Source organism: Caballeronia sp. INML2, from assembly GCF_023631365.1.
GTDB lineage: Bacteria > Pseudomonadota > Gammaproteobacteria > Burkholderiales > Burkholderiaceae > Caballeronia > Caballeronia turbans.
Genome location: NZ_JALQDH010000023.1, coordinates 171,081 through 228,281, shown reverse-complemented (window position 1 = coordinate 228,281; position 57,201 = coordinate 171,081). Strand labels below are relative to the sequence as shown.

Below are 57,201 nucleotides of genomic sequence, written 5' to 3'. Positions count from 1 at the left end.
GCGTAGACGCAAAAAAGCCGCGTTTTCTTTTCGAAAACGCGGCTTTTTCGACTGGCGGAGCGATCAGGCCGGCTGCTTGTGCGGCGTTGCCACGATCGACGGCACCTTGCCGTGCTGCTTCGCGAGCAACTCGCGATAAAGCCCCGGACGATCGCGCAATTCCTGGGGCGAACCGTCGTCGATGACCTTGCCCGCGCTCATCACGATGATGCGATCGAAGTTCTGCAGCGTCGACAGGCGGTGCGCAATCGCAATCACCGTGCGGCCGACCATCAGACGGTCGAGTGCCTGCTGAATCGCTTCCTCCGATGCGCTGTCGAGCGCGGAGGTCGCTTCGTCGAGCAGGAGAATGGGCGCGTTTTTCAGGATCGCGCGTGCGATCGCGATGCGCTGGCGCTGGCCGCCCGATAATTTCACGCCGCGGTCGCCGACGATCGTGTCGAAACCTTCCGGCATCGCTTCGATGAAGTCCGTGCAGCGCGCCTCGCGCGCGGCGGCGAGCACTTCCTCGCGGCTCGCATCCGGACGGCCGTAAGCGATGTTTTCGAACACGGTGCGGTGAAACAGCGAAATATCCTGCGGCACGAGCGCGATCGCGTGGCGCAGGCTGTCCTGCGTGATCGCGCCGATATCCTGGCCGTCGATCTTGATGCTGCCTTTCTGCGGCTCGTAGAAGCGCTGCAGCAGCGCGAGCACGGTCGACTTGCCCGCGCCCGACTTGCCGATCAGCCCCACGCGCTGGCCCGGCTCGATATGCAGATGGAAGTTGTCGAGAATCGGGCGGCGGCGCGGATACGCGAACGTGACGCTGTCGAAATCGACGCGCCCCCCTTGCGGCACGAGTTCGGTTGCATCCGAGCGATCCGGCATGCCGTGCGGCTCGAGCAGCGTCTGGACGGCTTCGGCAAGACGTGCGACGTGCTGTGTGACATCGACGAGCGCCACGGCGAGATCGCGCGTGCCATGCAGAATCGTGAAGCCGAGCGAGCTGACGAGCACGATATCGCCCGAAGTCGCGCGGCCCTGCGACCACAGCCAAAGCGCCCAGCCGAGCAGGCCGGCGGAGAGAATCGCCGTCACGACCGCGTGGAAGAGGCGCAGTTTTTCGAGGTACAGCAGGCTCTGCTGGCGCGCGACCATTTCGGCCTTCACCGTTGAGCCGAAGCGCTTCTGCTCGCGAAAGGTCATGCCGAACGCGCGCACGAGCGCCATGTTGCCGATCACGTCGACGAGCTCGCCATCGACCGACGCCGCCTTCGACGCGAAACTGTGATGCCTTGCCGAGCCGCGCTTCGCAAGCCGGTAGAGGATCAGCGCGAGGACCAGCGATGCGGTCATCAGGCCGGCGGCCATCAGCGGATTGACCGAGACGATCATTACGATCGCGCCGAGCACCGCGATACACGGCGGCAGGACGTTCCACGCCATCACGTTCTCGGAGGTGTAGATCGCGTTCGACGTGGCGGTGATCCGGCTCGCGAGCATGCCCGGCTGCTTTTCGGAAAAATACGTTGGCGAGTGGCCGGACAGATACGAGAAGAGATCCTTGCGCAAGTCGCCGGTGACGATCACGAACACGTGCGCGCCGACCCAGCCGCCGACCCGCCACAGCAGGTTGTCGGCGGCGATCAGCCCGACGAGGATCATGAACGCGCCCCACAGCGGCCCGGGGTGCCCGCGGCCTTGTCCGAGGACATCGATCAGATGCTTGATCGCGTACTGCGAGGCGAGGGCGCAGCCCACCGCGGCGAAGACGCTGAAAAGCACGATGGAATGCGCGACGGGATGCCGGCGGATGTAGCGCAACAGGAACGCGAGCGGCCGATGCGCGTAGCTCGCGAGCTTCGCGTTGTGCGCGTTACGCTGGGAGACGGTGAGTTGGTCCAATGGTCTTTTTTGGTCGTAGAGCGGTTGAGCGTATGTTGCGCCTTCGGGCAGGTCCATGCGGGGTGTCGTCTGCGGCAACCGGCATGCAATTCGTCGCCCGATCCGGCGCGACTGACGTCAAGCGAGGCGACGCTGCGCCGTCTCCATCACGAATTGTATCCAGTATCGCGGAGGGCAACGCGTCTTCGGGCACATGACGTCCGGCCTATGTGGCCATCCGAACATCGCCCGCGGCGAAAAATGGTCCTGCGCCGCGTCGTGATGGCCGGCGGGCGCGCGGCTGGCGCATGGGCGCGCATTGTAAGCACATTGCGCAGGTTTTTGCGATGAAACGCTCGCCGGGCGGGGCGGGCAGTCACGGGTTACGTTCGGCAGCGGTGGAAAAGCACGTGTCGCGCCAGACATCGAGTCGCTGATGCAAGCCCGCGCCGGGTGACCAGCCGCTGTTACGCGCGCACGCCGCCGGGCTTCGTTCAACCCGTGCTCCAATGTAGAACAACCTTAATAAACAGGGGTTTGCAAAGTGTATCCCTCGTGTAACAAGGTAAATAAGTTGAAATGACTGCCGGCGCACGCTGTAAAAGGCTCCATAATCCGGTTCGGGTTTGCCCTTAGGTCTTCGACAGGTTTTGCAAGTTCCCGTCAACCGCCGGAGCAGACGTGCGTTATTTGCTGGCGCGCGGCGATTTTCGAGATATGGAACCCCAATTGCTTGGACCGAACGCCTGCGCGCCAAACCGGTGACCAGCGACCCCGCTTTTTCACTCGAGCACCAGCCATAGCGCCGCGGCCCCGCGCCGCGGAGAGCTTCGCCCGAGCCGAGCGATTCGCTCTCCAACGTCAACATGACAGCAGTACTTGCCTGATCTTTCATTAGGAGTTTCACGACATGCGAATCGCTCAAATCGCGCCCCTCCACGAGGCTGTTCCGCCGAAGCTGTACGGCGGCACGGAACGCGTGGTGTCTTATCTGACCGAGGCACTCGTGGATGCCGGACACGATGTGACGCTCTTCGCGAGCGGCGATTCGCAGACCTCCGCGAAACTCGAAGCGTTCTGGCCGCAGGCGCTGCGCCTCGATCCGACCATCCGCGACACGATGGCGCCGCACATGCTTTTGCTCGAAGAAGTCCGCCGCCGCGCCGACGAGTTCGACGTGCTGCACTTCCACATCGACTACTACCCGTTCTCGCTGTTCGCGCGCCAGCCGGTGCCGTTCCTGACGACGATGCACGGCCGTCTCGACCTGCCCGAACTGCAGCCGATTTTCGACACGTTCAATGACGTGCCGGTTATCTCGATCTCGGACAACCAGCGTCAGCCGCTGCCGCAGGCGCACTGGCTCTCCACGGTGTATCACGGTCTGCCGGAAAACCTGCTGAAGCCGATTCCGAACGTGAAGCCCGGCTACCTCGCGTTCCTCGGCCGCATCTCGCCGGAGAAGCGGGTCGACCGCGCGATCCGCATCGCGCAAGCTGCGGGCATGAAGATCAAGATCGCCGCGAAGCTCGACAAGGCCGACCGCGCGTACTACGAAGAAGAGATCAAGCCGCTCTTCGCGCTGCCGCACGTCGAGTACATCGGTGAAATCAGCGAAGCCGAGAAGACGGAGTTCCTCGGCAATGCGCACGCGCTGCTGTTCCCGATCGACTGGCCGGAGCCCTTCGGCCTCGTGATGATCGAAGCGATGGCCTGCGGCACGCCGGTAATTGCGTTCAACCGCGGCTCGGTGCCGGAAGTGATCGAAAACGGTGTGTCGGGCTTCGTCGTTGAAGACGAACTCTCGGCGATCGCCGCCGTGAAGCGGCTCGACACGCTGTCGCGCGAGAAGGTTCGTGGCGCATTCGAAGCGCGTTTCTCGTCGAAGGTGATGGCGCAGAACTACGTCAACGTTTATGAAGAATTGCTGCGCCAGAAGCGCCGCACCGTTCTGCGCGAAGTCAACGCGAGCTGAGCAAGTCTTGCCGCTTCGCGCGGCATCGGCAACAAAACAACGCCCCGCGTGCCTCAAGGCACGCGGGGCGTTGTCGTAATAGCACACTTAGGTCCGCCTTTCGGGCGCTACGCCGCGCAAGGGCTGTCAAACCTCTGACGACATCCGTAATCTCCCTATAATGACCGGGCTTCGCGATGCGCGGAGCAGTATGCATCGATCGTGGACAGGAGTGTTCTTTTGGCGAGACCCAAGCAAATCAGCGCGAGCCCGGCACCGGGCGCCGGCACCGTGTTCGCATTGCGTGCGATCGGACTGGTGCTCGCGGCGCGTTGGGCGTTCTCGATGTCGCAGATGGGCTACCTGTCCTCGCTGCGCGCGATGACGTCCTCGCCGTGGGCATGCGTGAACCTCGTCCTGATCTTTCTCCTGATCGTGCTGCCGGGCGCGAAGGCGCGCACGGAACGTCCGCTGCATCCGCTGCCGCAGTGGCTGCGGCAGGCGTTGCGCTTCATCGCGCTGCTGGCTTTCGGCTTTGCGATGTTTTCCGTCGGCGCGTTCGTCTGGAGTTCAGGATGGCGGCGCTTCACACAAGCGCTCGCCGAGACCAACGGCTGGCTCGTCGTCGGCCCGGCGCTTTATGCGGTCATCATGTGGATCTGCCGGCCGCGCGCGCTCTGGCGCACGAACATTGCGGCGCGGCGTTTCGCGATCGGCCGCTATGCGATCTCGCTCGATCCGGTCACGCGGACCGCTGTCGTCTGGGCGGAAAGCCGAAAGCTCGGCCAATACGATGCGCGCGAACTGTCGGTGAAATGGCCGGCGCCGTCGTCGGACGCATCGCCATCCACGACGATGCTCACACCGGCCACCGAGCCCGCCGGCCCCGCGATTCGCGCAAGCGGCGAAGTGCGGCGCGGCGTGTTCGCGCGTCGGCCGAAAATCGAACTATTGTGGGACTCGCCCGCCGCAGCCGGGCACAATCGCACCACCGTGTTCCGCGCGCCGCTCGCCAGCGAAAGCGATCGCAGCGCGGCGCGGGCGCTCGATGCGACCCTGCGTCAGGGCTGAGTCGGTTCGACTTCGCAAGCCGAAAATGCCGTACACGTCGTTCCTGTCTCGTCAGGGAGGAAAGGATGCTGATACGTTGGTTGCTGGCCGCAATTCATCTTCTTGCTTTCGGGTTCGCGCTCGGCTCGGTGCTCGCGCGGGCCCGCGCGCTGCGGCGTCTCGACGCCACGCAGTCCATTCAGGCGAACGAGTTGCGCCTGCGTGACGTGTTCCGCTCGGACTCGGTGTGGGGCGTCACCGCGATCGTGCTGATCGTGACGGGCGTGACGCGCGCGTTCGGCGGATTCGAAAAAGGGGGCGCCTACTATCTGCACGAACCGCTTTTTCATTTGAAGATGACGGCGCTCGTCGTGATTCTGTTGATCGAAGTCTCGCCGATGCTTGCGCTGATTCGCTGGCGCATCGCGCTCGCGCAGGGCGGGACGATCGACCTGACGCGCGCGCGGCGTTTTGCGTGGATGAGCGATCTTGAAGCGGGACTCGTGATGGTCATGGTGATCGCCGCAAGCGGGATGGCGCGTGGCGTGTGGGCGTCGTAACGTCTTAGCAACCGCCTTCGGGTGACGGAAATGAAAAAGGCCCAAGTCGGGAGACTTGGGCCTTTTGTTCTTCGGTGCTTGTCTTTACCAACACCAGAATCCTGGTGGGTAGTACTGGGATCGAACCAGTGACCCCTGCCGTGTGAAGGCAGTGCTCTACCGCTGAGCTAACCACCCGAAGAGAGACGAGATTATGTCAGGCGTTTCTTGTTTCGTAAAGAGGCTCTTAAGCTAAATTCGAAAAAATTTATGCAGGAACGACATCGCTTTCAGCCGGTGCCGGTTCCGTGCGCCATACGCTCGCGCCTTTGATCGCTTTGTCGAGATCGGTCAGCACGGCTTCGTGCGCGGCGAGCTCGGCCTCGCTCGCAATGATGACCGGCAAGTCGAGATCGTCGAGCGCGATGCGCGATGTGGAAACCGAGCCCGACGCGGGCTGATCGCCGAGCATGTCGATGACGAGGCTTTCCTGGCCACGCGTCATCGCAAGATAGACTTCTGCGAGCAATTCCGAGTCGAGGAGCGCGCCGTGCAGCGTGCGATGCGCGTTGCTGATGCCGAAGCGGTCGCACAGCGCATCGAGCGAATTGCGCTTGCCGGGGAACATCTGCTTGGCCTGCGCGAGCGAGTCGATCACACCGGCACATGTCTCTGACACCTTCGGCAATCCGAGCAGCGAGAACTCCATGTCGAGAAAGCCGACGTCGAAGGGCGCGTTATGGATGATCAGCTCCGCGTCCGCGATGAAGTCGCGCAGCTGAGCGGCGATCTCGGCGAACTTCGGCTTGTCGCTCAGGAACTCGGTGGTGAGGCCATGGACCGCGAGCGCGCCGGGATCGCTGTCGCGCTCGGGGTTCACGTAGAGGTGCAGGTTGTTGCCGGTGAGCCGGCGGTTGATCAGTTCCACGCAGCCGATTTCGATGATTCGGTCGCCGGTCCTCGCGTTCAGGCCGGTGGTTTCGGTATCCAGTATTAATTGGCGCATAGATGACGTGTAATTTGATTAGCTGTCCGCGAGCGAGGTCACGCCGCGATTGGCGAGCGCATCGGCGCGTTCGTTCTCGGGATGACCGGCGTGGCCCTTGACCCAGCGCCATTCGATTTCATGCTGTGCGACGAGGTCGTCGAGCCGCTTCCAGAGATCGGCGTTCTTGACGGGCGTCTTCGCGGCGGTCATCCAGTTCTTTTTCTTCCAGCCGTGGATCCATTCGCTGATGCCTTTTTGCACATATTGCGAATCGGTATGGATGATCGCGTGACACGGGCGCTTCAGCGCCTCGAGTGCGGAGATCACGGCCATCAGTTCCATGCGGTTGTTCGTGGTCGCGGCCTCTCCGCCGAACAGTTCCTTTTCCAGCGAGCCGAAGCGGAGGAGGGCGCCCCAGCCGCCGGGCCCGGGATTGCCCTTGCAGGCGCCGTCCGTGTAGATGTCGATTACCTTGTTCGATGCGGATTCTTGAGTCATCAATGCTCGTTGCGGGTCTCGTTGCGCGTATGCGGAGCCGCGACCGGCGCGAGGCCGGACGCGAGCGCGGTCTTTTTCAGCTTGCGCGGACCGATGACACGCATGCCGCGCACGCGTTTCACCGCCGTGATCATGTACGCCGCGCCGAAAATGGGCCACCAGCGGTCGCCGGCAGCTTCCATGAATTGATAGCGTTGCAGCCACTTGTCCGTGACGAGCGGCGGACGATAGCAGCCGAAGCGCCCGCGTTCAAGGTCGAACCCGAGTAGTTTGATCCAGTCCTTGATGCGCGTGAACGCGATCATCTCGTGTGCCGCCGGCACGAACGGCCGTCCCGCCACCTTGCCGAGCGATTGCCGCGCGCCCCAAAGGCTCAGCGAATTGAAGCCGAGGATGATCAACTGCCCTTCGGGCACGAGCACACGTTCGGCTTCGCGCAACAGCCGGTGCGGGTCCGGCGAGAACTCGAGCGTGTGGGGCAGTACGAGCAGATCGACGCTTTGTGCTTCGAAGGGCAGGTCGAGCAGATCGCACCACACAGTGCTGCGGCCATCTGGCGCGCTCGCGGCCGGTAGCGCGCTCACACCGGGCGTCGTGGCGCGCGGCGGCGTGTAGGGCGCGCTCGATGCGCTTTCGGCGTCGAGTACGAGCGCACGGCCGGTCATGCGATTCTCGCGTAGTGCGTCGAGATGCGGCATGCCGAGCTGCAGCGCGTGATAGCCGAAAATGTCGGACACCACGTGATCGAGCTGCGCCTGCTCCCATTCGAGCACGTAGCGTCCGGGCGCCGAGCTCGTCCAGGTGGGCCAGTCTATAATCGGTCGGTCAGACATGTTCGAATTGCCGCATAAAAGATCGCCATGAATTCGCTTGCCAAGAATCTACCTGTACAGGATGCACTCGAATACGTGCCGGTTCCGGCGTTCGAGGACAACTACCTCTGGCTCGTGTCGGACTCGCGCGATGCGGTCGTGGTCGACCCCGGTGACGCTGCGCCCGTCGAGGCGTATCTCGCCAGGCGCGGTTGGCGACTGACCGCTATTTTACTCACGCACCATCATCAGGACCACGTCGGCGGCGTGAAAGCGCTCCTCGATAGCCGATCGGCAGAGGGTGGCATCCCTGTCTACGGCCCGGCCGGCGAGCGTATCGAGCATCTGACCCAGCGCGTCACGGGCGGCGATACGGTGCGCATCGCGCATCCGGCGCTCGAACTCGCAGTCATCGACGTGCCGGGCCATACGGCCGGTCACATCGCTTACTTCCAGCCCGGCGACCAGAGCGGCACGCCGCACCTCTTTTGCGGCGACACCCTGTTCGCAAGCGGCTGTGGCCGTCTTTTCGAAGGCACGCCGCAACAGATGCTGAGCTCGCTCGACGCGCTCGCAGCGTTGCCGGAGCACACTCAGGTTCACTGTGCACATGAATACACGCTCTCGAACATCAGATTCGCGCGCGCATGCGAGCCGGACAACGCCGCGCTGCTGCGCTGGAGCGACGACGCACAGGCGCTGCGCGCCGCCGGCAAACCGACACTACCGACCACCATCGGCCACGAAAAAGCGGTGAATCCGTTCCTGCGCGCTGACGTTCCGGCGATCCGCGCGACACTTACTTTACAGTTCGGCACACCAGTTTCGGACCGGCTCGAAGCGTTCCGAATGATGCGCGGCTGGAAAGATAAGTTCCGCTAACCCGAAGCTTTTGGGGCTAACTTCAACCGAAACGTTGGAATCGCCGTTAGATGCAGGATTTTGCAGGGGTTTTGCGCGCATTCTTATTGACGTCTTAAGTGCTGTTCCGTACTATCGGCTCCAAATTTCCAAGCATCATTTTGTGGAAGCAGAGACGTTCCATGCGACTAACCCTTAGCGCGCTGTCCGTCCTGATGCTCGCCGCGTGCGCGAGCCAGGGACCTACAGCGTCAGATCCTTTATCACTTCCAGTCAACTCCACCGCTTCGCAGCAACAGCAGCAACAAGTCGCCGACGCCATTCGCCGCACTGCAGCAGCCAAAGAGACCATCAACGTCGACAAGACGCCCGTGACTTCGCTCGCGGGATCGTCCGATCTGTGGAACCGCATTCGCGGCGGCTTCCAGATTCCCGATCTGCAAAGCGATCTCGTCGACATGCAGGTCAACTGGTACGCGCAGCGCCCGGATTACGTCGAGCGCATGACGACGCGCTCGCAGAAGTACCTGTATCACATCGTCGAGGAACTGGAGCAGCGCCACATGCCGACGGAACTGGCGCTCCTGCCGTTCATCGAGTCGGCTTACAGCCCGCAGGCGCTGTCGGTGGCGAAGGCCGCGGGCATGTGGCAGTTCATGCCGGGCACCGGCCGCGACTACAACCTCAAGCAGAACATGTGGCAGGACGAGCGCCGCGACGTGCTCGCCTCGACGAGCGCCGCGCTCGACTATCTCTCGCGTCTGCATGACATGTTCGGCGACTGGCATCTTGCCCTCGCCGCGTACAACTGGGGTGAGGGCAACGTGCAGCGCGCGATCGCGCGCAACGAGGCGGCGGGCTTGCCGACCGACTACGAAAGCCTGCGCATGCCCAACGAGACGCGTAACTACGTGCCCAAGCTGCAGGCCGTGAAGAACATCGTGAGCAATCCGCAGACGTACGGTCTCACGCTGCCGGACATCCCGAATCACCCGTATTTCGTGACGGTCACGACCGCGCGCGACATCGACGTGACGATGGCCGCGAAGCTCGCCGGCATGAGCGTGGAAGAATTCCGTTCGCTGAATCCGTCGTTCTCGAAACCGGTGATACTTGGCGCGACCAATCCGCAGATTCTGCTGCCATTCGACAACGCGGCTTCGTTCCAGCGCAATCTGTCGTCGTATTCGGGCGCGCTGTCGTCATGGACCACCTATACGGTGACCGAGCGGTCGCGCCCGGCGGCGATCGCCGAGAAGATCGGTGTGGACGCGGACACGCTGATGTCCGTCAACCGCATTCCGGCGGGCATGCGTCTGAAGCCCGGCTCGACGATCGTCGTGCCACGCACGGACGACGACGACGAAGACATCAGCGCCGACGTCGCCGCGAACGCGATGCTCGCGATCGAGCGCGACGTCCCCGACACGCGCAGACTCGTGATCCGTGTGCGCCGCAAGCAGGCCGTCAACACGCTGGCGGACCGCTATGACGTGTCGCCGGCGCAGGTGCGCGCATGGAACCGCACGCACGGTGATGTGTTCATGCCGGGCCAGGTCGTCGTCCTGCACGTGCCGTACGGCCGTGCGGTGCCGGCCGAGCCGGGTCCGGCGCGCGTGGAGACGGTGGCGGCGTCTAGCCGTTCGTCGGGCGGCGTGTCGAAGATCGGCACGCGCGTGCCGGAAACGAAGTCTTCGCGCGGCGGGAAGTCAGCCGCGCATTCGGCGGGGAAGGTGACGAAAGTGTCGGCTTCGACGACATCGCACGCAGCAAAGCATGCCGCCACGGCCAAGGCCGTGAAGCCGGCCGCGCCGGCGAAGACCAGCAAAAAGAAATAAAGCCGGCGTTTCTACGAAGCGCTATCCCACGCCGTCACCAAGGTGACGGCGTTTTCGTTTGACGACCCCGTTAAACTGGCGATCCAAAAAGAATCAATGAAGCGCCCGTTTCACATGTCGCCCACCGCTCACCTTCGTGTTTTCTTCCTGTTCGCCGCCGGTTACTTCGTCTCGTACGTGTTCCGCGGCGTCAATCTCGGCTTCGCGCCGCTGATCACGCACGACCTCGGCCTGTCCGCGGCCGATCTGGGTCTGCTGACTTCGCTGTATTTCATCGGCTTCGCGCTGGCGCAGATTCCCGTCGGCGTGCTGCTCGATCATTTCGGACCGCGTCGCGTGACGGCCAGCATGCTGGTCTTCGCGGCGGCCGGCATCTGGGTGTTCGGCGCATCCCGGGGGCTTGCGGGGCTGATGATCGGCCGATTGCTGATCGGCATTGGCGTGTCGGTGTGCCTGAGCGCGGCCTTCAAGGCGTCGGCGCAGCATTTCGCGCTTGCGCGCCTGCCGCTCATCAACGGATTCACGATGGCCGTCGGCGGGCTGGGCGGTGTCGTCGTGGGCTCGCCGCTCGCCGCGCTCTTGCAGGTCGCGAGTTGGCGGCAGGTGTGCGTGGGACTGGGCATGTTCACGCTCGTCGTCGCTGCCGCGATCGTCCTTTTCGCGCCACGCAAGGCGGAGGCCGATCCGCATCACCGGGCGGACGTCGTCACCCAGTTCAAGGGCACGTGGCTCATCCTGAAAAGCGGCGTGTTCTGGAAGATCGCGTCGTTTTCCGTTGTCACGCAGGGCGTTTTTTATGCGATGCAATCGCTATGGATTCGCCCCTATTTGCTCGATGTAATGGGCCTCGCCCCGGCACACGCGGCAGCGCTCGTTTCGATACTCGGCTTTGCGATGATGTTCGGCTGCGTCGGCTTCGGCGCGGCGGCGCGCGGGATGGAACGGCGCGGCGTGTCGGTGTATGCGTTCTGCGGCGCCGGCATGATGCTGTTCGTCGCCACGCAACTGCTGATGGTGCTGCGCGTGCCGGTACCGCCGTCCATGCTGATTGCCGCATACGGGATTTTCGGCGGCACGGGCATTCTGAGCTACGCGGTCGCCGCGGAGTATTTCCCGTCGCACATGATCGGACGCGCGCACACGACGCTGACGCTCGTGATTTTTCTGTTGATCTTCGGTTTTCAGGTGGGCGTCGGCGCGATGCTTTCGTTCTGGCCCTCCGATGGAGGGCGCTATCCCGCGTCGGCGCACTTGACGGTCTGGATCGTGCTGATCGTGCTGCAGGTCGCGAGCGCGGTCTGGTACGTTTTCCCAAGCCGCACGGTGCAGAAGGCCGAACGCGCGGCGCGCTGATCGGCGCGCGAAGTAAGTAGCCGGCAAGCGGACATTTCTCAAATCTGGCGAATGTGACCTTTTCGCGCTATAATTCGAAGGTTTGAGCATATCAACCCGCACCCTAGCGCCTACCTCCCATTCACCGTCGTTCGCTGCGCACGAACTGCGCGCCGCACGCCGCCGATCGCCTGCTTGAATCCTTCGTTGCCACGCGCAAGCGTGCCGGTTCGAGTCACGATGCGCGCCCCGCGAGCCGCCGCTTTCACTGCGAAGGAAACCCCTCGTTCTTCGAGCGACGGGAGGCCAAGCCTGAATTTCGGACAGACAGGTCGGTAACAGGGTGTTCCCCAAGGAGCTTCCCGTGTTGCCGTCATTTTCCCCCGCACTCCTCGCACTTGCCGACGGCACGGTCTTTCGTGGTCAATCGATCGGCGCGCCCGGTTCGACGATCGGCGAAGTGGTGTTCAACACCGCCATCACCGGTTATCAGGAAATCCTGACCGATCCGAGCTATGCCCGCCAGATCGTCACGCTGACCTATCCGCACATCGGCAACTACGGCGTGAACGCCGAAGATGTCGAAGCCACCAAAGTCCATGCCGCCGGCCTCATCATTCGTGATCTGCCGGTGCTCGCATCGAACTTCCGTTCCGAGCAAAGTCTCTCCGACTATCTGAAGGCCCAGGGCGTCGTCGCGATCGCGGGCATCGACACGCGCAAGCTCACGCGCATCTTGCGCGAGAAGGGCGCGCAAAACGGCTGCATTCTCGCCGGCACCGATGACGAAGCGAAGGCGCTCGGCCTCGCGCGCTCGTTCCCGGGTCTTGCGGGCATGGACCTCGCGAAGGTCGTGTCGACGGAAAAGAACTACGAGTGGACGCAGACCGAATGGCGGCTCGGCAGCGGCTACGGCAAGCAGGAAGCGCCTAAATTCCGCGTTGTCGCATTCGACTACGGCGTGAAGTTCAATATCCTGCGCATGCTTGCCGAGCGCGGTTGCCACGTGACCGTGCTGCCGGCGCAATCGAGCGCCGCCGACGCGCTCGCGCTCAATCCGGACGGCATCTTCCTGTCGAACGGCCCGGGCGACCCGGAACCGTGCGACTACGCGATCCGCGCCACGCGCGAGTTCATCGAGCGCGGCATTCCGACCTTCGGCATCTGCCTCGGCCATCAGATCATGGGCCTCGCCGTCGGCGCGAAGACCATGAAGATGAAGACGGGCCATCACGGCGCGAACCATCCGGTGAAGGACATGGAAGACGGCCGCGTCGTCATCACGTCGCAGAACCACGGCTTCGCAGTCGATGCCTCGACGTTGCCCGCCAACGCGAAGGTCACGCACGTCTCGCTCTTCGACGGCACGCTGCAAGGTTTCGCGCTCACGGATAAGCCCGCGTTCTGTTTCCAGGGCCACCCGGAAGCGTCGCCCGGCCCGCACGACATCGCGTATCTGTTCGACCGCTTCATCAAGCTGATGGAGTCGGCGAAGGTCGCCGCTTAAAAGTACCGAACATATATATTCGAGAGCAGTTATGCCGAAGCGCACAGACATCAAGAGCATCCTCATCATCGGCGCGGGCCCGATCATCATCGGCCAGGCGTGCGAGTTCGATTATTCGGGCGCACAAGCCTGTAAAGCGCTGCGAGAAGAAGGCTATAAGGTCATCCTCGTCAACAGCAATCCGGCGACGATCATGACCGATCCGAACACGGCCGACGTGACCTACATCGAGCCGATTTCGTGGGAAGTGGTCGAGCGCATCATCGCGAAGGAGCGCCCGGACGCGATCCTGCCGACCATGGGTGGGCAAACCGCGCTCAATTGCGCGCTGGACCTGTTCCACCACGGTGTGCTGGAGAAGTACAACGTCGAACTGATCGGCGCATCGCCCGAAGCGATCGACAAGGCGGAAGACCGTCAGAAGTTCAAGGACGCGATGACGAAGATCGGCCTCGGTTCGGCCAAGTCGGGCATCGCGCATTCGATGGAAGAAGCGCTCGCGGTTCAGGCCCAGATCGCCGAGGCGACGGGCAGCGGCGGTTATCCGACCGTCATTCGTCCTTCGTTCACGCTGGGCGGCTCGGGCGGCGGCATCGCGTACAACAAGGAAGAGTTCGAGGAGATCTGCCGCCGCGGTCTCGATCTTTCGCCGACGCGCGAACTGCTGATCGAAGAATCGCTGCTTGGCTGGAAAGAGTACGAGATGGAAGTCGTCCGCGATAAAAAGGACAACTGCATCATCGTGTGCTCGATCGAAAACCTCGACCCGATGGGCGTGCACACGGGCGACTCGATCACCGTCGCGCCCGCGCAGACGCTGACCGACAAGGAATATCAGGTGCTGCGTAACGCGTCGCTCGCGGTGCTGCGCGAGATCGGCGTCGATACGGGCGGCTCGAACGTGCAGTTCGCGATCAATCCGAAGGACGGCCGCATGGTCGTCATCGAGATGAACCCGCGCGTGTCGCGCTCGTCGGCGCTGGCATCGAAGGCGACGGGCTTCCCGATCGCGAAGGTCGCCGCGAAGCTCGCGTGCGGCTACACGCTCGACGAACTCAAGAACGAAATCACGGGCGGCCAGACGCCGGCATCGTTCGAACCGACGATCGACTATGTCGTGACGAAGGTGCCGCGCTTCGCGTTCGAGAAATTCCGCGAGGCCGATTCGCGCCTGACGACGCAGATGAAGTCCGTGGGCGAAGTGATGGCAATGGGCCGCACGTTCCAGGAGTCGTTCCAGAAGGCGCTGCGCGGTCTGGAAGTGGGCGTCGACGGTCTCGATGAAAAGACCACGAGCCGCGACGAAGCGATCCGCGAAATCGGCGAGCCGGGCCCGGACCGCATCTGGTATCTCGGCGATGCATTCCGTCTCGGCCTCACGATGGACGAGATCTTCGAAGAGACGTCGATCGATCCGTGGTTCCTCGCGCAAATCGAACAGATCATCCTGAAGGAAAAGGCGCTCGAAGGCCGCACGCTCGCGAGCCTCACGAAGGACGAGCTGCTGTATCTGAAGAAGAGCGGCTTCTCGGACCGCCGTCTGGCGAAGCTGACTGGCTCGACGCAGGACGACGTGCGCAAGAAGCGCCATGAACTGAAAGTGCGCCCGGTCTACAAGCGCGTGGACACGTGCGCGGCCGAATTCGCGACGAAGACCGCCTACATGTACTCGACCTACGAGGACGAGTGCGAAGCGAATCCGACCGACAAGAAGAAGATCATGGTGCTGGGCGGCGGCCCGAACCGGATCGGGCAGGGCATCGAGTTCGACTATTGCTGCGTGCATGCCGCGCTCGCGATGCGCGAGGACGGCTATGAAACCATCATGGTCAACTGCAATCCGGAAACCGTGTCTACCGACTACGACACGTCCGATCGTCTGTACTTCGAATCGCTGACGCTCGAAGACGTACTCGAAATCGTCGATCTCGAAAAGCCGGTCGGCGTGATCGTGCAGTACGGCGGACAGACGCCGCTCAAGCTCGCGCTCGATCTCGAAGCGAATGGCGTACCGATCATCGGCACGTCGCCGGACATGATCGATGCCGCCGAAGACCGCGAACGCTTCCAGCAGCTTCTGAAGGATCTCGATCTGCGCCAGCCGCCGAACCGCACGGCGCGTGCGGAAGACGAAGCGTTGAAGCTCGCGGAAGAAATCGGCTATCCGCTCGTCGTGCGCCCGTCGTACGTGCTGGGCGGCCGCGCGATGGAAATCGTCCACGAGCCGCGCGACCTCGAACGCTATATGCGCGAGGCCGTGAAGGTATCGAACGACTCGCCGGTGCTGCTCGACCGCTTCCTCAACGACGCGATCGAATGCGACGTCGACTGCATCTCCGATGGCGACGACGTGTTCATCGGCGGCGTGATGGAGCACATCGAACAGGCGGGCGTGCACTCGGGCGACTCGGCTTGCTCGCTGCCGCCGTACTCGCTGTCGAAGGAAACCGTCGACGAACTGAAGCGGCAAACCGCCGCAATGGCGAAGGCGCTGAACGTCGTCGGCCTGATGAACGTGCAGTTTGCGATCCAGCAAGTGCCGCAGGACGATGGCTCGAAAAAGGACATCATCTACGTGCTGGAAGTGAATCCGCGCGCATCGCGCACGGTGCCGTACGTGTCGAAGGCAACGGGCCTGCCGCTCGCGAAGATCGCCGCGCGCGCGATGGTCGGTCAGAAGCTCAAGGCGCAAGGCGTCACGAAGGAAGTGATTCCGCCGTACTTCAGTGTGAAGGAAGCCGTGTTCCCGTTCGTCAAGTTCCCGGCGGTCGATCCGGTGCTCGGGCCGGAAATGCGTTCGACCGGCGAAGTGATGGGCGTGGGCCGCACCTTCGGCGAAGCGCTCTTCAAGTCGCAGCTTGCGGCCGGCTCGCGTCTGCCGGAATCGGGCACGGTGCTGCTTACGGTGATGGACGCAGACAAGCCGAAGGCCGTCGAAGTCGCGCAGATGCTGCATGAGCTCGGCTATCCGATCGTCGCGACCAAGGGCACCGCGGCTGCGATCGCGGCGGCGGGCGTGCCGGTGAAGGTCGTGAACAAGGTGAAGGACGGCCGTCCGCACATCGTCGACATGATCAAGAACGGCGAGATCGCGCTCGTGTTCACGACCGTCGACGAAACGCGCGCCGCAATCGCCGATTCGCGCTCGATTCGCATGAGCGCGCAGGCCAACAAGGTCACCTACTACACGACCATGTCGGGCGCGCGCGCGGCGGTCGAGGGCCTGCGTTATCTCCGCGATCTGGAAGTCTATGATTTACAAGGGCTGCATGCTCGCCTAAACTAAGGCTTCGATTACCAGTCTAAGCATCACGAGCCGCGGTTAAGCGGCGTCTCCTTTTATAGGGAGATGCGCTTAACCGCGGTAATTTTTTTGACGAAATTGTTTGTGAGTGGTCTATGAGCACGATTCCTTTGACGAAGCGCGGCGCGGAGTTGCTGCGCGACGAATTGCAGCGCCTGAAGGCCGTGGAGCGTCCGGCGGTCATCAACGCGATCGCGGAGGCCCGCGCGCAAGGCGACTTGTCGGAAAACGCGGAATACGATGCCGCGAAGGAAAAGCAGGGTTTCATCGAGGGCCGCATCGCTGAGATCGAGTCGAAGCTCGCTGCCGCGCAAGTGATCGACCCGACGCAGGTCGAGGCCGAAGGTCGCGTGGTGTTCGGCGCGACGGTCGAGCTGGAGGACCTGGAGTCGGGCGACATGGTGACGTATCAGATCGTCGGCGATGACGAAGCGAATATCGATCACGGTCTCATTTCGGTGAGCTCGCCGATCGCGCGCGCGCTCATCGCGAAATCGGAAGGCGACGTGGCGTCGGTGCAGGCTCCGAGCGGCGCGCGCGAGTATGAAATCATTGCAGTGCGTTACGTCTGATGGAGCACCGGCTCTTTCGCACCATCAGCATGGTCTGGGTCGGCAGCTTGCTGACCCTGGGCTTCGTCGCCGCGCCCGTCCTCTTTTCGATGCTCGACCGCACGTCGGCGGGCTCGGTAGCGGCGCAACTCTTCCGGATCGAGGCGATCATCGGCGTGGTCAGTGCGCTCGTGCTCATTCTGATCGGCAATCGCTTTGTGAAAAGCGGCATCGTCGACTACAAGCGCGTTCGGTGGATCGTCGCGGTGATGCTTCTCTGCGTGCTGGTCGGCTACTTCGCGCTGCAGCCGTTCATGAACTCGCTACGCATGGCAGCGCAGGAAGCGGGCACCGATCTCGCGAGTTCGCCGTATGCGAAGGAGTTCGGGATACTGCACGGCATATCGAGCGCGATCTATGTGATCGAATGCCTCTTCGGCATTGCGCTGGTGTGGCGCCTGCCGGATGCGGCGCCGGCCAAGATCGTGCCGAAGAAAAATTCGGCCAAGGTGGCGGCGAAGCGGGCGCGAAGCTGAATCGCATTCGTTACAGGGCGGCGCGTGCGTTGAAGTGGAATCGCACGCGCCGTTCGATCACTTCACGTCCTGATGCTGGCGTTTCGAGCTGGTCTGACGCTTTTTCGCGCGCTTCACGTTGCCACCAGCGGTGACGCGTTCATTACCCAGCACCTTCAGCGTCTGCTTTTTCGGCTTCTTGAAGGCAGGCGCGTCACGCGTGATTTTCACTGCCTTGACGACGCGCGGCGCACGGCCCCTGGTCGGGCGGTCGGCGGCTTCGCCTGCGCTCGGCGGCATCGTGCTGCGCGTGCGGGTGGCGCGACTTTTCGGCGCGGCGCCTTCAGGTCTCCAGATCACGAGCAGCTTGCCGATATGCTGGATGGGCGCGGCGTTCAGGCGATCGCAGATTTCGTCGTAGATCCCGACACGCGTTTCGCGTTCGTCGCCGAACACGCGGACTTTGATGAGCTGGTGCGCTTCGAGGTGCACGTTGATCTCTTTCAGCACGGCATCGGTCAGACCCTCCGCGCCGACGAGCACGACGGGCTTGAGCGCATGGGCCTGGGAACGCAGATCGGCGCGCTCGGCGGGGGAGAGTTTAAGAGCTGGCATGTGAAATTTGGGACTCGACTAAAATGTGGGCGGCGTGAGGTACGCTCGCGAGGCGGTTTGAACACGCTGAAGCGAAAGCGCATGGCTTCGCGCCGGATCTGCGGCGCATCGATCGCGCCATCGCCCACCAGAAACAGAACAGGCCGGATGCCGGGTACGGCGCACGTAAGCGTCCGAGGGCCGGTCCGGCCGACAAGACGCGTATTATCCGCTAAAAGCATCGCGCGATGCAGCAAAATACGCACCGGGCGCGCTGTCAGCGCGCCACATGAGCTCAGTTTGAATGGCAAAGAACCGTTTTAATCAATCGTGGTTGCATGACCACATCAACGATCCCTACGTGAAGATGGCGCAGCGCGAAGGCTATCGCGCGCGCGCCGCGTACAAGCTTAAGGAGATCGACGAGCAGGACAAGCTCATCAAGCCGGGGCAGGTGATCGTCGATCTCGGCTCGACGCCCGGAAGCTGGAGCCAGTACGCGCGCAACAAGCTCGCGCAGGGCGCGAAGCGGGACGTCGAGCGCGAGGGCGGTATCGACGGGACGATCATCGCGCTCGATATCCTTCCGATGGAGCCGATTGCGGACGTCACGTTCATTCAGGGCGACTTCCGCGAGGACGAAGTGCTCGCCCAACTCGATGAAATCGTGGGGGAGCGGCAAGTGGACCTTGTAATCTCGGACATGGCCCCCAACCTCTCTGGCGTAGCGAGTGCGGATGCCGCGCGCATCGAGCATCTCTGCGATCTGGCGCTGGAGTTCGCGCAGAACCATCTGAAACCGGAAGGTGCGCTGCTGGTCAAATGTTTTCATGGCAGCGGTTACAGTCAGATCGTCGAAAAGTTCAAGCACCAGTTCAAAGTGGTGGCGCCGCGCAAGCCCAAGGCCTCCCGTGACAAATCGTCGGAGACTTTTATTCTCGGGCGGCGGCTCAAGCACCCGAACTGAAAGGCCCGCTCCGCTAATTTGGCGAATTTCTGCGATATTTGCGCGGATTATGCCGAAAATTACGGGTCAGCCGCTATTTGTGCGGTAGATAAACCTTATGGCAGGGGTTAGCGGTCTGGATTAGAATGCTTTGGTGGCGTCGCAAGGTTTATGTAGGCGCCCGTCTATGAGTGAGGAGTGGTGCTTTGAACAACAATATGTTCTCTAAAGCGGCAGTGTGGCTCGTGATCGCACTGGTGCTGTTTACGGTGTTCAAGCAGTTCGATAAGCCCCGCGTCCAGGAAGGTGTGTCTTATTCGCAGTTCATGGACGACGCGAAGAACGGCAAAGTGAAGAACGTTACCGTTCAGGGCCGCAATCTCACGGTCACTCCGGCGGACGGCCAGAAATACCAGATCGTGTCGCCCGGCGACATCTGGATGGTCGGCGATTTGATGAAATATGGCGTTCAGGTCAGCGGCAAGGCTGACGATGAACCGAATGCGCTCGTCTCCGCGCTGTACTACCTCGGGCCCACGATCCTGATCATCGGATTCTGGTTCTACATGATGAGGCAGATGCAGGGGGGCGGCAAAGGCGGGGCGTTTTCATTCGGGAAGTCGCGAGCGCGACTGATCGACGAGAACAACAACGCAATCAATTTTACCGACGTCGCGGGCTGCGACGAAGCCAAGGAAGAAGTGTCGGAACTGGTGGACTTCCTGCGCGATCCGCAGAAATTCCAGAAGCTGGGCGGGCGCATACCACGCGGCGTGCTGTTGGTCGGCCCTCCGGGTACCGGCAAGACGCTGCTCGCACGCGCCATCGCGGGCGAAGCGAAGGTTCCGTTCTTCAGCATCTCGGGCTCTGATTTTGTCGAAATGTTCGTCGGTGTCGGTGCGGCCCGTGTGCGCGACATGTTCGAGCAGGCGAAGAAGCACGCGCCGTGTATCGTGTTCATCGACGAAATCGACGCGGTCGGTCGCCATCGCGGCGCCGGTATGGGTGGCGGCAACGACGAGCGCGAGCAGACACTGAATCAGATGCTCGTCGAAATGGATGGCTTTGAGGCGAACTCGGGCGTCATCGTAATCGCGGCAACGAACCGTTCGGACGTGCTCGACAAAGCGCTGCTCCGCCCGGGCCGCTTCGACCGTCAGGTGTATGTCGGTCTGCCGGATATCCGCGGTCGCGAGCACATCATGAAGGTGCATCTGCGCAAGGTGCCGATCGCGAACGACGTGGACGCATCGGTCATCGCACGCGGCACGCCGGGTTTCTCGGGCGCTGACCTGGCGAATCTCGTGAACGAAGCTGCGCTGTTCGCGGCGCGCCGCGGCAAGCGCATCGTCGAAATGCAGGACTTCGAGGATGCGAAGGACAAGATCTTCATGGGTCCGGAGCGCAAGTCGGCGGTCATGCGTGAGGAAGAGCGTCGCAATACGGCCTATCACGAGTCCGGTCACGCGGTGGTGGCGAAGTTGCTTCCGCATGCCGATCCGGTTCACAAGGTCACGATCATGCCGCGTGGCTGGGCGCTTGGTGTCACCTGGCAGTTGCCGGAGCATGACCGTGTGAACCTGTATCGCGACAAGATGCTCGAGGAAATCGCAATCCTGTTCGGCGGTCGCGCAGCAGAAGAAGTTTTCCTGAACTCGATGTCGACCGGCGCTTCGAACGACTTCGAACGCGCAACCAAGATGGCACGCGACATGGTCACGCGTTACGGGATGTCGGATGTGCTCGGCACGATGGTCTACGTCGACACCGAACCGGACGGCATGTTCGGCAAGCTCGGCTCGAAGACGGTGTCCGAAGCCACGCAGCAGAAGGTCGATGCGGAAATCCGCCGCATCCTGGACGAACAATACGCGCTCGCCCGTAAGCTGCTGGAAGACAACCGCGACAGGGTTGAAGCGATGACCAAGGCGCTCCTCGAGTGGGAAACCATCGACGCGGAGCAGATCAGCGACATCATGTCGGATCGTCCGCCGCGTCCGCCGAAGAATCTGCCGCCTCCGTCGGGCGATACGCCGCCGGGTGGCAGCAGCGGCACCGAGGTCAAACCGGGCAACGCGCCGGCAACGGCCTAAGTTCCCTGCGTCCGTTCATGGGCCGGTGTGCTTTGCACGCCGGCCCATTTTCACTTCTCGGCACAGTTTTAATGAGATGCTGAACGTAGCGCCGCGCGACGCCGATTCGCCTCGAACTGAATTCAGGCCAGACGCCTTGCGACAGCCCGTCCGCCAATCCTGATCTCTGCTTCGCTCCCACTCGCTTCGACCACACCAATGTCTTCCCCGCTTCCAGCAGCGCCGCTCCAGTGCGGCCGCTTCATGTTGACCTTCGAGCGCCCGCTCGTCATGGGCATTCTCAACGTTACGCCGGATTCGTTCTCCGACGGCGGCCGCTTCGTGTCGCGCGATGCCGCGCTCGCACGCGCCGAGCAGATGCTTGCCGATGGCGCCGACATGATCGACATCGGCGGCGAATCCACGCGTCCGGGCGCGCCGCCCGTGCCGCTCGAGGAGGAACTGCAGCGCGTCGTGCCGATCGTCGAGGCGCTGCGCGCCATGCAGGTGCCGCTCTCCGTCGATACCTATAAGCCTGCCGTAATGCGTGCCGCGCTCGAGGCCGGCGCGGACATGATCAACGATATCTGGGGCTTGCGTCGGGAAGGCGCGCTGGATGCCGTCAAAGACAGTAACTGCGGACTGTGCGTGATGCATATGCTCGGCGAGCCGCGCACGATGCAGCTTCACGATCCCGTGTACGACGACGTCGTCGCCGACGTGCGCGCGTTCTTCGCGGAGCGCGTCGCTGCGCTCGCGCACGCGGCCATCGCTGCATCGCGCGTCAGTTTCGATCCGGGCTTCGGGTTCGGAAAGACGGTCGAGCATAATTACGCGTTGCTCGCGCACATCACGGCCACGTTGCCAGCAGGGACGGACTTCCCGTTGCTCGCAGGCATGTCCCGGAAATCGATGCTCGGCGCGGTCACCGGACGCGGCGCCGGCGAGCGGCTCGCGGCAAGCGTCGCGGGCGCAGTCTGCGCGGCCGAACGGGGTGCGGCGATTATCCGCGTGCACGATGTCGCGGAGACCGTCGATGCGCTGAAAGTCTGGCAGGCCACAAAGAATGCCGCCAGGAATGGGCATCATTGACACCTGGCCTCATTCATCAGGAAGTTAGGCGCAGGCGCGCGTCTATAGAATTCATCAACTAGAAATCGCGGTCCGATGACAAGCGCCATACGGCCGCGAGGAGGGTCAAGCAACAATGACACGTCAATACTTTGGAACGGACGGCATCCGCGGACGCGTAGGCGTCGCGCCGATCACGCCGGACTTCGTACTCAAGCTCGGCTACGCGGCCGGCAAGGTGCTGGCGGGCGCGGACCGCGCCCAGCAAAAAAAAGGCAATCGTCCGACGGTGCTGATCGGCAAGGACACGCGCGTGTCGGGCTACATGCTCGAAGCCGCGCTGGAGTCGGGTTTTTCGGCGGCGGGCGTCGATGTCATGCTGGCCGGCCCGATGCCCACGCCCGGCGTCGCATACCTGACGCGGGCGCTGCGCTTGTCAGCGGGCGTCGTGATCAGCGCGTCGCACAATCCGTATGACGACAACGGCATCAAGTTCTTCTCCGCGGACGGCAACAAGCTGCCCGACGAAGTCGAGCTCGACATCGAGCGCCAACTCGAGCAACCGATGGAATGCGCGCCGTCCGAACGTCTGGGCAAGGCGCGGCGTCTTGACGACGCCGGCGGGCGTTACATCGAGTTCTGCAAGAGCACCTTCCCCGCGAGCTTCGACCTGCGCGGGCTGAAGCTCGTCGTCGATTGCGCGCACGGCGCCGCGTACGACGTCGCACCGCACGTGTTCCACGAACTCGGCGCGGAAGTCGTGTCGATCGGGGTGTCGCCCAACGGCTTCAACATCAACGATGGCTGCGGTGCGACCGCGCCCGACGCGCTCGTGCGCGCCGTGCTGGAGCACAAGGCCGACCTCGGCATCGCACTCGATGGCGACGCGGACCGCTTGCAGATCGTCGATTCGACCGGCCGTCTCTTCAACGGCGATGAATTGCTCTACGTGCTGGTCAAGGACCGCATCGCGACCGACGGAAAAGTGGAGGGCGCCGTCGGCACGCTGATGACCAACATGGCCGTCGAAGTGGCGCTGAAGGAAGCCGGCGTGCAGTTCGTGCGGGCCGCGGTCGGCGACCGTTACGTGCTCGAGAAGCTCCGCGAAAACGGCTGGCTGCTGGGCGCAGAAGGTTCGGGTCACATCCTGTCGCTCGACCGTCACTCGACCGGCGACGGCATCGTCTCGGCGCTTCTCGTTCTGGCGGCGATCCAGCGCAGCGGCAAGTCGCTTGCCGAATTGCTGCACGGCGTGAGCCTGTTCCCGCAGAAGCTCATCAACGTGCGCATGAAGGCGGGCGCGGACTGGAAAGGCAGCGACGCGATCCGCCGCGCGGTCGAGCAAGCCGAGCGTTCCCTCGAATCGCACGGCCGGGTCTTGATTCGCGCATCGGGAACCGAACCGGTCTTGCGCGTGATGGTTGAAGCGTCGGCGCAGAAGGATGCGGTTCGCTATGCGGAAACGATTGCGCAAGTCGTGAAAGAGGCGACTTCGTAGGCGTTTACTGAAGTTCGTCATCATCGCTGAAAGCGGGCCGCGGCCCGCTTTTTTATTTGCGCCGGCACCTTGACAAGTCGAGCGTGATCTAACTTTCAAGGCGTAAGGCGAATGACACGGTGGCTTCACGAAAAGTCATATTACTGTCACAGACTCCTCCTATATTTCGCGTTGTCGTCTCACACGCATACACGACACACGCTCATAACCCTGGAGGTTTCAATGAAATTGATGCAAACCGCGCTGGCCGGCGTAATTGGCGCCCTGTTCGCCATCTCCGCGCAAGCCGCCGACATCACCGGCGCGGGTTCTACCTTCGCAGCTCCGATCTACACCAAGTGGGCGGACGCCTACCAGAAAACCGGCGGCGGCAAGGTGAACTACCAAGGCATCGGCTCGTCGGGCGGTATCAAGCAAATCATCGCGAAGACGGTGGATTTCGCGGGCTCTGACGCTCCGCTGAAAGATGAAGAACTCGCGAAGGACGGCCTGTTCCAGTTCCCGACGGTGGTTGGCGGCGTCGTGCCGGTGATCAACGTGCCGGGCGTGAAGGCCGGTGAAGTGACGCTGTCGGGTCAGGTGCTCGGCGACATCTACCTCGGCAAGATCAAGAAGTGGAACGACCCGGCGATCGCCGCGCTGAATCCCAAGGTCAAGCTGCCGGATACGGACATCGCCGTGGTCCGTCGTGCCGACGGCTCGGGCACCAGCTTCATCTGGACGAACTACCTGTCGAAGGTCAACACCGAGTGGAAGTCGAAGGTCGGCGAAGGCTCGACGGTGAACTGGCCGACGGGCACGGGCGGCAAGGGCAACGACGGCGTCGCGGCCTTCGTGCAGCGTCTGCCGGGTGCGATCGGCTACGTCGAGTGGGCGTACGCGAAGCAGAACAAGATGACCTACGTCGGCATGAAGAATTCGGCCGGCACGGTCGTCGAGCCGAAGACGGACACGTTCAAGGCGGCGGCCGCCGGTGCGGACTGGTCGAAGTCGTTTTACCAGATCCTGACGAACGAGCCGGGCCAGAACGCATGGCCGATCGTCGGCGCAACCTTCGTGCTGCTGCACGCGACGCAGGAGAAGCCGCAACAAGGCACGGAAACGCTGAAGTTCTTCGACTGGGCGTTCAAGAACGGCGGCCAGGCTGCGAGCGATCTCGATTACATCTCGCTGCCGGATTCGGTCGTCGCCGAAATCAAGACGCAATGGAAGGCGAAGGTCAAGGATGCGTCGGGCAAGTCCGTTGCTGAGTAAGCGCAGTACTCATAGCTGGAAACTGTCCTAAGCTTCTCAAGCTTGGACGGTCAGTAACAAGGAAAGCCGCGCGGCTGGCCGTAACGCCGCCGCGCGGTCTGACACGTAGCGAAACCAAGGTTGCCATGTCGGACACCAACTTAGCGTCGGCAGTGCCGGCGGCGCAGACACAGCGCGCGCCGAGCCGTATCGGTGACATCATTTTCGGCGGCGTGACACGGCTCGCGGCCGTCATCACGCTGCTTCTGCTTGGCGGCATCATCGTTTCGCTGATCGTCGCGTCGATGCCGACCATCCAGAAATTCGGCTTCTCGTTCCTCTGGCGCTCGGAGTGGGATCCGCCCAGCGAATTGTTCGGCGCGCTCGTGCCGATCTACGGCACCGTTGCGACCTCGATCATTGCGCTCATCATCGCCGTGCCGGTGAGCTTCGGCATCGCGCTTTTCCTGACGGAGCTGTCGCCCGCATGGCTGCGCCGGCCGCTGGGCGTCGCGATCGAGCTGCTCGCGGCGATTCCGTCGATCGTCTACGGCATGTGGGGCTTGCTCGTGTTCGCGCCGATCTTCGCGCAATACTTCGAGAAGCCGCTCGGCCATCTGCTCGGTGATGTGCCCGTCATTGGCATGTTCTTCCAGGGCGCGCCGATCGGCATCGGCATCCTGTGCGCGGGCGTGATTCTCGCGATCATGATCATCCCGTACATCGCCTCCGTGATGCGCGACGTATTCGAAGTCACGCCTGTCCTGCTGAAGGAATCGGCGTACGGCATCGGCTGCACGACCTGGGAAGTGATGTGGAAGATCGTGCTGCCCTACACGCGCGCCGGTGTGATCGGCGGCGTCATGCTCGGCCTCGGCCGCGCACTCGGGGAGACGATGGCCGTCACGTTCGTCATCGGCAATACGAACCTGCTCGACAACGTATCGCTCTTTTCGCCCGGTAACAGCATCACTTCCGCGCTCGCCAACGAGTTCGCGGAAGCGAGCCCGGGCCTGCATACCTCGGCGCTGATGGAACTCGGTTTGATCCTTTTCGTGATCACGTTCTTCGTGCTCGCGCTCTCGAAGCTGATGCTGCTTCGCATGGAACGCGGGGAGGGTCGTAAATAATGAGCCGTCCCGCTACCTTCAGTCACGACCCGGACCGCGTGCAGGCCACGCGCAAGAAGCTGCAAAGGCGTCGCCGCGCCACCAACGCAGTCGCGCTGACGCTTTCCCTCGCCGCGATGGCCTTCGGCCTCGTCTGGCTCATCTGGATTCTCTATACGACGCTCAGGCTCGGCATCGGCGGTTTGTCGATCGATCTCTTCACGCAATCGACGCCGCCGCCGAACACCGATGGCGGCGGTCTCGCCAATGCGATCGTCGGCTCGCTGATGCTCGTCCTCCTCGCGACGTGCGTCGGCACGCCGCTCGGCATCCTTGCGGGCGTGTATCTCGCGGAATACGGCCAGAAGCGCTGGCTCGCGAGCGTGACGCGCTTCATCAACGACATTCTGCTGTCGGCGCCCTCGATCGTCGTCGGTCTGTTCGTGTATGCGCTCGTGGTGGCCAAGGCGGGCCGCTTCTCGGGCTGGGCCGGGGTGATCGCGCTGGCTCTGCTGCAGATTCCGATCGTCATCCGCACGACCGAGAACATGCTGAAGCTCGTGCCTAACGCACTGCGCGAAGCCGCGTTCGCACTCGGCACGCCGAAGTGGAAGATGGTGATGTCGATCACGCTGAAGGCGTCGGTCGGCGGCATCGTGACAGGCGTGCTGCTGGCGATCGCGCGTATCGCCGGCGAAACCGCGCCGCTGCTCTTCACGGCGCTGTCGAATCAATTTTTCTCGTGGGACATGAATCAGCCGGTGGCAAACCTGCCGGTGACGATCTACAAGTTCGCGATGAGTCCGTTCCCGCAGTGGCAATCGCTCGCGTGGGCCGGTGTGTTCCTGATTACGCTCGGCGTGCTGGGTCTGAATATCCTGGCGCGTGCGATCTTCTCGAAGAAATAAGGGCGGAGTGATTCCATGAATATGGTCGAAAGTGGTGTCAACCACCTGAATTCGAAGGTTGAAGCAGCGCCGGTCGAGCGCGGCCCGGTGCCGGGCAGCGTGCGTCCGACGCATGCTTCGCAGCCTGCCGATTCCATCAAGCCGAAGATCGAGGTGAAGAACCTCAACTTCTTCTACAACAAGTATCACGCGCTTAAGAACATCAACCTGCGTATTCCGGAGAAGAAGGTGACGGCCTTCATCGGTCCTTCGGGTTGCGGCAAGTCCACGCTGCTGCGCACGTTCAACAAGATGTACGCGCTCTATCCGGAGCAGCGCGCCGAAGGCGAAATCCTGATGGACGGCGCGAACCTGCTCGACACCACGCGTGACATTTCGCTGTTGCGCGCGCGCGTGGGCATGGTGTTCCAGAAGCCCACGCCGTTCCCGATGTCGATCTACGACAACATCGCGTTCGGCGTGAAGATGTTCGAGCAGCTTTCGCGCTCGGAGATGGACGATCGCGTGGAATGGGCGCTCACCAAGGCCGCGCTCTGGACCGAAGTGAAGGACAAGCTGCAACAGAGCGGCTACGGTCTGTCGGGCGGCCAGCAGCAGCGTCTTTGCATCGCGCGCGGCATCGCGATCCGCCCGGAAGTGCTGCTGCTCGACGAGCCTTGCTCCGCGCTCGACCCGATTTCGACGGGGCGCATAGAAGAGCTGATCGCCGAACTGAAAAGCGATTACACGGTTGTCATCGTCACGCACAACATGCAGCAGGCGGCGCGTTGTTCGGACTACACTGCCTATATGTACCTCGGTGAATTGATCGAGTTCGGCGATACCGAAAAAATCTTCATCAAGCCGGCCCGCAAGGAAACGGAAGACTACATCACGGGCCGCTTCGGCTGAACGTCAGCCAGGTCAACAGAAAGGCATAAGGAGCATACATGTCCGATAAACATCTCTCGAGCCAGTTCGACGCCGACCTCAACGCGGTGTCGTCGAAAGTGCTGGAAATGGGCGGTCTGGTCGAGTCGCAGATTATCAACGCGATGCAGGCGCTGAACGAATTCGATATCGGCATCGCGGATCAGGTGATCGCGGCCGAAGCGCGCCTGAACACGATGGAAGTCGAGATCGACGAGGAGTGCAGCAACATCATCGCGCGCCGTCAGCCGGCTGCGCGCGACCTGCGTCTGCTCATGGCGATCTCGAAGACGATCACGAATCTCGAGCGCGCCGGCGACGAAGCCGAGAAGATCGCCAAGCGCGTGAAGCGCATCAACGAAGACGGCGCGGGCCGCACGGTGAACATCGCCGAGATCAAGCTTTCGGGCGAGATGGCGGTGTCGATCCTGCGCCGCGCGCTCGATGCGTTCGCGCGTCTGGACACGGTGGCCGCCGCGCAGATCGTGCGCGACGACAAGGCCATCGACGACGAATTCCGCGCCTTCGTGCGCAAGCTCGTGACCTACATGATGGAAGATCCGCGCACGATCTCCGCGGGCCTCGACTATCTGTTCATCGCGAAGGCGGTGGAGCGCATCGGCGATCACGCGAAGAACATCGCCGAGTTCATCATCTATATCGTGAAGGGCACGGACGTGCGCCATGTCTCGCGCGACCAGCTCGAGCGCGAGGCGCTCAGCTGATCGGCCGCGCGCAATCGTTTTAACTCAAGCAAAAGGTCAAGAGGTGCCGATGCCCAGCAGTATCCTCGTCGTCGAAGACGAACCCGCGATCTCCGAGCTGATTTCGGTGAATCTTCAACATGCGGGACATTGCCCGATTCGCGCGTACAACGCGGAGCAGGCGCAAAACCTGATCAGCGACGTGCTGCCCGATCTCGTGCTGCTCGACTGGATGTTGCCCGGCAAGTCGGGCATATCGTTCGCGCGCGAACTGCGCAACAACGAGCGCACGAAGCACATCCCGATCATCATGCTGACCGCGCGCGGCGACGAGCAGGACAAGGTGCTCGGCCTCGAGATCGGCGCGGATGATTACGTCACGAAGCCGTTCTCGCCGAAGGAACTGATGGCGCGCATCAAGGCGGTTCTGCGCCGCCGCGCGCCGCAGCTGACGGAAGACGTGGTCGCGATCAACGGCCTGCGCCTCGATCCGGCGACGCATCGCGTGGCGGCGAGTCATTCGGGCAACGACATCAAGCTCGATCTCGGCCCGACCGAGTTCCGGCTGCTGCATTTCTTCATGACGCATCCGGAGCGCGTGCACAGCCGCACGCAACTGCTGGATCAGGTGTGGGGCGATCACGTATTCGTCGAAGAGCGCACGGTCGATGTGCACATCAAGCGTCTGCGCGCCGCGCTCAAGCCGGCGGGCTGCGATGCTATGATCGAAACGGTGCGCGGCAGCGGATACCGGCTTGCGAAGAGCGCCTGAGTCCGGGTTCAGCGTCGTCCGCTTCAACGTTCCGCATCAACGTCACTCAGACTCGCCGACAACATGAACATCATCTGGACGCGTGCGATCGTGTCCCTCGCGCTGCTCGCCGCGCTCTGCGTCGCGATCGGCGCATTCGCGGGCGTGCGGGTCGCACTCGCCTTCGCGGTGCTCATGCTCGTCGTGCAAGGTTTCTTCGTCACCTATCACATGCAGCGCCTGTGGCGTCTGCTCGAAGCGCCGGTCTACGGCGAAGTGCCGAGCGCGCTCGGCATCTGGGGCGAAATCTACTACCGCCTGCACAAGCTCGCGAAGCGCTGGCACGCGCAAGTGCGCCAGGTCGAGCAACAGCATGCGCGCTTCATTCAGGCGATCCAGGCGTCACCGAACGGTGTGGCGATGCTCGACGATCACGACCAGATCGAGTGGTGCAACGCGATCGCCGAGAAGCACTTCGGGCTCGATGCAAAGCGCGACTTGCGCCAGCACATCACGCATCTCGTGCGTCATCCGGATTTCGTTCGCTACCTGAACGCGCACCACTACGAAGAGATGCTCGTGATGCGCGGCATGGGCGTGAGCCGCAAATACACGGTGTCGGTGCAGGTGTTTCCGTATGGCGATCATCGCAAGCTGATTCTCACGCAGGACATCACCGAGCTGGAGCGCACGGATTCGATGCGACGCGACTTCGTCGCCAACGTCTCGCATGAACTGAAAACGCCGCTCACGGTGCTCTCCGGCTTTCTCGAAACGATGCGCGAGCTGCCGCTCGACGAAGCCGACCGCAGGCGCTATCTCGACATGATGGAGCAGCAGGCGTCGCGCATGCAGAACATCGTGCGGGATCTGCTCGTGCTCGCCAATCTGGAAGGCGACATGCGTCCGCCTGGCGAAGAGCTGCTCGACATGCGTGCCGTGATGCGCCACCTGGAAGACGATGCGAACAATCTGTCGAACGGGCGGCATCGCATCACGTTCCATTGCGACGATGCGCTGACCATCGCGGGCGCGGAGACGGAAGTGATGAGCGCGCTCGGCAACCTCGTGACGAACGCGGTGCGTTATACGCCGGATGGCGGAACGATCGAAGTGACGTGGCAGCGATTGAAGGAGCGCGCGGTGTTCACCGTGCGAGACAGTGGGCTCGGCATTCCGGCGGAGCATATCCCGCGTTTGACCGAGCGTTTCTATCGCGTGGATCGTAGCCGGTCGCGGGATACGGGCGGCACGGGGCTCGGGCTCGCCATCGTCAAGCATGTGTTGCAACGGCACAATGCCGAGCTCGATGTGAAGAGCGAGGTGGGGAAGGGGAGCATGTTCATCGTGCGGTTTCCTGGGTCGCGGACAGCGTTGAGGAAGTCGCTGGCCGCGTGAGGGGCTTCTGGTTTTTTGCTTTCGCTTTCGTCGGATACCCATAAGACATCGGGATCCGGCGAAAGCGAAAGCAAATAAAATCAGGCGCAAAACTTCGCAAGCAACCCCAACTGGGCGTTGCGAATAGCCTTGCCAGGCCGACGCTTGCGATAGTGCCCATCGCTTTGCATCACCCACGCCGATTGATTGTCACCGAGACACACCGACAACCCTTCGGCAATTACGCGCCGCTTCAGCCTCCGATCGCGTATCGGAAACGCCACTTCCACGCGTCTGAAGAAGTTGCGATCCATCCAGTCGGCGCTCGAAAGAAACACATCTTCCTTGCCGTTCGCATAGAAATAGAAGATGCGATGGTGTTCGAGAAAGCGCCCGACGATCGACCGGACCGTGATGTTCTCCGACAGATCCTCCACACCCGGCTTGAGCGAACACACACCACGCACGATCAGATCGATCTTTACGCCCGCATGCGACGCCTCGTAAAGCGCGGCAATGACGGTAGGCTCGAGCAACGCATTCATCTTCGCGACGATGCGCGCACGCCGCCCCGCGCGCGCATGCTCGGCCTCGGCGCGAATCGCTTCGATGAGCTTCGCATGCAGCGTGAACGGCGATTGCCATAGCTGATTGAGCGCAATCTCGCCGCCGATGCCCGTCAGTTGCTGAAACACGTGATGCACGTCCTCGCACATCTCCTGATCGGAAGTCATCAGGCCGAAGTCGGTATAGAGACGCGCCGTGCGCGGATGATAGTTGCCCGTGCCCAGATGCGCGTAACGCTTCAGCACGAGCTTGCCGCCTTGCGACACACGCCGCACGATCAGCATCATCTTCGCGTGGCACTTGTGGCCGACCACGCCATACACGACATGCGCGCCCACGGCTTCGAGCTGTGACGCCCAATTGATGTTCGTCTCCTCGTCGAAACGCGCGAGCAGCTCGACGACGACGGTCACTTCCTTGCCATTGCGCGCGGCCTGCATGAGCGCGTCCATCAGCGGCGAATCGGTGCCCGTGCGATAGATGGTCTGCTTGATTGCGACGACCTGCGGGTCCTTCGCCGCCTGAAGCAGCAACTCCAGCACCGGCTGAAAGCTCTCGTACGGATGATGCAGCAGGATATCGCCCTGATCGACCGCATCGAAAAGATTCGACGTGTTCGCGATCGCCTTCGGCACGGAAGGGATATGCGGCACGAACTTGAGGTCCGGCCGGTCGACCATCTCGGGCAACTGCATGAGGCGCACGAGATTGACCGGCCCGTTCACGCGATACAGATCGCGTTCGCTCAACTGACCTTCGTCGAGGAGGCGCCGCACGAGATGCGGGGGCGTTTCCGCCGACACTTCGAGACGCACCGCGTTGCCCAGATGCCGCGCTGGCAATTCGCCCTGCAGCGCGACGCGCAGATTGGTGATTTCGTCCTCGTCGACGAAGAGCTCGCTGTTGCGCGTAATGCGAAACTGATTGCAGCTGCGCACGACGAGATGCGGGAACAGGTCGTTCACGAAGTGCTGCATGAACGAACTCAGCAGCACGAAACCATGCGGATACCCCGACAGCGCTTCGGGCATGCGCACGAGGCGCGGCAACGCGCGCGGCGCCTGGACGATGCCCATCATCGCCTGCCGGCCGAAGGCGTCGGTGCCCTCCAGCTCGACGACGAAGTTCAGGCTCTTGTTCAGCACGCGCGGGAACGGGTGCGCGGGATCGAGCCCGATCGGTGTGAGCACCGGCAGCAATTCGCTGTGAAAGTATTCGCGCGCCCATGCGGTCTGCTGCTCGGTCCAGTCTTCCGCGCCGTGGAAATAGATGCCTTCCATTTCGAGTGCGGGCAGCACGATGTCGTGCAGCATCGAGTATTGCTGGCGCACGAGACGCTGCGCGCGCTCCGAGACGAGGTCGTAGACGTGCTGCAGCGACATGCCGTCCGGCGACAGCGAGCCGGGGTTGTCGCGCATCTGCTCCTGCAGACCCGCCATGCGGACTTCGAAGAATTCGTCGAGGTTACTGCTGGTGATGCAGATGAAGCGCAGGCGTTCCAACAGGGGAACGGTCGTGTCGGCGGCTTGCGCGAGGACGCGCTCGTTGAAACCTAATATGCCCAGTTCGCGGTTGAATAGCGGATAGCGTATGGACATCGGAGGGAGGGAAGGTGTCTCGATCAGATGGGCAAGGGAACTCTCGGATGCTCTCACAGTATCATGTGTTTTTTATGACAGAACGATTGTCACAAATTCTACTCACATTGCGAATAGCGTCGCTAGCGCAAACGCGCGGTTCCGAACGAGCGGCGAGGGCCGTGGGCCGCGTCGGCATAGAATAGAATTCGTGCGCTGCAACAGCGCCGCTGTGACAGTGCCTTTCCCCACTTCACGACTCTGGATATCCGATGGTCACACATCCCCATCTACTTGCCGCCGTCGACCTCGGATCGAACAGCTTCCGGTTGATCGTGGGACGGGTCGAGGAAACGCCCGCGGGCAGCCAGATCTATCAGGTCGACGCGCTGCGCGAACCCGTGCGGCTCGGCGGCGGCCTGTCCAAGGACAAGCTGCTCGATCGCGCGTCGCAGGTGCGCGGCTGGGAGGCCCTGAAGCGTTTCGGCGAACGCCTGCGCGATTTCCATCCCGATCACGTGCGGGCCGTCGCCACTAACACACTGCGGGTCGCGAAGAACGCGCACGATTTTCTCGTCGAGGCGGAAGCCGCGCTCGGTTTTCCGATCGAAGTGATCGCGGGGCGCGAGGAAGCGCGCCTCATCTACGCGGGCGCGGCGCACTCGGTGCCCGCGAGCGCGGGCAAGCGGCTCGTGGTCGATATCGGCGGCGGCTCGACGGAGTTCATCATCGGCTCGCATTACACGCCGATTCACATGGAAAGCCTCTATATCGGCTGCGTGAGCCATAGCCGCCAGTTTTTTCCGGCGGGCAACGTCGACGAATACACGATGCGTCAGGCGGAACTCGCCGCCAAACGCGAAATCCAGATTATTTCGAGCGAATACAAGGGCACCGGCTGGGATCAGGCGATCGGCTCGTCGGGTACGGCGCGCGCGCTCGCGGAATTGATCGAGGCGAACGGTTTCAATGACGAAGGCATCACGCACGGCATCTCGCGCGGCGGCCTGGAGAAACTGAAGCGCGCGCTCATCAAGGCCGAGAACGTGAACCGGCTAAAGCTCGTCGCGCTGAAAGCCGATCGCGTGCCGGTGCTGGCGGGCGGCTTGTCGATCATGCTCGGCGTGTTCGAGGAGCTGGGCATCGAATACGCCGACACGACCGACGCCGCGCTGCGTCTCGGCGTGCTGTACGACCTGCTCGGGCGCTCACAGCATCAGGATATGCGCACGGTGACGGTCGAAGGCTTCAAGCGCCGTTATGGCGTCGATGCCGCGCAGGCCGAGCGCATCGGCGAACTGGCGATCAGCTTCTACGATCAGCTCGACGAACCCGACGAGGACGTGCGCGAGGAAAATCGCATGTTCCTCGCGTGGGCGGCGGCGCTGCACGAGATCGGCTTGTCGATCGCGCATAGCGCCTATCACAAGCATTCGGCGTATATCGCGAGCAACGCCGACATGCCCGGCTTCTCGCGCACCGATCAGGCGCGTCTCGCCACGCTCGTCCTCGGGCATGCGGGCAAGCTCGGCAAGCTCGCGCAGTCGCGCGACATCGAGTGGACGTTGCTCTTCTGCCTGCGCCTCGCGGCGTTGCTGTCGCGCCGCCGCACGGATGTCGGGCTGCCCGGCATCGAGGTGAAGAAAGCGCGCGGCGGTTTCGAAGTACATGTGCCCAACGAGTGGGTGACGAACAATCCGCTCACCGATTACAGCCTCGTTCAGGAAGCGATGGAATGGGAGAAGATCGGCCGGCCGTATCGCGTGGTCTACACGGGCGACTGATGCCGCGATGAGAATGAGAAGGCCCCGTCGAGCGGGGCCTCTTCGTTTCGGGGCTTCAGCGTCCCTGCATGTCGCCGATGAAGTGCCGCGCATAACGCGCGTTGATATCGGAGAGACGGAAGAGGGTGAGGAAGTCGGCGGTGTTGAAGTCGGGATCCCAGGCGGGTGCGCCGCAGATCTTCGCGCCCAGGCGCAGATAACCTTTCACGAGCGGCGGCGGGCTCACGGTCGCGCCCGTGCGCAGTTCCTCGACGGGCAGCGGCGTGTGCGCAAAGGCGCGGTATTCGGGCGCCGTGAGCGCATTGGCCGGCAGCGAGGTATAGAGATTCGCGGCGTAATGCCCGCCGTCGATCATGCCGACGCTCGCGCAGCCGAGCATCGTTTCATAGCCGTTTTGCATCATGTACGCGGCGAGGCCGCCCCACAGCGACATGATCACCGCGCCGTTGCGATAGTCCGGATGCACGCACGAGCGGCCCACTTCGACGAGCTTCGGCCGCAGATGCGTCAGGCGCGACACGTCGAACTCGCTTTCGGCGTACAGACGGCCGATGCGCGCGGCCTGATGCGGCGGCAGCACGCGATACGTGCCCACGACCTGCAGCGTGTCGAGATCGCGCACGAGCAGGTGATCGCAATAGGCGTCGAAGGCATCGACGTCGAGGCCCGCGGGGCCGGACAGATGCGCGCCCATTTCTTCGGAGAACACGCGGTAGCGCAGGCGCTGCGCGTCGCGTAGCGCGTCTTCGTCACGCGCCCACGCCACTTGCAGGCGCTCGCGGCCCGTGACGGTTTCGGACGGACGCGGAAGGTGGCGGCGCGAATCGAGCGAGAGCGATGACGCTCCGAGTTGCAGGAAGGGCGTCGGCAAATCTTGCATTGGCGTTCCTCGACAGGACGTGGCTGTGGCTTCAAGTCCTCGCCAATGTAGTAATGCACGGTGACGCTCGCATGGCATCGCAATGACGTTTCGATGAAACGACACGCGCATGAACGCGAGCTTGCGCCGCCGCTGCCGCGCTCAAAGCAGATCGGGATTGACCACCGCGCGCAGCACGACGTGGCCGTCGCCGCTGCGCGTGCGGCCCTGGAACCACCAGATGCCGGCCTTCTTGATCGACCATTCCGATTCGTGGCCGGTCATGAGGAGGGCGGCGACGCGGCCGAGCGTCGGCTGATGCCCGATCACGACGACCGTCTCCGCGACGCCCTCCGGCCAGCCGGCCGCATCGAGCACGGCCTGCGCGCCGTTGCCCGGCGCGAGCGCGTCGATAACGCGATAGCGGTCGCCGAAGGCCTCGGCCGTCTGGATCGTTCGCGTCGCGGGACTGGCGAGCAAGACGGCGTCATCGTCGATGCGCGCCTTCAACCATTTCGCGATGCCTTGCGCCTGCTTGCGTCCGCGCGACGTGAGTTGCCGCGCGAGATCGCTCGACGCCTGATCTTCCGCTTCGGCGTGACGCCAGAGTATGAGGTTCATGGGGTGTCTCCGGATGATGAGGTTCGCTCTCGGACGAAGCAGAAAGATGCGTGCCCGCGTTTTCCGTTGCGAACGCGCGCCGGGCACGTTACAATCTGCGGCTTCTCGGAGCGTAGCGCAGCCTGGTAGCGCATCTGATTTGGGATCAGAGGGTCGAAGGTTCGAATCCTTTCGCTCCGACCACGATACACGAAGGGGTTACAAGTTACGGCTTGTAGCCCCTTTGTCTTTTCGACGCTCGTTCGGGAGTCTCATGCCGCGCATCGTTTCCGCCGTTGTCTGCATTGCACTCGTCGCGTTCGGCCTCGCCGCCTGCGCCGACAGTTCTCATCAGAAGCACGAACCGCAAGATCCGCCCGACTACAAGGGCGTGCCGACGGACATGACCCCGCCGTCGATGATCACCGATCCGGTCAAGCCTCAATAAGCGCCAACATCGGGGCTTCTGATGACCCGCGCTGACTGTTCGCGCGGACATCTTGCGCGGGCTGGCGCCGGTATCAAAAGCACACGCCGTGTCATGACTGTGTGCACGACGCCGCCGGATGCGCCGGTTGCGGCAAATGCTACCTGTCACACGTTTTCAGAAGGTTCCTTCGAGCGGAACAATTGCCGGACGAGTATCATCGGGCGAACGTGTTTCAAAGTGTATCTGTCATGGATCTGCTCTGGGTTTTCGCTGCCGTCGCACCGCTCGCGGTCGGATCGCTCGTTGCGTTTGCGGCGCATATCGATCCGCTGTCGGGACATTGGCGCACGCCGGGCGCGAAGAAGCCGAAGGACGACGCGGCTGACGCGTGACGGCCGGCGCGTCGCACTGCTCGCCGAGGCATCACTGTTTGCAGCGGATCACCATCGAGCGATTCTTGATGTTCGCCCCGAAAATTCCGCCGACGGAACCACCCGCGGTCGCGCCGGTGTCGGCGTCCTTCGACACCACGTCGTAACCGTACGCCCCGCACATTTCGCCCGCCTGCTTGTAGCAGGCTGCCCAGGTCGTGCTCGCATCGCTGCCGCTGCAGTTGATCGCGAAGCCCGTGTCGCCCGAAGGCAGGTAGGTCATCGTCGCCGTGTGCGCGCATCCGGCGAGTGCGCCGGTCAAGGCCAGCGCCGCGCCGAGCGCGGCCGTGTTCATCCTCATCGTCAATCTCATCAATCTTCCTCGTAACGTCCGCCGGACTTCTTAACGCGGCGGTAGATAGCGCGCCGGGTCCGTCGAGCGGCCCATGTAGCGCACTTCGAAATGCAGCATCGTGCGGTCGCTGTCGGTATCGCCCATTTCGGCAATTTGCTGGCCCTGTTGCACGGTCTGGCCTTCCTTTACCAGCAGCGCCCGATTGTGGGCGTAGGCAGTCAGATAATCATCGTCGTGCTTGACGATCAGCATGTTGCCGTAGCCGCGCAGGCCGTTGCCCGCGTAGACGACACTGCCGGTGGCGGCAGCCACGACGGGCGTGCCCGCCACGTTGGCAATATCGATGCCCTTCGAGTTCTTGCCGTCGAAGCCGCGGATGATGCTGCCCTGCGCCGGCCAGACGAGCGTTACGCCCGGTCCCGCCTTGTTCTGCGACGAAGCCTGCGCGCCGGCATCGCTCTTCGCGCTGCCGCCCGCTCCCGCACTCGATGAGCCCGCCGCAGCCGCGCTGCCCGCCGGCGGCGCGATGCGCAGCACTTGTCCGACCTCGATGGCGTCGGGATTCGTGAGGCCGTTCCAGCGCTTGATGTTCGAGACCGTGGTGCGATTCTCGCGCGCGATCTTCGACACGGTGTCGCCACGCTCCACGCGATAAAAGCCCGGCGCGACCGGCCCCGTTCCACACGCGGCCAACGCTGCGACGAGCGATGCGCAGACGAGCCGTCGAATTCTTTTTTGCAAACCTGACCTCGTAAAGCACCGCCGCGAGAAGTGCGCAGCACAGTCGCACGGCGAATCAAAAGGCAGGATTTTACCGTCTCGGGTTTCCCCGAACAGAAAGACGCCGCGTGCGGCCTTGCGTCGGCGCCGTTCGCCTTACTCGCCGTGCGTGACGGCGAGCCTGAGCGATGCCGTCTCGGTCTTGCCCGGCGCGAGCCAGCGCAGGCCGCGGCCATTGTGAATGGCGTCGGGCAGGCCGATCCACGGCTCGACGCAATAGAAGTCCGAGGTGTCCGATTCGGTCCAGGTCGTCACCGCGTACCACGGCACGGAGTCCGGCTGCTGCAGTTCGAAGGCGATCGTGCGCTTAAGGCCCGGCAGCTTGAGCAACATGGGTTCGTCGGACTGTTGCGTGAGGCAGTGAAACGTATCGACGATGCTCGGGTCAGCGAGCGAATAGCGCGGCAGCCCGGGCTCGGCTTCGCTGATCGAGCCGTCCGCGAGTTGCCGGCGCCGTTCGGTGTGCGGCAGCTCCACGCTGCTCTCGGCGCGCTGCCCGTGCGGCAGATGGAAGTAGAAGTGATGCCCGGCGTAGTAGGGCAGCGCGACTTCGCCCGGATTCGACGTCGTGAGTTCGACTTCGAGCGTATTGCCGTCGACGATGCGGTATGCCGCCTCGAAGCGAAATGCGAACGGATAGCCGTCGCGGGTCGCGTCGCTGTCGACGAGCGTCATGCGCAGGCCGTGCCCGTCCGCATCGCGCGTCCAGGAGAAGGGCAGGTTGCGCGCGAAGCCGTGGGTCGGCAGCGCATGCACGACGCCTTCAGGGTCGCGCCATTTGCCGATCTCGCCGTCGACGAAATGACGCCCGAGAAACGGGAAGAGCAGCGGATTGCCGCCGCGGATCTTGGCCGGATTGGACCAGTCGGGTCCGTTGGGTCCATTGGGTCCGTTGGGTCCCGTGGGCCAGTGCAGGACCGCATCGCCACCGACGCGCCAGGTCATGAGCCGCCCGCCCGCCTGCGGAGCGAGCTGGATGGCGGCGCCGTCGCGCTCGATTTCGATGACGTCAATTTCCGGTGACATGATGGCAGGCGCTCCGTTGAATGGCGAGGCGCCGCGCACGGCGATCCGGCGCGGCTCGACCCGACGATTCTGCCTTGGAATTCCGTCCGGAAAAACCCTTTGCGGGAAGTTGCGACTAAGCAAGGCTTATGCAATATGTTGTTATATGCTTCCAGTGTTAGGAATCAGACGGACAAGGAGCAACCATGGATCTGGCGATGGCAATGGGCGTCGCGATGTTCGGCCTCTTCGGCGCGAGCACGGCAGTCTTCCTCTACAAGCTGACGGCCTGACGGGTAACGCGGTCCGCAACGCCGCGCAGTGCTACCTGCGCGCGCTTTCTTTCGTATAGCCTGTAGTCCGCTTGCGATCATTCTTCGTTTTCCCGACGATTGACTGTCGGTGCAATTTGTGTGCGGTTTGCGCTTGGCGCTCGATTTCCCCCCCGGCATAATCGGTCCCGTTTGCGCGCCGTATCGGCTTTTCCTTCCTGTTCCAATATCCCCCTGCCTCGTTCGGCTTCGCGTGATGCGAGGGATGGAACTGCACGGCGCGTCCTTCTTCCTCCTCAAAAAAGGACCGACGCGTGACTCTGTGGTTTCTCGTATTCTTGAGCGTGCTCCAGGGCGTGACCGAACTCTTTCCGGTCAGCAGTCTCGGGCACACCTTGCTCGTTCCCGGGCTGATCGGCATGCATATCGACAAGCATGCGCCGCAACTGCTGCCGTTTCTGGTCGCGTTGCACCTCGGCACGGCCATCGCGCTGCTATGGTATTTCCGCACGCGCTGGATCGCGCTGATCCGCGGCTTTTTCGCGTCGCTCGGCGGCCGCAAGAACGACGAGGGCCACATGATGTGGGCGCTCATCATCGGCACGATTCCGACGTGTATCGTCGGGCTGGTGCTCGAAAAGCGGCTCGAGGCAATTTTTCACGATTTGCGGATCGTCGCGGCGGCGTTGATCGTCAATGGCGTGCTCCTGTGGCTGGGCGACCGTTTGCAGAGAAGCCGCGCGACACGAGCACCCGAGAAGCTCACGTTCAAGCAAGCGTTTCTGGTGGGCCTTGCGCAGATCGGCGCGCTGATTCCGGGTTTTTCGCGCAGCGGTCTGACGATGATCGCGGGCGTGGGCGCGGGCCTCACGGCGCAGGCTGCAGCGGAATTCTCGTTTCTGCTCGGCACGCCGATCATCTTCGCGGCGGGCGTGCTCGAATTGCCGAAGCTCTTTCATGCGCCGGGGCAACTGGCCGATTCGCTGCTGGGCGGCGTGCTGACCGGCATCGCGGCGTATCTCAGCGTGCGTTTTCTGATGCGCTACTTCGAAGGGCACGGCAAGCTCGCGTCGTTCGGTGTGTATTGCGTGATCGCGGGCGTTTTCTTCCTCGGCTGGTTCACGATGCATCCGCAGCCGGTGTGACGAACTCGGGACTAGCGAAGCGGCGAATGAGGTAAAATCGCGATCTCTTCTGATCAGCGGCTGCTTTTTTCTGCATTGCCGCGCTCCGGTTCTCCGCCCTTAGCTCAGCTGGATAGAGCAACGGCCTTCTAAGCCGTAGGTCACACGTTCGAGTCGTGTAGGGCGGGCCACATGCCTGCGTCGAGCCCAGTCTTTGCGACTGGGCTTTTTGTTTTCATGAAGCCCGCACGCGCGCACACCCGCGCAAATCGCCCGGAACGTCAGCATCACTAATCGAATCGGCGCCCGCCCTCCACCTGGCCCGCTTCCTGCCCATCCTCCACCCGTGCGCGTGCCCGATCTTCGCAAATCCCGCGCCCCGCAACGCATCGGAGAAACTAACCATCTCGTACAAGCGAGCGTTCCGCCCATCCGCGGTGCGCCGATGCGTCATCGTGGCGCGCGGTGCGCCATAACGGTGACGGCGACAAGCCGAATCGACGCAAGAGGAATGACTTGAACAAACGAGCATACGAAACCAGCCTGGCGCAATGCTCGCTATGGAACCGCAAGCAGGCGCGCCTGCAACCGGAGTCGCGGCGCGTGCTGCTCGCGCTGCCGGAGCGCATGCTCGGCGCATCGCTCGCGTCCTTGTTCGAACTGAAGGGCTTTCCGGCGCAACTCGCGGTGGACGCGTCATCGCTCAAACATATCGCGCGGGAATGGCGTCCGCATGTGCTTTTTCTGGATACTCGCGTCGGTGGCTGCGGCAATTACGCGCTGGTCCGCGCGCTTCGCGAGCTCGATGACGACGCGAATCGCCTTGTCATCGCCATGAGCGGCTTTCTGCCCGAAGAGCCGATCGCGCGTCTCAAGGAAGCAGGCTACGACGGACACTGCCGCCGTCCGTGCCCGGTGTGGCAGATGACCGATTTGCTCGACGAGTACTTCGCATGTCACGCGGTGCGTTGAGGGCGCCGTCCTGTTGCCGCATCGCGTGCGCATAGCTGCGCGGCCCGAAGACGACATTCAGCGCGATCATCGCGAGAAGGCTCGCCGCCAGCATCATCCACGACATCGAAAAACCGCCGCTCACATCGCGAACGACGCCCGCGACGACCGGCGCGATCGCCGCAATGACGAAACCCACGCCCTGCACGAACGCGACGAGCCGCGCGGCGAGTGCGGGATCGTCGGCGTGATCGAGGGTCAGCACGAGCGAGAGCGCGAACACGCCGCCGAGCCCGCCGCCGAGCAATGCAACGACCGCGAGCGGCGCCGCAAGCGGCGCGACGAGCAGCAGACCGAAGCCCGCCAGTTGCGCGGCGAGACCGAGCGCGAGCCACGGACGATGGTCGCGGCCGCGCCCGAAGCGGGCGGCCGCCATCGGCAGAAGCAAGGCCGACGACGCCTGGAAGACCGTCAGCATCGCCAGTAGCGCGCCGCTCTCGGTCACGCCGCGGCCGAGTTGCTGGTAGTACGCGGGCATCCATGCGACGAGGCTCGTATAGCCGCCATTGACGAGCCCGAAGAAGATTCCGAGCGTCCACGCCCGCCGATTGACAAAGAGCGATGGCGCGGGCTTCGCGTGACGCGCCGACGATGCGCGAGGCAAAGCGTCCGCGCGCATCAGGAGCATCCATGCCGCAAGCGCAGTGAGCGCGGGCAACGCCCAGAACGCAAGCCCCGCCTGCCACGACATGCGCGACGCGACCGCGGGCGTGATGCTCGCGCCGAGTCCGCCGCCCGCCATGATCGATGCGGAATAGAGGCCCATTGCGAAGGGCAGGCGCGCGGCGAAGCGCGTCTTCATGACGCCGGGCAAGAGCGCCTGAATGACCGCGACGCCCGTGCCCGCGATCGCCGCGCTCGCGATGAGCGCGGCCGCGTCGCCGGCGAAGCGTCGTCCCGCGCAGGCAGCGACGATCGCGATGAGCCCGATCGCCACGCCGCGTGCCTGGCCGACTGAACGTGACAGCGCGCTCGCGCCGAACGCGCATGCGCCCATCGCGACGACGGGCAGGCCGGTCAGCATCGACGCGCCGCGGAACGACAATCCCGTCGCGTGGAGGATCACGCCCATCAGCGGGCTGATCGAGGTGAGCAGCGGCCGCAGGTTGAGGCCGATCGCGACGATCACCGCGAGCCACGCAAGGTTCGATGCGCGCGGGTTCATCGCGTGAATTCCGGCGAAATCGGCACCCCGTTCGCCATCACGAAACGCCGCGGCGGACGCATCGCGACGGCTTGCGCGATCGTTTCCGCATCGACGAGCACGAGGTCCGCGCGCATGCCCGGCGCGAGACCGTAGTGCGCGAAGCCGCACGCGCGGGCCGCTTCGATCGAGACGCAATCGAACGCGGTGGCGAGATCGTCGTCGCGGCGCAGGTCGTAGCGCATCGCGATCAGCATCGCGCGCTCGAGCATGTCGGGCGAGCCGAAGGGCGTCCACGCATCGCGAATGCCGTCGTTCCCGCCGAAGAGCGTCACGCCCGCCGCGCGCGCTTCGCGCAACGGCGGAACGCACACGGATGCGGTCGCGGTCGTCAAAAGCGCGACGTTCGCGCGCGCGATGCGTTCGAGCAACGCGCCGCGCCGCGCGTCGGTCAGCGAGCCGAGGCAGAACGCATGGCTCACGACGACGCGCCCCTGATAACCATGCGCTTCCACGCGATCGAGCAGCAAGTCGAAGGTGAACGCCCCGAGATCGCCGGGCTCGTGCAGATGCATGTCGATGGGCTTGCCGTGCTTCGTCGCGATCGCGAATGTCGCGTCCAGCGAGGCGGCCGGATCGCCGTCGATCGAAGAAGGGTCGAGCGCGCCGAGCACATCCGCGCCATGCGCGAGCGCGGCGTCGAGCAGCTCGCGCGTGCCGGGGCGCTTCAGCATGCCCGATTGCGGAAACGCGACGATCTGCATGTCGAGCACATCGGCGAGCGCGGCGCGCGTTGCGCAAACGCCGTCGAGATGACGCAGGCCCGCATCGGTGTCGATATCGACATGCGTGCGCAAGCGCGTCGTGCCTGCGCGCAGGAAAGCGAGCGCCAGCGCGCGCGATGCCTTGGCGGCGTCGTGGCCGCTTTCGCCGCGCCAGCGCCGCTCGTTCTCGATGCGGTCGGCGAGGCGCGGCCCGACCGCGTTGCGATACCACGGCATGCCCCACGTGGTCTTGTCCAGATGCGTATGTCCTTCGACGAAACCGGGCAGCAGCAGCGCGAGCGCGCCGTCGATGACGATATCGCCCGGCGCGGGCTTGCGCTCGCCGTGCGGCGCGATCGCGCCGATCGTCGTGCCGTCGACGCGCACATCCACCGGCGCACCGCCGAACGGTCGTGCGTTGACGATCCAGGTCGATGGTTTCATACGATGGAATCCTCCCGTGCGTCGCTCGATTTGGTTGACCATTCTAGCAGCGTTTGGTCAACCAAAAATACGCCAGATCTGATAGGCCGGATTCGCGTCCGGACGCGGGCGCTCGCTACAATGCGACTCAATGCAAGCACGACCGGGCATCATGGCATCACGCAAGCACACATCATCGAATGAAACCGCGAGCGCAACGTCGGCCGACGAACGCGTGTACGCGGCGATCACATCCGCGCTCCTGCACGGCAAGCTCGCGCCGGGCGCGCAGCTCGTCGAGCGCGAGCTCGCCGCCGCGTTCGACTGCACGCGCGGCACGATACGCAAGGTGCTGGCAAGGCTCGGCGCCGAGGGCAAGCTCACGCTGGAAGTGAATCGCGGCGCGTTCGTGCCTTCACCCACGCCCGCCGACATCAGCGAGGTCTATCGCGCGCGGCAGGTGGTGGAGGCGGGCATCGTCGCGGCGCTGTGCGGCACGCTGACTGCGCAGGCGAAGCGCGCGTTGCGCGCGCACGTGAAAGCCGAGCGGCGCGCGGTGAAGGCGGGAAGCGTGGAGGAGTGCGTGCGCCTCGCGGGTCACTTTCATCTGCTGCTCGCGGAACTGGCGGGTGCGCCGGAAGTGCACGCGTTTCTCGCCAAGCTGGTTGCGAAGACCGAACTCTATAAGGCGCTCTTCGATCCGTCGAAATTGTCGAACTGCGCGTCGGACGAACACGGAAGACTCGTCGATGCCCTTGAGGACGGCGATCTCGCTGCCGCGCTCACGGCGATGCGAACGCATATCGACGAACTGGAGGCGCGCGTGCTCGCGCAGGCGAGCGGCGCGCGCACGAACGATCTGGCGACGCTATTTGCGGGCGCGTGAGCATCGGCACAAAAAATACGGGCCGCGGCTTGAGGGCCGCGGCCCGTCTCGTTTCAGCGCCGACGAGCAGTGCTTACTGCGAGAAGTCGAGCGCGGCGGTCAGATCGCCCATCGCCTTGCCGCCGTTCGCGACGAGCGCGTCGTCACGCGATTTCAGGCCCGGCAGTTCCGGCAAGCCGAAGCGTTTGGTGATGAAGCGCAGGATCGACGTCGTGTCGTATTGCGTGTGATCGACGAAGCCCTTCTTCGCATACGGCGAGATGATGAGCGCCGGAATACGCGTTCCCGGGCCCCAGCGGTCGCCCTTCGGCGGCGCGACGTGATCCCAGAAGCCGCCGTTCTCGTCATACGTCACGACGACGACCATGTTCTTCCACTGGGGGCTCTTCTGCAGATGGGAAATGAGATCTGCGATGTGCTGGTCGCCCTGCGCGACATCGGTGTAACCCGCGTGCTCGTTCAGGTTGCCCTGCGGCTTATAGAACGCGACTTGCGGCAGCGTGCCCGCATCGATCGCCTTGATGAACTCCGAACCGTTCGTGCCGCCATCGAGCAAGTGCTGCGCGCGATTGGCGGTGCCCGGTGCGAGGTCGGCGAAGTAGTTGAACGGCTGATGGTGCGTCTGGAAGTCGGGCACCACGTTGACCGCGCCGTTGATGACCGAACGATCGGCGAGCGCCGCCGCCCACGAGCCGCCGTACCATGCCCAGCTCACGCCGGCCGTGTTCAGCAGATCGCCGATGTGCTGTTGCGTTTGCGGCGGCAGCGTCGTCGGCTGGCTCGGGTCCGCGAGGTTCGGATCGCCGCCGGTGACCGGCTTGTTACCGCTCGGCTGATACGGCGGCTGCATCGTGTTGACGGCATAGAAATCGGGCGTGAGCGTGCCCGAGTTGACGAACTGCGCGTCGGCCGAGCCGGTCAGCGCGGAAGGCGGCGGATTGGTCTTCGTCTTGAGCGACACGCCGTCCGCATTCACTGCCGAAATCGATCCCTTCGCGACGCTCGTGTCCGCGTTCGGATAGATCGGCGTGCACGCGCAGACGAGCCACTGGTGGTTCAGGAACGAACCGCCGAACGCGCTCATGAAGAAATTGTCCGCGAGCGTGTACTGCTGCGCGATCTTGTAGAGCGGCAGCTTGTCCGGCGGCGTGTCGTAGTGGCCCATCACGAGACCGCCCGAGTCGCCCCATGCGGCGAACTTGTCGTTCTTGCCGCCGTCGATCTGCATCTGGTTCTCGTAAAAACGGTGATACAGATCGCGCGTCGTGACGTTGAGCTGCGTGTTGAAGCCGTTGGGATCGTCGATCGCGAACGGCGCGTTCGGCAGGTTCGCCGTCATCGCTTCGGAGATCGCGGGTGTCACGCCCTTCGCCGTCAGGCCGGTCCAGATCGACGGCAGCGTCGCGAGCACGCTGCCGTCGCGGTCGAGCTGCCGGGAGTTGGCCGCCGTCACGTTCTGCAGGCCGTTCGCGCCGGGGAAGTGCCCATAGAGGTTATCGAAGCTGCGGTTTTCCGCGTAGATCACGACGACGTTCTTAACCGAAGAAATATCGTTGTCTTGATGATCGTCGCCGCCGCATGCGTAGAGGCCGAGTGCGAGAGCGGCCGCGAGCGGCACCACGCAAACGAGTTTGTTGTTCATTGAGATTCTCTCTTGGTTTGGAGACCGGCGCGTGACGCGGGCGTCGTCGTCAAAAGCCTTTGCCCGCCGGCGTGGGCAGTGTCGCAACGCAAATTGACGCAGCGATGTAACCAGGCTTTCGTTTGCGTAATGTTCGCTTAATAAAGTTCTTCCTTGTCACATGAAAGACATGCGCACGACATACGCTTCGGCATCTTTCGATTCCGATCCGCACGTCCATGTCTTCGATGCGTTTGCCGTTCGTCCTTCTTGCGCTCGCGCTCGGCGCGTCATCGGCGGTAATGAGCGGCTGCGATTCCCATGCGGCGGACAACGGCGCGAGCGGGCAGACGCAGGCCGCGACGCGCATCGCGGCCGAGGCGGCGCCGCATGGTCAATCGCGCGCGGAGGTGTTCGCGCATGTGAAGCAGATCACCTCGCTCGGCGAGAAGCTGTTCTCCGATCCGTCGCTGTCCGGCTCCGGCAAGCTCGCGTGCGCGTCGTGCCATAGCCCGAGCCATGCGTTCGGTCCGCCCAACGCGCTATCCGTGCAGCTCGGCGGCAACGACATGCATCAGCCGGGATTCCGCGCGGTGCCTTCGCTCAAGTATCTGCAGGCGGTGCCCGCCTTCACGCGCCATTTTCACGATTCCGACGATGAAGGCGACGAGAGCGTCGATGCCGGCCCGACCGGCGGGCTCACGTGGGACGGCCGCGTCGATCATGGCTCGGACCAGGCGCGCATGCCGCTCTTGTCGTCGTTCGAGATGGGCAGCACGCCGGCGAAGGTCGCGGCCGCGGTGAAGGCATCGTCCTATGCGGACGACTTCCGCGAGGCGTTCGGCGCCGATGTATTCGACAGCGACGACAAGGTGTTCGCCTCCGTGCTGCAATCGCTCGAAGCGTTCGAGCAGACGCCTGAAAAGTTTTATCCGTACACGAGCAAGTACGACGCGTTTCTCGCGGGCCGCGCGAAGCTCAACGAGGCCGAGATGCACGGCCTGCGGCTCTTCAACGACGAGAACAAGGGCAACTGCGCGTCGTGCCACATCAGCCAGCGCGCAAAGGACGGCTCGCCGCCGCAGTTCAGCGACTTCGGCCTGATCGCGATCGGCGTGCCGCGCAATCGTGCGCTGCCGGTCAACAGAAACCCGAACTTCCACGATCTCGGGGCATGCGGTCCCGAGCGCCGCGACCTGACGGGCCAGGACGAGTATTGCGGCATCTTCCGCACGCCGTCGTTGCGCAATGTCGCGACGCGCAAGACGTTCTTCCACAACGGCATCTATCACAACCTGGAAGACGTGGTGCGCTTCTACGTCGAGCGCGACACGAACCCGGAGAAGTTCTATCCGGTGTCGAAGAAAGGCGTCGTCCAGAAGTTCGACGATCTGCCGAAGCGCTATTGGCAGAACGTCAATACCGAGCCGCCGTTCGATCGAACGAAGGGTGACAGGCCCGCGCTCGACGAAGCCGAGATCAGGGACGTCGTCGCGTTCCTCGATACGCTCACCGACGGCTACGATCCGGCGAAGGACAGGAACGCGCAGAAGGGCATCGGCATCGACGAAATGAACTCCACTTCCAATTGACGCAAGCCCGCGTGGCCCGGGCCGCCGAACGCCGCGCGTCATGCTATCCTCCTTGCGACCCGCCCCTACGGGCCGAGTTGATGAATCGCCGTTGCCGCTCTTTGCATCTGCAGGCGGCATACTCATCCGCAAGAGGAACATTCAATGCCGATCACACATCGAGCGCTCGCTCGCGCTTCTTTCCCGACTTTCGCGGCAGCCGCGCTCCTTGCTTTGAGCACGGGCGCAACCGCCGCGAATCTCGGATTCCTGAACAACACGCCGATCACCTACATGAAGCAGCGCGACCTGCAGGCGCTCAACAACGCCGCGCAGACCGCGCTCAATACCAAGCAGGACGGCGAATCGCTCGACTGGGACAACAAGGGCACGGGCAACACGGTCCCGATCAACGGCACGGTCACGCCGCACGAAACGTTCGAGTCCGATGGCCTCAAGTGCCGCAAGGTCACGCTCATCGCGCAAGCCAAGGGGCAGACGCAGACCTGGACGCCGGTGGCCTGCAAGGCGAGCGACGGCAAGTGGAAACTCAAGAAGCAGTGATGAACGGGCAGAGCCGTCGATGACCGCCCGTACCGTATCGTGCGGCGTGGTCATGCTGAACGCGCAGGGCGACGTGCTGCTCTGCCACGCGACCGAAACCACGCACTGGGACGTGCCCAAGGGCGCCGCCGATCCCGGCGAAAGCCCGCGCGAGGCGGCGTTGCGCGAGCTCGTCGAGGAGACGGGCATCGTGCTGCCCGCCGCGCGGCTGAAGGATCTCGGACGCTTCGTCTATCGTCGTGACAAGGACCTGCATCTCTTTGCGGTGCGCGTGAGCGAAGACGAAGTGCAGCTCGAGAACTGCGTGTGCGAATCGTATTTTCCGCGCTATAGCGACGGCACGATGATTCCCGAGATGGACGCCTACCGCTGGGTCAGCCCGGCGGACGTCGATAAATTCGCGAGCCGCAGCCTCGCGCGTCTGTTCGAGACGACGCTGTCGCTCGCGCAACTGCACGAGACGCTGTAGTCAGTCGACTGTGCGGTCATTGGGATTGGCGAAGAGCGCCTTCATTTCGGGCGACATCGGAAATTGCAGGTTCATGCCATCGGGCGGAATCGGGCGCATGAACCAGGTCTCGTAGAGCTTCGCGGCTTCGCCGGAGCGCTGCATGTTGGCGATCACGTCATCGACGATACGCTTGAACACGGGGTCGCCCTTTCTCATCATGCAGCCATACGCCTCGTTCGCGAGCGATGCGCCCGTCACCGTGTACTCGTTGCGCGCCGCGCCTTCCTGGGCGATCTTGCCGTAGAGAAGCGGATCGTCCATCACGAACGCCACCGCGCGATCCGACTTCAACGCGGCGAACGCTTCCGCATGATCGCGCGCGCTGATGATGCGCAGATTCAGCTTCTTGTCGATGCTCATCTGCCGCAACATGCGCTCATCCGATGTACCCGCCGTGGTCGCCACTGTCTTGTTCGCGAGATCCGCGTAGTCGCGAATGCCCGACTTCTTCTTCACGGCCATGCGGATGCCGTACTGGAAAAAGCTGTTCGAAAAAGCGACGAGCGGGTCGCGGTCGGCCACATGCGCGGTCGAGCCGCATTCCAGATCGACCTGATTGTTCACGACATAAGAGATGCGGTTCGCCGACGTGACCTGCACGTTCTTCACCGCGAGATTGGGCATGTTGAGGCGCTTCTTGATCTCGTCGACGACTTTGAGTGCGATGTCGTACGAGTAGCCGACCGGCTGTTGCTTCACCGTGTAGGAGAACGGCACGGACGACTCGCGGGTGCCGAGCACGATCGCGCCGTTTTCCACGATCTTGCGCAGCGTCGCGGAAGGCGGCATCTGATCGACCGTGGCCTGCGCCGTGGCGAGTTCGGCGGCGATGGCGCCGTGCGCGCCGGCGGATGCGAGCAGGAGCAAGGAGGCGAGGGCGGCGCTTCGTTGCGCCCATGTGCGGCGCTGCGCGAAGTAGTGCGGCTGCTTCATGATGTCCTCGTGAGAAGCGGCGTGCGATGAGTCCGGCAAGATTCATCGAGGGCGCCGCGTGGCTGCGCGGCGCCTTGGTCCTGTCGATATCAGGCCGGTTTGCCCCAGCTGTCGCGCAGGCTCACGATGCGGTTGAACACCGGCTTGCCCGGCTGCGAATCCAGCCGGTCCGCGACGAAATAGCCGTGCCGCTCGAACTGGAAGCGGTCTTCGGCGTGCGCGTCGCGCGCGCTCGGCTCGAGATAGGCGTTCACGACGCGCTTCGAATCCGGATTGAGCGCGTCGAGGAATTCCGCGCCGCCCGCGCCGGGCTGCGGCTCCTTGAAGAGGCGGTCATACAGGCGCACTTCGGCCGCATACGCCGTCGCCGCGCTGACCCAGTGGATCGTGCCCTTCACCTTGTAGTTGTTCGCGCCTTCCGTGCCCGATTTGCTGTCCGGGAAATAGTTGCAATGAACGGCGATCACGTTGCCGTTCTCGTCCTTGTCCGCGCCCGTGCATTCGACGACGAAGCCGTACTTCAGCCGCACCTTGTTGCCCGGGAAGAGACGGAAGTAGCCCTTCGGCGGCGTTTCCTGGAAGTCCTCGCGTTCGATCCACAGCTCGCGCGAAAACGGGAACGCGCGCACGCCGCGATCCGGGTGATGCGGATGCACCGGCGCGCTGCACGTCTCGCTCTGCCCTTCGGGATAGTTGTCGATGATGAGCTTCAAAGGATCGAGCACGCAGATCGCGCGCGGAGCTTTGTCATCGAGATCGTCGCGCAGTGCGCCTTCGAGCACGCTCATGTCGATCCACGAATCGACCTTCGTCACGCCGACGCGCTCGACCATCAAACGGATGCTTTCCGGCGTGAAGCCGCGCCGGCGCACACCGACGATGGTCGGCATGCGCGGATCGTCCCAGCCGTCGACGTGATTGTCCTGCACGAGTTGCAGCAGCTTGCGCTTGCTCGTGATCGCATACGTGAGGTTGAGGCGCGAAAACTCGATTTGCTGCGGCAGCGGACGCTGGAAGACGCCATCGTCCGCGAGTTGCGCGAGGAACCAGTCGTAGAGCGGGCGATGATCCTCGAATTCCAGCGTGCAGAGCGAGTGCGTGATGTTCTCGATCGCGTCCGACACGCAGTGCGCGTAGTCGTACATCGGGTAGATGCACCACGTGTCGCCCGTGCGGTAGTGATGCGCAAAGCGGATGCGATAGATCACCGGATCGCGCATGTTGAAATTCGGCGAGGCCATGTCGATCTTGGCGCGCAGCACGTGCTCGCCTTCCTTGAACTCGCCCGCCTTCATGCGGCGGAAGAGGTCGAGGTTCTCTTCGGGCGTGCGGTCGCGATACGGCGAGTTGATGCCCGCTTCGGTGGCCGAGCCGCGCGTCGCGCGCATCTCTTCGGCCGTCTGACTGTCGACGTATGCCTGGCCCTTCTTGATGAGCATCTCGGCGAACTCGTACAGCTTGTCGTAGTAGTCGCTCGCGAAGTATTTGTGCTCCGCGCCGTCCTTGTTCCAGTCGAAGCCGAGCCATTTCACGGCGTCGATGATCGAATCGACGTATTCGACGCTTTCCTTCTCGGGGTTCGTATCGTCGAAGCGCAGATGGCACACGCCGCCGTAATCCGCGGCGAGGCCGAAGTTCACGCAGATGCTCTTCGCATGGCCGATATGCAGGTAGCCGTTCGGCTCGGGCGGAAAGCGCGTCTCGACCCGCTGCGACCATTTGCCGGAGCGGTTGTCGTCTTCGATGATGTTGCGAATGAAATTGGATGGCGCCGGAGCGTCGTTGCGATCGGTGTTCATGCGAAAGAGAGTGCCAGCGGGTGCGCTCGCGCGCGTGAGACGGTTCGGGAAGCGTTCATCGAGGCCGTTCGGCCCGGAACACGTACGAAGGCCTTGAATATTGGGTCGATTCTACCTTACGCAACCGTCGGGAGCAGGCTGCGGAAACGTTGTTGGAGCGCTCGCGGCCGGTTTCGTCGCGCGATTCGCACAGTCGCGCCGTTTCGCGAGTTCCGTTACATGGTTTACGCCCGGCGACGCGCATCGTAACCACCGTAACCGGACGTAAATCGCGTTGAAGGGCGCGGGTGCGCAATTTTAAGATCGGCTCGCCTGCATCGACCGCGTCTGGTTGTACGGCGCGGGACTGCGCGACAAGCACAACACATCACAACGACAACACCAGGAAGCCCATCATGAAAAAGATCGCCATCACGACGCTCAAGTTGGCCGCCGCCGCTGCGCTCGTATCGAGCCTCGCGGCCTGCGCAAACGTGTCGCGCCAGCAGGCCCACGCCGGAGTCGGCGCGGCTGCGGGCGGCGCGCTCGGCTACCTGGTCACGGGCGGGCCGATCGGCACCGTCGCGGGCGCGGCGGCGGGCGGTTTGATCGGCGCCGGCGTTCGTTGATCCTGACAATCCCGCGCGCACTCGCTCAGATTGCCTTCGACGCCCGCAACTGCGCGATCTTCGCCTCGTCGTAACCGAGCACGTCGGCGAGCACGCTCGTCGTGTGCTCGCCCAATAGCGGCGGATGCGTGCGCGCTTCGGGCGGCGTCGCGCTCATCTTGATCGGGCTCGCGACGAGCTTGACCGTGCCGGCCGTCGGATGCGGCAAATCGATCTGCATCTTGCGCGCGAGCACCTGCGGATCTTCGAAGACTTCGCCGAGATCGTTGATCGGACCGCACGGCACGCCGGCGGCTTCGAGTTCGGCGATCCATTCGTGCTTGCCCTTGCTGCGCACCATGTCCGCGAGCAGCGGCACGAGGATGTCGCGGTTGCGCACGCGCGACGGGTTCGCCGCGAAACGCGAATCGTCCGCCAGTTCGGCGCGGCCGCCCGCTTCGACGAACTTGCGGAACTGCCCGTCGTTGCCCACGGCGACGATGATCCAGCCATCGCTCGTCTGGAAGGTCTGATACGGCACGATGTTCGGATGCGCGTTGCCCCAGCGGACCGGCGGCTTGCCGCTCGCGAGGAAATTGGTGTTCATGTTGGCGAGCATCGCGACCTGAACGTCGAGCAGCGCCATGTCGATGTATTGCCCTTCGCCCGTGCGGTCGCGGTGCGCGAGCGCGGTGAGCACGCCGATGGTCGCGTACATGCCCGTCATCAGGTCCGCGATCGCCACGCCGGCTTTTTGCGGGCCGCCGCCGGGCTGGCCGTCGCGCTCGCCGGTGATGCTCATGAACCCGCCGATGCCCTGCACGATGAAGTCGTAGCCCGCGCGCTGCGCATACGGCCCCGTCTGCCCGAAGCCCGTGACCGAGCAATAGACGATGTCCGGCTTCACGGCCTTCAGCGACGCGTAGTCGAGCCCGTACTTTTTCAGTTGCCCGGCCTTGTAGTTCTCCAGCACGACATCGCTTTGCGCGGCCAGCTCGCGGACGATCTGCTGACCTTCCGGCGTGGCGATATCCACCGTCACCGAACGCTTGTTGCGGTTCGCCGCGAGATAGTACGCGGCCTCGTGCGTGTCCTCGCCGCCGGGCGTTTTCAGGTAGGGCGGCCCCCAGTGGCGCGTGTCGTCGCCGGTTTCGGGCCGCTCGATCTTGATGACGTCCGCGCCGAAATCGGCGAGGGTCTGCGCGCACCACGGTCCCGCCAGCACGCGGGTCAGGTCCAGCACGCGGATATGGCTCAAGGCTCCCATTCGTCGGTTCGCTCGCTCAAATTTGTCTCCGGACTGCGAATGTCGCACAGAACCGCCGCGCGCGCGATACCGGACCTGCCGCGCGCCCGGTCGGACGCGGCGAATCCCGTATAATCGACAATCACCCTCGCCACGCCGGCCAAGGCTCGCAGAGAGCCGCCCGCGGGCACCATCAAGAAACCGAAGACACGCCCCGTACGCTATGAAAGCCGCCGAAATACGCGAGAAATTCCTGAAGTTTTTCGAATCGAAGGGCCATACGATCGTGCGTTCGTCGAGCCTCGTGCCCGGCAACGACCCGACGCTGCTGTTCACCAACTCGGGCATGGTCCAGTTCAAGGACGTGTTTCTGGGCAGCGAATCGCGTCCGTACTCGCGCGCGACCACCGCGCAGCGCAGCGTGCGCGCGGGCGGCAAGCACAACGATCTGGAGAACGTCGGCTACACCGCGCGCCATCACACGTTCTTCGAGATGCTCGGCAACTTCTCGTTCGGCGATTACTTCAAGCGCGACGCCATCCACTATTGCTGGGAACTGCTCACCAAGGTCTACAACCTGCCGGCCGACAAGCTCACGGTGACCGTCTACAAGGAAGACGACGAGGCCTTCGACATCTGGGCGAAGGAAATCGGCGTGCCGGTCGAACGCATCATCCGCATCGGTGACAACAAGGGCGCGCGTTACGCATCCGACAACTTCTGGCAGATGGCCGACACCGGCCCGTGCGGTCCGTGCTCCGAAGTGTTCTACGACCATGGCCCGGAAATCTGGGGCGGCCCGCCGGGATCGCCCGAAGAAGACGGTGACCGCTTCATCGAGATCTGGAATCTCGTGTTCATGCAGTTCAACCGCGACGCGCAGGGCAACATGACGCCGCTGCCCAAGCAGTGCGTCGACACGGGCATGGGCCTCGAACGCCTCGCCGCCGTGCTGCAGCATGTGCACAGCAACTATGAAATCGATCTGTTCCAGAACCTCATCAAGGCCGCCGCGCGGGAAACCGGCACGCCGGATCTGGAAAACAACTCGCTTAAGGTGATCGCGGACCACATCCGCGCGTGCTCGTTCCTCATCGTCGATGGCGTGATTCCCGGCAACGAAGGCCGCGGCTACGTGCTGCGCCGCATCGTGCGCCGCGCGATCCGTCACGGATACAAGCTCGGCAAGAAGGGCGCGTTCTTCCACAAGCTCGTGGCGGATCTCGTCGCCGAAATGGGCGCGGCGTATCCGGAACTGAAAGAAGCTCAACAGCGCGTGACCGACGTGCTGCGCCAGGAAGAAGAGCGCTTTTTCGAAACCATCGAGCACGGCATGTCGATTCTCGAAGGCGAACTCGCGGAGCTGGAAAAGAAGGGCGTCAAGCAACTGGATGGCGAACTCGCGTTCAAGCTGCACGATACCTACGGCTTCCCGCTCGACCTGACCGCGGACGTGTGCCGCGAGCGCGGCGTGACCGTCGACGAACCCGCATTCGACGACGCGATGGCGCGTCAGCGCGACCAGGCACGCGCGGCGGGCAAGTTCAAGATCGCGGCGGGCCTCGAATACTCGGGCGCGAAGTCGACCTTTCACGGCTACGAAAAGGAAATCTTCGACGACGCCAGGATTCTCGCGCTGTATGTCGAAGGCGCATCGGTGAACGAGGCGAAGGACGGCCAGCAGGCGGTCGTCGTGCTCGATCACACGCCGTTCTATGCGGAGTCGGGCGGTCAGGTCGGCGATCAGGGCGTGCTCGCGAACGCGAACGTGCGCTTCGCCGTCGCGGATACGTTGAAGGTGCAGGCCGATGTCGTCGGTCATCACGGCACGGTCGAGCAGGGCACGCTCAAGGTCGGCGATGTCGTGAAGGCCGAAATCGACGCCGTGCGCCGCGCCCGCACCGCGCGCAATCACTCGGCCACACATTTGATGCACAAGGCGCTGCGCGAAGTGCTCGGCGGCCACGTGCAGCAGAAAGGCTCGCTCGTCGATGCGGACAAGACGCGCTTCGACTTCGCGCACAACGCGCCGATGACGGATGACGAAATCCGCCGCGTCGAGCAGATCGTGAACAACGAGATCATCGCGAACGCGCCGGGCGTCGTGCGCGTGATGCCTTACGACGACGCGGTGAAGGGCGGCGCGATGGCGCTCTTCGGCGAAAAGTACGGCGACACCGTGCGCGTGCTCGATCTCGGCTTCTCGCGCGAGCTCTGCGGCGGCACGCACGTGCGGCGCACGGGCGATATCGGCTTCTTCAAGATCGTGATGGAAGGCGGCGTCGCGGCGGGCATTCGCCGCGTCGAGGCGATCACCGGCGACAACGCCGTGCGCTACGTGCAGGAGCTGGATCAACGCATCAACGCGGCGGCGGGCGCGCTGAAGGCGCAGCCTTCGGAACTCACGCAGCGTATCGCGCAGGTTCAGGAGCACGTGAAGTCGCTGGAAAAGGAACTCGGCGCGCTGAAATCGAAGCTCGCGGCAAGCCAGGGCGATGAACTCGTGTCGCAAGCCGTCGATGTATCCGGCGTGCAGGTGCTTGCCGCGCAACTCGAAGGCGCGGACGTGAAGACGCTGCGCGAAACCGTCGACAAGCTGAAGGACAAGCTCAAGAGCGCGGCGATCGTGCTCGCATCCGTAGATGGCGGCAAGGTCAGCCTGATCGCGGGCGTGACGGCGGATGCGTCGAAGAAGGTGAAGGCGGGCGAGCTCGTCAACTTCGTCGCGCAGCAAGTCGGCGGCAAGGGCGGCGGTCGTCCGGACATGGCGCAGGCGGGCGGCACCGAGCCGGCCAATCTGCCGGCCGCGCTCGCGGGCGTGATGGGCTGGGTTCAGCAACAGCTCTAAGTCGATTCTTCCGCTGCATGACGGCTCGGTCCCTTCGGACCGGGCCGTTTTTTATTACAGCCTGTCAGGCACACTGCGTGCAACGCTCCCGTCACGTTCAACGAGAAGAGGGAGATGCATCATGAGTCGCAAAATCGTATTGATCGCACTGACGTCCGCCATGCTCGCCGCAACGGGCGCGGCACAGGCGAAGGGTTGTATCGAAGGCGCGGCGGTCGGCGGCGTGGCGGGACACGTCGCGGGCAAGCACGGGACGGCGGGCGCGGTAGGCGGCTGCGCGATCGGCCATCACGAGGCCAGCAAGAAGGACAAGAAGGCGCAGCAGGCGAACGCGGCGAGCGCGCCCGACGCCAAGTAAGACAGCAAACCAGCATTGCTCGGATCGGCGCCACGGCGCGCGTCGATCCGAGCCGCTAGAATGGCCGGATTGCGGCCGCGCGACGTCACCCGTTCGCGCGCCTCGTTTTGACAAGGCCATCACAGCGATCCCATGACAGCGCCCACGGACCCGATCCAGCACTTCGCCTCCGACAATTACGCGGGCATCTGCCCCGAAGCGCTGCAAGCGCTGATCAATTCCAACACCAGCGGCCACGAGCCCGCTTACGGCGACGATTCGTGGACGACGCAAGTCTGCGATCGCATCCGCGATCTCTTCCAGACCGATTGCGAAGTCTTCTTCGTGTTCAACGGCACCGCGGCGAATTCGCTCGCGCTCGCTTCGTTGTGTCAGTCGTATCACTCGGTGATCTGCCACGAGCTCGCGCATATTGAAACCGATG

Annotated in this window: 52 protein-coding genes and 3 tRNA genes (2 of these 55 running past the window's edge); 37 read left to right on the top strand and 18 right to left on the bottom strand. The window is 63.5% G+C overall.

The window, feature by feature from the left end:
• Positions 1-6, top strand: the 3' portion of a protein-coding gene (otsA, locus tag NCT32_RS09520; RefSeq protein WP_250490113.1) for an alpha,alpha-trehalose-phosphate synthase (UDP-forming). The gene continues 1,380 nt to the left of window position 1, outside the view; the window shows 6 of its 1,386 coding nt (coding positions 1,381-1,386); the start codon falls outside the window, past its left edge; it ends in the stop codon at positions 4-6.
• Between the two features lie 57 nt (positions 7-63).
• Here otsA and NCT32_RS09515 read toward each other — a convergent pair whose 3' ends face one another.
• Positions 64-1,944, bottom strand: a complete 1,881-nt coding sequence (locus NCT32_RS09515; protein WP_250490112.1) for an ABC transporter ATP-binding protein — start codon at positions 1,942-1,944, stop codon at positions 64-66.
• An 832-nt stretch (positions 1,945-2,776) separates the two neighbouring features.
• Between NCT32_RS09515 and NCT32_RS09510 the strand changes: the two genes are divergently transcribed.
• The 3 genes from NCT32_RS09510 (at position 2,777) to NCT32_RS09500 (ending at position 5,430) form a co-directional block, all read left to right on the top strand.
• Positions 2,777-3,841 (top strand): glycosyltransferase family 4 protein, encoded by a 1,065-nt coding sequence (locus NCT32_RS09510; protein WP_250490111.1) that lies wholly within the window; start codon positions 2,777-2,779, stop codon positions 3,839-3,841.
• A 219-nt stretch (positions 3,842-4,060) separates the two neighbouring features.
• Positions 4,061-4,891 carry a hypothetical protein gene (locus NCT32_RS09505; RefSeq protein WP_061120987.1) on the top strand — a complete coding sequence of 277 codons (831 nt, stop codon included), beginning with the start codon at positions 4,061-4,063 and terminating at the stop codon, positions 4,889-4,891.
• A 65-nt stretch (positions 4,892-4,956) separates the two neighbouring features.
• Positions 4,957-5,430, top strand: coding sequence for a DUF2214 family protein (locus NCT32_RS09500; RefSeq protein ID WP_061120986.1), 474 nt, complete (start codon positions 4,957-4,959; stop codon positions 5,428-5,430).
• Positions 5,431-5,532: 102 nt separating this feature from the next.
• Here the strand turns inward: NCT32_RS09500 and NCT32_RS09495 are convergent.
• From NCT32_RS09495 to NCT32_RS09480, 4 genes are all read right to left on the bottom strand, one after another.
• Positions 5,533-5,607 (bottom strand) — tRNA-Val (locus NCT32_RS09495).
• A 70-nt stretch (positions 5,608-5,677) separates the two neighbouring features.
• Positions 5,678-6,415 (bottom strand): DNA polymerase III subunit epsilon, encoded by a 738-nt coding sequence (gene dnaQ / locus NCT32_RS09490; RefSeq protein WP_061120985.1) that lies wholly within the window; start codon positions 6,413-6,415, stop codon positions 5,678-5,680.
• A gap of 18 nt (positions 6,416-6,433) precedes the next feature.
• The gene (rnhA, locus tag NCT32_RS09485) at positions 6,434-6,895 is read right to left on the bottom strand and encodes a ribonuclease HI (RefSeq protein ID WP_061120984.1); all 462 of its coding nucleotides are present in this window, start codon (positions 6,893-6,895) and stop codon (positions 6,434-6,436) included.
• Positions 6,895-7,728, bottom strand: a complete 834-nt coding sequence (locus tag NCT32_RS09480; protein ID WP_061120983.1) for a class I SAM-dependent methyltransferase — start codon at positions 7,726-7,728, stop codon at positions 6,895-6,897. Before NCT32_RS09480 ends, rnhA begins: the two co-directional genes overlap by 1 nt.
• Positions 7,729-7,755: 27 nt before the next feature.
• Here NCT32_RS09480 and gloB point away from each other — a divergent pair, with 27 nt between their 5' ends.
• The 7 genes from gloB to NCT32_RS09445 all read left to right on the top strand — a co-directional run bounded on the left by gloB (position 7,756) and on the right by NCT32_RS09445 (position 17,636).
• Positions 7,756-8,589 (top strand): hydroxyacylglutathione hydrolase, encoded by an 834-nt coding sequence (gene gloB, locus NCT32_RS09475; RefSeq protein ID WP_250490110.1) that lies wholly within the window; start codon positions 7,756-7,758, stop codon positions 8,587-8,589.
• Between the two features lie 161 nt (positions 8,590-8,750).
• Positions 8,751-10,406, top strand: coding sequence for a transglycosylase SLT domain-containing protein (locus NCT32_RS09470; protein WP_250476869.1), 1,656 nt, complete (start codon positions 8,751-8,753; stop codon positions 10,404-10,406).
• A 96-nt stretch (positions 10,407-10,502) separates the two neighbouring features.
• Entirely contained in the window at positions 10,503-11,759 is a 1,257-nt protein-coding gene (locus NCT32_RS09465; RefSeq protein ID WP_250490109.1) for a nitrate/nitrite transporter, read from the top strand.
• A gap of 343 nt (positions 11,760-12,102) precedes the next feature.
• The gene (carA, locus tag NCT32_RS09460; protein ID WP_061121004.1) at positions 12,103-13,245 is read left to right on the top strand and encodes a glutamine-hydrolyzing carbamoyl-phosphate synthase small subunit; all 1,143 of its coding nucleotides are present in this window, start codon (positions 12,103-12,105) and stop codon (positions 13,243-13,245) included.
• Positions 13,246-13,276: 31 nt separating this feature from the next.
• On the top strand, positions 13,277-16,531 hold the full coding sequence (gene carB / locus NCT32_RS09455; RefSeq protein WP_061120980.1) for a carbamoyl-phosphate synthase large subunit: 3,255 nt from the start codon (positions 13,277-13,279) through the stop codon (positions 16,529-16,531).
• Between the two features lie 113 nt (positions 16,532-16,644).
• Positions 16,645-17,121, top strand: coding sequence for a transcription elongation factor GreA (gene greA, locus NCT32_RS09450; RefSeq protein WP_061120979.1), 477 nt, complete (start codon positions 16,645-16,647; stop codon positions 17,119-17,121).
• Positions 17,121-17,636 (top strand): DUF4149 domain-containing protein, encoded by a 516-nt coding sequence (locus NCT32_RS09445; RefSeq protein ID WP_061120978.1) that lies wholly within the window; start codon positions 17,121-17,123, stop codon positions 17,634-17,636. The genes greA and NCT32_RS09445 overlap by 1 nt, the downstream gene beginning before the upstream one ends.
• A gap of 57 nt (positions 17,637-17,693) precedes the next feature.
• Here NCT32_RS09445 and NCT32_RS09440 read toward each other — a convergent pair whose 3' ends face one another.
• Positions 17,694-18,230 (bottom strand): YhbY family RNA-binding protein, encoded by a 537-nt coding sequence (locus NCT32_RS09440; RefSeq protein WP_061120977.1) that lies wholly within the window; start codon positions 18,228-18,230, stop codon positions 17,694-17,696.
• A gap of 283 nt (positions 18,231-18,513) precedes the next feature.
• Between NCT32_RS09440 and NCT32_RS09435 the strand changes: the two genes are divergently transcribed.
• The 11 genes from NCT32_RS09435 to phoR all read left to right on the top strand — a co-directional run bounded on the left by NCT32_RS09435 (position 18,514) and on the right by phoR (position 30,808).
• Entirely contained in the window at positions 18,514-19,176 is a 663-nt protein-coding gene (locus tag NCT32_RS09435; protein ID WP_061120976.1) for an RlmE family RNA methyltransferase, read from the top strand.
• A gap of 185 nt (positions 19,177-19,361) precedes the next feature.
• Positions 19,362-21,248 carry an ATP-dependent zinc metalloprotease FtsH gene (gene ftsH / locus NCT32_RS09430; RefSeq protein ID WP_061120975.1) on the top strand — a complete coding sequence of 629 codons (1,887 nt, stop codon included), beginning with the start codon at positions 19,362-19,364 and terminating at the stop codon, positions 21,246-21,248.
• A 198-nt stretch (positions 21,249-21,446) separates the two neighbouring features.
• Positions 21,447-22,319, top strand: a complete 873-nt coding sequence (folP, locus tag NCT32_RS09425) for a dihydropteroate synthase (RefSeq protein WP_061120974.1) — start codon at positions 21,447-21,449, stop codon at positions 22,317-22,319.
• Between the two features lie 115 nt (positions 22,320-22,434).
• Positions 22,435-23,796 (top strand): phosphoglucosamine mutase, encoded by a 1,362-nt coding sequence (gene glmM, locus NCT32_RS09420; protein WP_061120973.1) that lies wholly within the window; start codon positions 22,435-22,437, stop codon positions 23,794-23,796.
• A gap of 222 nt (positions 23,797-24,018) precedes the next feature.
• Entirely contained in the window at positions 24,019-25,050 is a 1,032-nt protein-coding gene (gene pstS / locus NCT32_RS09415; protein ID WP_061120972.1) for a phosphate ABC transporter substrate-binding protein PstS, read from the top strand.
• A gap of 125 nt (positions 25,051-25,175) precedes the next feature.
• Positions 25,176-26,159 carry a phosphate ABC transporter permease PstC gene (pstC, locus tag NCT32_RS09410; RefSeq protein WP_061120971.1) on the top strand — a complete coding sequence of 328 codons (984 nt, stop codon included), beginning with the start codon at positions 25,176-25,178 and terminating at the stop codon, positions 26,157-26,159.
• A complete protein-coding gene (gene pstA, locus NCT32_RS09405; protein WP_061120970.1) occupies positions 26,159-27,046 on the top strand; it encodes a phosphate ABC transporter permease PstA in 888 nt (295 codons plus the stop codon). The genes pstC and pstA overlap by 1 nt, the downstream gene beginning before the upstream one ends.
• Before the next feature lie 15 nt (positions 27,047-27,061).
• Positions 27,062-27,937: a phosphate ABC transporter ATP-binding protein PstB gene (gene pstB / locus NCT32_RS09400; RefSeq protein WP_061120969.1), complete on the top strand. Its 876-nt coding sequence runs from the start codon at positions 27,062-27,064 to the stop codon at positions 27,935-27,937.
• Between the two features lie 38 nt (positions 27,938-27,975).
• On the top strand, positions 27,976-28,680 hold the full coding sequence (gene phoU / locus NCT32_RS09395) for a phosphate signaling complex protein PhoU (protein WP_061120968.1): 705 nt from the start codon (positions 27,976-27,978) through the stop codon (positions 28,678-28,680).
• A gap of 49 nt (positions 28,681-28,729) precedes the next feature.
• The gene (gene phoB, locus NCT32_RS09390; RefSeq protein WP_061120967.1) at positions 28,730-29,431 is read left to right on the top strand and encodes a phosphate regulon transcriptional regulator PhoB; all 702 of its coding nucleotides are present in this window, start codon (positions 28,730-28,732) and stop codon (positions 29,429-29,431) included.
• A 63-nt stretch (positions 29,432-29,494) separates the two neighbouring features.
• The gene (gene phoR / locus NCT32_RS09385; RefSeq protein WP_061120966.1) at positions 29,495-30,808 is read left to right on the top strand and encodes a phosphate regulon sensor histidine kinase PhoR; all 1,314 of its coding nucleotides are present in this window, start codon (positions 29,495-29,497) and stop codon (positions 30,806-30,808) included.
• An 80-nt stretch (positions 30,809-30,888) separates the two neighbouring features.
• Here the strand turns inward: phoR and ppk1 are convergent, their stop codons facing one another.
• Positions 30,889-32,952, bottom strand: coding sequence for a polyphosphate kinase 1 (gene ppk1 / locus NCT32_RS09380; RefSeq protein WP_061120965.1), 2,064 nt, complete (start codon positions 32,950-32,952; stop codon positions 30,889-30,891).
• A gap of 251 nt (positions 32,953-33,203) precedes the next feature.
• Here ppk1 and ppx point away from each other — a divergent pair, with 251 nt between their 5' ends.
• Positions 33,204-34,715: an exopolyphosphatase gene (ppx, locus tag NCT32_RS09375; RefSeq protein WP_061120964.1), complete on the top strand. Its 1,512-nt coding sequence runs from the start codon at positions 33,204-33,206 to the stop codon at positions 34,713-34,715.
• Positions 34,716-34,770: 55 nt separating this feature from the next.
• Here ppx and NCT32_RS09370 read toward each other — a convergent pair whose 3' ends face one another.
• Positions 34,771-35,595 (bottom strand): GNAT family N-acetyltransferase, encoded by an 825-nt coding sequence (locus NCT32_RS09370; RefSeq protein WP_061120963.1) that lies wholly within the window; start codon positions 35,593-35,595, stop codon positions 34,771-34,773.
• Positions 35,596-35,736: 141 nt separating this feature from the next.
• Positions 35,737-36,195, bottom strand: coding sequence for a histidine phosphatase family protein (locus tag NCT32_RS09365; protein ID WP_061120962.1), 459 nt, complete (start codon positions 36,193-36,195; stop codon positions 35,737-35,739).
• A 106-nt stretch (positions 36,196-36,301) separates the two neighbouring features.
• On the opposite strand from NCT32_RS09365, the gene NCT32_RS09360 reads away from it, so the two are divergent.
• From NCT32_RS09360 to NCT32_RS09350, 3 genes are all read left to right on the top strand, one after another.
• Positions 36,302-36,378: transfer RNA gene (locus tag NCT32_RS09360), tRNA-Pro, on the top strand.
• A gap of 70 nt (positions 36,379-36,448) precedes the next feature.
• The gene (locus tag NCT32_RS09355; RefSeq protein WP_250490108.1) at positions 36,449-36,622 is read left to right on the top strand and encodes a hypothetical protein; all 174 of its coding nucleotides are present in this window, start codon (positions 36,449-36,451) and stop codon (positions 36,620-36,622) included.
• A 230-nt stretch (positions 36,623-36,852) separates the two neighbouring features.
• Positions 36,853-36,996: a hypothetical protein gene (locus tag NCT32_RS09350; RefSeq protein ID WP_250476861.1), complete on the top strand. Its 144-nt coding sequence runs from the start codon at positions 36,853-36,855 to the stop codon at positions 36,994-36,996.
• A gap of 31 nt (positions 36,997-37,027) precedes the next feature.
• Here the strand turns inward: NCT32_RS09350 and NCT32_RS09345 are convergent, their stop codons facing one another.
• The 3 genes from NCT32_RS09345 to NCT32_RS09335 form a co-directional block, all read right to left on the bottom strand.
• Positions 37,028-37,348 (bottom strand): hypothetical protein, encoded by a 321-nt coding sequence (locus NCT32_RS09345; RefSeq protein WP_061120961.1) that lies wholly within the window; start codon positions 37,346-37,348, stop codon positions 37,028-37,030.
• Between the two features lie 30 nt (positions 37,349-37,378).
• Entirely contained in the window at positions 37,379-38,071 is a 693-nt protein-coding gene (locus NCT32_RS09340; RefSeq protein WP_061120960.1) for a peptidoglycan DD-metalloendopeptidase family protein, read from the bottom strand.
• A gap of 135 nt (positions 38,072-38,206) precedes the next feature.
• Positions 38,207-39,136, bottom strand: coding sequence for an aldose epimerase (locus tag NCT32_RS09335; protein ID WP_061120959.1), 930 nt, complete (start codon positions 39,134-39,136; stop codon positions 38,207-38,209).
• Between the two features lie 565 nt (positions 39,137-39,701).
• Between NCT32_RS09335 and NCT32_RS09330 the strand changes: the two genes are divergently transcribed.
• The 3 genes from NCT32_RS09330 (at position 39,702) to NCT32_RS09320 (ending at position 41,483) form a co-directional block, all read left to right on the top strand.
• The gene (locus NCT32_RS09330; RefSeq protein ID WP_061120958.1) at positions 39,702-40,532 is read left to right on the top strand and encodes an undecaprenyl-diphosphate phosphatase; all 831 of its coding nucleotides are present in this window, start codon (positions 39,702-39,704) and stop codon (positions 40,530-40,532) included.
• Between the two features lie 93 nt (positions 40,533-40,625).
• Positions 40,626-40,702 (top strand) — tRNA-Arg (locus tag NCT32_RS09325).
• Between the two features lie 325 nt (positions 40,703-41,027).
• Positions 41,028-41,483: a response regulator gene (locus NCT32_RS09320; RefSeq protein WP_061120957.1), complete on the top strand. Its 456-nt coding sequence runs from the start codon at positions 41,028-41,030 to the stop codon at positions 41,481-41,483.
• Here the strand turns inward: NCT32_RS09320 and NCT32_RS09315 are convergent.
• Positions 41,383-42,687, bottom strand: a complete 1,305-nt coding sequence (locus NCT32_RS09315) for a cyanate transporter (protein WP_061120956.1) — start codon at positions 42,685-42,687, stop codon at positions 41,383-41,385. The two genes, NCT32_RS09320 and NCT32_RS09315, sit on opposite strands and share 101 nt — an antisense overlap.
• On the bottom strand, positions 42,684-43,874 hold the full coding sequence (locus NCT32_RS09310) for an amidohydrolase family protein (protein WP_061120955.1): 1,191 nt from the start codon (positions 43,872-43,874) through the stop codon (positions 42,684-42,686). The genes NCT32_RS09315 and NCT32_RS09310 overlap by 4 nt, the downstream gene beginning before the upstream one ends.
• Positions 43,875-44,025: 151 nt before the next feature.
• Between NCT32_RS09310 and NCT32_RS09305 the strand changes: the two genes are divergently transcribed.
• Entirely contained in the window at positions 44,026-44,739 is a 714-nt protein-coding gene (locus NCT32_RS09305; protein WP_061121003.1) for a GntR family transcriptional regulator, read from the top strand.
• Positions 44,740-44,812: 73 nt separating this feature from the next.
• Here the strand turns inward: NCT32_RS09305 and NCT32_RS09300 are convergent, their stop codons facing one another.
• On the bottom strand, positions 44,813-46,381 hold the full coding sequence (locus NCT32_RS09300) for an acid phosphatase (protein ID WP_061120954.1): 1,569 nt from the start codon (positions 46,379-46,381) through the stop codon (positions 44,813-44,815).
• Between the two features lie 218 nt (positions 46,382-46,599).
• Between NCT32_RS09300 and NCT32_RS09295 the strand changes: the two genes are divergently transcribed.
• The 3 genes from NCT32_RS09295 (at position 46,600) to NCT32_RS09285 (ending at position 48,964) form a co-directional block, all read left to right on the top strand.
• Positions 46,600-47,952 carry a cytochrome-c peroxidase gene (locus tag NCT32_RS09295; protein ID WP_061120953.1) on the top strand — a complete coding sequence of 451 codons (1,353 nt, stop codon included), beginning with the start codon at positions 46,600-46,602 and terminating at the stop codon, positions 47,950-47,952.
• Between the two features lie 144 nt (positions 47,953-48,096).
• On the top strand, positions 48,097-48,495 hold the full coding sequence (locus tag NCT32_RS09290; protein WP_061120952.1) for an RT0821/Lpp0805 family surface protein: 399 nt from the start codon (positions 48,097-48,099) through the stop codon (positions 48,493-48,495).
• Between the two features lie 19 nt (positions 48,496-48,514).
• The gene (locus tag NCT32_RS09285) at positions 48,515-48,964 is read left to right on the top strand and encodes an NUDIX hydrolase (protein WP_061120951.1); all 450 of its coding nucleotides are present in this window, start codon (positions 48,515-48,517) and stop codon (positions 48,962-48,964) included.
• Here NCT32_RS09285 and NCT32_RS09280 read toward each other — a convergent pair whose 3' ends face one another.
• Complete coding sequence (locus NCT32_RS09280; RefSeq protein ID WP_086961504.1) at positions 48,965-49,939, bottom strand: transporter substrate-binding domain-containing protein; 975 nt, start codon at positions 49,937-49,939, stop codon at positions 48,965-48,967.
• Between the two features lie 89 nt (positions 49,940-50,028).
• Positions 50,029-51,738: a glutamine--tRNA ligase/YqeY domain fusion protein gene (locus NCT32_RS09275; RefSeq protein WP_061120950.1), complete on the bottom strand. Its 1,710-nt coding sequence runs from the start codon at positions 51,736-51,738 to the stop codon at positions 50,029-50,031.
• Between the two features lie 395 nt (positions 51,739-52,133).
• Between NCT32_RS09275 and NCT32_RS09270 the strand changes: the two genes are divergently transcribed.
• On the top strand, positions 52,134-52,346 hold the full coding sequence (locus tag NCT32_RS09270) for a hypothetical protein (RefSeq protein ID WP_061120949.1): 213 nt from the start codon (positions 52,134-52,136) through the stop codon (positions 52,344-52,346).
• A gap of 25 nt (positions 52,347-52,371) precedes the next feature.
• On the opposite strand, the gene NCT32_RS09265 is transcribed toward NCT32_RS09270, so the two are convergent.
• A complete protein-coding gene (locus NCT32_RS09265) occupies positions 52,372-53,592 on the bottom strand; it encodes a CaiB/BaiF CoA-transferase family protein (RefSeq protein WP_061120948.1) in 1,221 nt (406 codons plus the stop codon).
• A gap of 202 nt (positions 53,593-53,794) precedes the next feature.
• Between NCT32_RS09265 and alaS the strand changes: the two genes are divergently transcribed.
• From alaS to NCT32_RS09250, 3 genes are all read left to right on the top strand, one after another.
• Positions 53,795-56,419: an alanine--tRNA ligase gene (alaS, locus tag NCT32_RS09260; RefSeq protein WP_061120946.1), complete on the top strand. Its 2,625-nt coding sequence runs from the start codon at positions 53,795-53,797 to the stop codon at positions 56,417-56,419.
• Positions 56,420-56,540: 121 nt separating this feature from the next.
• Positions 56,541-56,777, top strand: a complete 237-nt coding sequence (locus NCT32_RS09255) for a hypothetical protein (RefSeq protein WP_061120945.1) — start codon at positions 56,541-56,543, stop codon at positions 56,775-56,777.
• Positions 56,778-56,930: 153 nt separating this feature from the next.
• Positions 56,931-57,201 carry the 5' portion of a low specificity L-threonine aldolase gene (locus NCT32_RS09250; protein WP_061121001.1) on the top strand. It continues 764 nt past the right edge of the window, so only the first 271 of its 1,035 coding nucleotides appear in the window; the start codon lies at positions 56,931-56,933; the stop codon falls past the right edge of the window.

Coding starts and splice junctions, on each gene's coding strand:
- NCT32_RS09255 (WP_061120945.1), top strand. CDS start 56,541: ATGAGTCGCAAAATCGTATTGATCGCACTGACGTCCGCCATGCTCGCC.
- NCT32_RS09300 (WP_061120954.1), bottom strand. CDS start 46,381: ATGAACAACAAACTCGTTTGCGTGGTGCCGCTCGCGGCCGCTCTCGCA.
- phoU (WP_061120968.1), top strand. CDS start 27,976: ATGTCCGATAAACATCTCTCGAGCCAGTTCGACGCCGACCTCAACGCG.
- pstB (WP_061120969.1), top strand. CDS start 27,062: ATGAATATGGTCGAAAGTGGTGTCAACCACCTGAATTCGAAGGTTGAA.
- ppk1 (WP_061120965.1), bottom strand. CDS start 32,952: ATGTCCATACGCTATCCGCTATTCAACCGCGAACTGGGCATATTAGGT.
- NCT32_RS09345 (WP_061120961.1), bottom strand. CDS start 37,348: ATGAGATTGACGATGAGGATGAACACGGCCGCGCTCGGCGCGGCGCTG.
- ppx (WP_061120964.1), top strand. CDS start 33,204: ATGGTCACACATCCCCATCTACTTGCCGCCGTCGACCTCGGATCGAAC.
- phoB (WP_061120967.1), top strand. CDS start 28,730: ATGCCCAGCAGTATCCTCGTCGTCGAAGACGAACCCGCGATCTCCGAG.
- NCT32_RS09290 (WP_061120952.1), top strand. CDS start 48,097: ATGCCGATCACACATCGAGCGCTCGCTCGCGCTTCTTTCCCGACTTTC.
- NCT32_RS09275 (WP_061120950.1), bottom strand. CDS start 51,738: ATGAACACCGATCGCAACGACGCTCCGGCGCCATCCAATTTCATTCGC.
- carB (WP_061120980.1), top strand. CDS start 13,277: ATGCCGAAGCGCACAGACATCAAGAGCATCCTCATCATCGGCGCGGGC.
- pstC (WP_061120971.1), top strand. CDS start 25,176: ATGTCGGACACCAACTTAGCGTCGGCAGTGCCGGCGGCGCAGACACAG.
- NCT32_RS09295 (WP_061120953.1), top strand. CDS start 46,600: ATGTCTTCGATGCGTTTGCCGTTCGTCCTTCTTGCGCTCGCGCTCGGC.
- NCT32_RS09310 (WP_061120955.1), bottom strand. CDS start 43,874: ATGAAACCATCGACCTGGATCGTCAACGCACGACCGTTCGGCGGTGCG.
- NCT32_RS09265 (WP_061120948.1), bottom strand. CDS start 53,592: ATGGGAGCCTTGAGCCATATCCGCGTGCTGGACCTGACCCGCGTGCTG.
- NCT32_RS09270 (WP_061120949.1), top strand. CDS start 52,134: ATGAAAAAGATCGCCATCACGACGCTCAAGTTGGCCGCCGCCGCTGCG.
- rnhA (WP_061120984.1), bottom strand. CDS start 6,895: ATGACTCAAGAATCCGCATCGAACAAGGTAATCGACATCTACACGGAC.
- NCT32_RS09500 (WP_061120986.1), top strand. CDS start 4,957: ATGCTGATACGTTGGTTGCTGGCCGCAATTCATCTTCTTGCTTTCGGG.
- NCT32_RS09440 (WP_061120977.1), bottom strand. CDS start 18,230: ATGCCAGCTCTTAAACTCTCCCCCGCCGAGCGCGCCGATCTGCGTTCC.
- gloB (WP_250490110.1), top strand. CDS start 7,756: ATGAATTCGCTTGCCAAGAATCTACCTGTACAGGATGCACTCGAATAC.
- NCT32_RS09355 (WP_250490108.1), top strand. CDS start 36,449: ATGCCGCGCATCGTTTCCGCCGTTGTCTGCATTGCACTCGTCGCGTTC.
- NCT32_RS09515 (WP_250490112.1), bottom strand. CDS start 1,944: ATGGACCTGCCCGAAGGCGCAACATACGCTCAACCGCTCTACGACCAA.
- folP (WP_061120974.1), top strand. CDS start 21,447: ATGTCTTCCCCGCTTCCAGCAGCGCCGCTCCAGTGCGGCCGCTTCATG.
- phoR (WP_061120966.1), top strand. CDS start 29,495: ATGAACATCATCTGGACGCGTGCGATCGTGTCCCTCGCGCTGCTCGCC.
- alaS (WP_061120946.1), top strand. CDS start 53,795: ATGAAAGCCGCCGAAATACGCGAGAAATTCCTGAAGTTTTTCGAATCG.
- NCT32_RS09335 (WP_061120959.1), bottom strand. CDS start 39,136: ATGTCACCGGAAATTGACGTCATCGAAATCGAGCGCGACGGCGCCGCC.
- NCT32_RS09510 (WP_250490111.1), top strand. CDS start 2,777: ATGCGAATCGCTCAAATCGCGCCCCTCCACGAGGCTGTTCCGCCGAAG.
- NCT32_RS09280 (WP_086961504.1), bottom strand. CDS start 49,939: ATGAAGCAGCCGCACTACTTCGCGCAGCGCCGCACATGGGCGCAACGA.
- NCT32_RS09305 (WP_061121003.1), top strand. CDS start 44,026: ATGGCATCACGCAAGCACACATCATCGAATGAAACCGCGAGCGCAACG.
- dnaQ (WP_061120985.1), bottom strand. CDS start 6,415: ATGCGCCAATTAATACTGGATACCGAAACCACCGGCCTGAACGCGAGG.
- NCT32_RS09365 (WP_061120962.1), bottom strand. CDS start 36,195: ATGAACCTCATACTCTGGCGTCACGCCGAAGCGGAAGATCAGGCGTCG.
- NCT32_RS09370 (WP_061120963.1), bottom strand. CDS start 35,595: ATGCAAGATTTGCCGACGCCCTTCCTGCAACTCGGAGCGTCATCGCTC.
- NCT32_RS09315 (WP_061120956.1), bottom strand. CDS start 42,687: ATGAACCCGCGCGCATCGAACCTTGCGTGGCTCGCGGTGATCGTCGCG.
- NCT32_RS09480 (WP_061120983.1), bottom strand. CDS start 7,728: ATGTCTGACCGACCGATTATAGACTGGCCCACCTGGACGAGCTCGGCG.
- pstA (WP_061120970.1), top strand. CDS start 26,159: ATGAGCCGTCCCGCTACCTTCAGTCACGACCCGGACCGCGTGCAGGCC.
- NCT32_RS09470 (WP_250476869.1), top strand. CDS start 8,751: ATGCGACTAACCCTTAGCGCGCTGTCCGTCCTGATGCTCGCCGCGTGC.
- glmM (WP_061120973.1), top strand. CDS start 22,435: ATGACACGTCAATACTTTGGAACGGACGGCATCCGCGGACGCGTAGGC.
- pstS (WP_061120972.1), top strand. CDS start 24,019: ATGAAATTGATGCAAACCGCGCTGGCCGGCGTAATTGGCGCCCTGTTC.
- NCT32_RS09435 (WP_061120976.1), top strand. CDS start 18,514: ATGGCAAAGAACCGTTTTAATCAATCGTGGTTGCATGACCACATCAAC.
- NCT32_RS09285 (WP_061120951.1), top strand. CDS start 48,515: ATGACCGCCCGTACCGTATCGTGCGGCGTGGTCATGCTGAACGCGCAG.
- greA (WP_061120979.1), top strand. CDS start 16,645: ATGAGCACGATTCCTTTGACGAAGCGCGGCGCGGAGTTGCTGCGCGAC.
- NCT32_RS09465 (WP_250490109.1), top strand. CDS start 10,503: ATGAAGCGCCCGTTTCACATGTCGCCCACCGCTCACCTTCGTGTTTTC.
- NCT32_RS09350 (WP_250476861.1), top strand. CDS start 36,853: ATGGATCTGCTCTGGGTTTTCGCTGCCGTCGCACCGCTCGCGGTCGGA.
- NCT32_RS09445 (WP_061120978.1), top strand. CDS start 17,121: ATGGAGCACCGGCTCTTTCGCACCATCAGCATGGTCTGGGTCGGCAGC.